The 57671-nt window shown below is 73.1% G+C and carries 39 protein-coding genes and 1 pseudogene (2 of these 40 cut by a window edge); 15 read left to right on the top strand and 25 right to left on the bottom strand.

From position 1 onward, the window contains the following. The 6 genes from ABZ693_RS04090 to ABZ693_RS04065 form a co-directional block, all read left to right on the top strand. Positions 1-315: the final stretch of an ABC transporter substrate-binding protein gene (locus ABZ693_RS04090; RefSeq protein WP_359873083.1), read on the top strand. Its footprint begins 1374 nt before the window's first position; only the last 315 of its 1689 coding nucleotides appear in the window; its start codon lies beyond the left edge, outside the window; its stop codon occupies positions 313-315. A 23-nt stretch (positions 316-338) separates the two neighbouring features. Continuing rightward, on the top strand, positions 339-1304 hold the full coding sequence (locus tag ABZ693_RS04085) for an ABC transporter permease (protein ID WP_359873275.1): 966 nt from the start codon (positions 339-341) through the stop codon (positions 1302-1304). Next, complete coding sequence (locus ABZ693_RS04080; RefSeq protein WP_359873081.1) at positions 1297-2133, top strand: ABC transporter permease; 837 nt, start codon at positions 1297-1299, stop codon at positions 2131-2133. The genes ABZ693_RS04085 and ABZ693_RS04080 overlap by 8 nt, the downstream gene beginning before the upstream one ends. After that, positions 2130-3206: an ABC transporter ATP-binding protein gene (locus ABZ693_RS04075; protein WP_359873079.1), complete on the top strand. Its 1077-nt coding sequence runs from the start codon at positions 2130-2132 to the stop codon at positions 3204-3206. Before ABZ693_RS04080 ends, ABZ693_RS04075 begins: the two co-directional genes overlap by 4 nt. Further along, on the top strand, positions 3199-3864 hold the full coding sequence (locus ABZ693_RS04070; RefSeq protein ID WP_359873077.1) for an ABC transporter ATP-binding protein: 666 nt from the start codon (positions 3199-3201) through the stop codon (positions 3862-3864). The genes ABZ693_RS04075 and ABZ693_RS04070 overlap by 8 nt, the downstream gene beginning before the upstream one ends. Before the next feature lie 288 nt (positions 3865-4152). Further along, positions 4153-4347: a hypothetical protein gene (locus ABZ693_RS04065; protein WP_359873075.1), complete on the top strand. Its 195-nt coding sequence runs from the start codon at positions 4153-4155 to the stop codon at positions 4345-4347. A 73-nt stretch (positions 4348-4420) separates the two neighbouring features. Here ABZ693_RS04065 and ABZ693_RS04060 read toward each other — a convergent pair whose 3' ends face one another. The 4 genes from ABZ693_RS04060 to ABZ693_RS04045 all read right to left on the bottom strand — a co-directional run bounded on the left by ABZ693_RS04060 (position 4421) and on the right by ABZ693_RS04045 (position 8222). Beyond that, positions 4421-5215, bottom strand: coding sequence for a VOC family protein (locus tag ABZ693_RS04060; RefSeq protein WP_359873073.1), 795 nt, complete (start codon positions 5213-5215; stop codon positions 4421-4423). A gap of 111 nt (positions 5216-5326) precedes the next feature. Continuing rightward, positions 5327-6571, bottom strand: coding sequence for a phosphodiester glycosidase family protein (locus tag ABZ693_RS04055; protein WP_359873071.1), 1245 nt, complete (start codon positions 6569-6571; stop codon positions 5327-5329). Positions 6572-6670: 99 nt separating this feature from the next. Beyond that, the gene (locus ABZ693_RS04050; RefSeq protein WP_359873069.1) at positions 6671-7558 is read right to left on the bottom strand and encodes a DUF6585 family protein; all 888 of its coding nucleotides are present in this window, start codon (positions 7556-7558) and stop codon (positions 6671-6673) included. A gap of 118 nt (positions 7559-7676) precedes the next feature. Continuing rightward, the gene (locus tag ABZ693_RS04045) at positions 7677-8222 is read right to left on the bottom strand and encodes a PadR family transcriptional regulator (protein WP_359873067.1); all 546 of its coding nucleotides are present in this window, start codon (positions 8220-8222) and stop codon (positions 7677-7679) included. Positions 8223-8338: 116 nt separating this feature from the next. Here ABZ693_RS04045 and ABZ693_RS04040 point away from each other — a divergent pair, with 116 nt between their 5' ends. Beyond that, positions 8339-9706, top strand: a complete 1368-nt coding sequence (locus ABZ693_RS04040; protein WP_359873065.1) for an MATE family efflux transporter — start codon at positions 8339-8341, stop codon at positions 9704-9706. Positions 9707-9726: 20 nt separating this feature from the next. On the opposite strand, the gene ABZ693_RS04035 is transcribed toward ABZ693_RS04040, so the two are convergent. The 3 genes and pseudogenes from ABZ693_RS04035 to ABZ693_RS04025 all read right to left on the bottom strand — a co-directional run bounded on the left by ABZ693_RS04035 (position 9727) and on the right by ABZ693_RS04025 (position 12473). Further along, positions 9727-10218, bottom strand: a complete 492-nt coding sequence (locus ABZ693_RS04035; protein ID WP_359873063.1) for an NUDIX domain-containing protein — start codon at positions 10216-10218, stop codon at positions 9727-9729. A gap of 130 nt (positions 10219-10348) precedes the next feature. Next, positions 10349-11011, bottom strand: a pseudogene (locus ABZ693_RS04030) (YncE family protein); the annotation flags it as partial. Positions 11012-11369: 358 nt separating this feature from the next. Continuing rightward, positions 11370-12473, bottom strand: coding sequence for a sulfite oxidase (locus tag ABZ693_RS04025; protein WP_359873061.1), 1104 nt, complete (start codon positions 12471-12473; stop codon positions 11370-11372). A gap of 170 nt (positions 12474-12643) precedes the next feature. Here ABZ693_RS04025 and ABZ693_RS04020 point away from each other — a divergent pair, with 170 nt between their 5' ends. Next, on the top strand, positions 12644-13810 hold the full coding sequence (locus tag ABZ693_RS04020; RefSeq protein ID WP_359873059.1) for an alpha-hydroxy-acid oxidizing protein: 1167 nt from the start codon (positions 12644-12646) through the stop codon (positions 13808-13810). Between the two features lie 416 nt (positions 13811-14226). Next, the gene (locus ABZ693_RS04015) at positions 14227-16212 is read left to right on the top strand and encodes a D-alanyl-D-alanine carboxypeptidase family protein (protein ID WP_359873057.1); all 1986 of its coding nucleotides are present in this window, start codon (positions 14227-14229) and stop codon (positions 16210-16212) included. 30 nt (positions 16213-16242) lie between these two features. Here ABZ693_RS04015 and bla read toward each other — a convergent pair whose 3' ends face one another. After that, positions 16243-17184: a class A beta-lactamase gene (gene bla, locus ABZ693_RS04010; RefSeq protein ID WP_435842341.1), complete on the bottom strand. Its 942-nt coding sequence runs from the start codon at positions 17182-17184 to the stop codon at positions 16243-16245. Positions 17185-17425: 241 nt separating this feature from the next. Next, positions 17426-18382, bottom strand: a complete 957-nt coding sequence (locus tag ABZ693_RS04005; RefSeq protein ID WP_359873053.1) for an NAD(P)-dependent oxidoreductase — start codon at positions 18380-18382, stop codon at positions 17426-17428. A 71-nt stretch (positions 18383-18453) separates the two neighbouring features. On the opposite strand from ABZ693_RS04005, the gene ABZ693_RS04000 reads away from it, so the two are divergent. Further along, positions 18454-18807, top strand: coding sequence for a winged helix-turn-helix transcriptional regulator (locus ABZ693_RS04000; RefSeq protein WP_359873051.1), 354 nt, complete (start codon positions 18454-18456; stop codon positions 18805-18807). 248 nt (positions 18808-19055) lie between these two features. Here ABZ693_RS04000 and ABZ693_RS03995 read toward each other — a convergent pair whose 3' ends face one another. The 3 genes from ABZ693_RS03995 to ABZ693_RS03985 form a co-directional block, all read right to left on the bottom strand. Continuing rightward, the gene (locus ABZ693_RS03995; RefSeq protein WP_359873049.1) at positions 19056-19523 is read right to left on the bottom strand and encodes a DUF6114 domain-containing protein; all 468 of its coding nucleotides are present in this window, start codon (positions 19521-19523) and stop codon (positions 19056-19058) included. Between the two features lie 2 nt (positions 19524-19525). Next, positions 19526-20191, bottom strand: a complete 666-nt coding sequence (locus ABZ693_RS03990) for a DUF6230 family protein (protein WP_359873047.1) — start codon at positions 20189-20191, stop codon at positions 19526-19528. Positions 20192-20375: 184 nt separating this feature from the next. Beyond that, positions 20376-21077, bottom strand: coding sequence for a TetR/AcrR family transcriptional regulator (locus tag ABZ693_RS03985; RefSeq protein ID WP_359873045.1), 702 nt, complete (start codon positions 21075-21077; stop codon positions 20376-20378). Positions 21078-21695: 618 nt separating this feature from the next. Here ABZ693_RS03985 and ABZ693_RS03980 point away from each other — a divergent pair. Then, entirely contained in the window at positions 21696-22358 is a 663-nt protein-coding gene (locus ABZ693_RS03980; RefSeq protein WP_359873043.1) for a Tat pathway signal sequence domain protein, read from the top strand. 76 nt (positions 22359-22434) lie between these two features. On the opposite strand, the gene ABZ693_RS03975 is transcribed toward ABZ693_RS03980, so the two are convergent. Beyond that, a complete protein-coding gene (locus ABZ693_RS03975; RefSeq protein ID WP_359873041.1) occupies positions 22435-22644 on the bottom strand; it encodes a hypothetical protein in 210 nt (69 codons plus the stop codon). Between the two features lie 135 nt (positions 22645-22779). Then, complete coding sequence (locus ABZ693_RS03970; RefSeq protein WP_359873039.1) at positions 22780-25866, bottom strand: AfsR/SARP family transcriptional regulator; 3087 nt, start codon at positions 25864-25866, stop codon at positions 22780-22782. Between the two features lie 666 nt (positions 25867-26532). Here ABZ693_RS03970 and ABZ693_RS03965 point away from each other — a divergent pair. From ABZ693_RS03965 to ABZ693_RS03955, 3 genes are all read left to right on the top strand, one after another. Continuing rightward, positions 26533-27189 (top strand): hypothetical protein, encoded by a 657-nt coding sequence (locus ABZ693_RS03965; RefSeq protein WP_359873037.1) that lies wholly within the window; start codon positions 26533-26535, stop codon positions 27187-27189. 150 nt (positions 27190-27339) lie between these two features. Further along, on the top strand, positions 27340-28548 hold the full coding sequence (locus ABZ693_RS03960) for an LCP family glycopolymer transferase (protein ID WP_359873035.1): 1209 nt from the start codon (positions 27340-27342) through the stop codon (positions 28546-28548). 115 nt (positions 28549-28663) lie between these two features. Further along, positions 28664-29542, top strand: a complete 879-nt coding sequence (locus tag ABZ693_RS03955) for an NmrA family NAD(P)-binding protein (protein WP_359873033.1) — start codon at positions 28664-28666, stop codon at positions 29540-29542. Between the two features lie 32 nt (positions 29543-29574). Here ABZ693_RS03955 and ABZ693_RS03950 read toward each other — a convergent pair whose 3' ends face one another. The 11 genes from ABZ693_RS03950 to eccD all read right to left on the bottom strand — a co-directional run bounded on the left by ABZ693_RS03950 (position 29575) and on the right by eccD (position 57033). Then, positions 29575-31023, bottom strand: a complete 1449-nt coding sequence (locus ABZ693_RS03950) for a hypothetical protein (RefSeq protein ID WP_359873031.1) — start codon at positions 31021-31023, stop codon at positions 29575-29577. A 223-nt stretch (positions 31024-31246) separates the two neighbouring features. Then, entirely contained in the window at positions 31247-33832 is a 2586-nt protein-coding gene (locus ABZ693_RS03945) for a hypothetical protein (protein ID WP_359873029.1), read from the bottom strand. Between the two features lie 103 nt (positions 33833-33935). Further along, positions 33936-48590, bottom strand: coding sequence for a WXG100-like domain-containing protein (locus ABZ693_RS03940; protein WP_359873027.1), 14655 nt, complete (start codon positions 48588-48590; stop codon positions 33936-33938). A 3-nt stretch (positions 48591-48593) separates the two neighbouring features. Continuing rightward, positions 48594-48914, bottom strand: a complete 321-nt coding sequence (locus ABZ693_RS03935) for a WXG100 family type VII secretion target (RefSeq protein WP_359873025.1) — start codon at positions 48912-48914, stop codon at positions 48594-48596. Then, positions 48911-49441 (bottom strand): YbaB/EbfC family nucleoid-associated protein, encoded by a 531-nt coding sequence (locus tag ABZ693_RS03930; protein ID WP_359873023.1) that lies wholly within the window; start codon positions 49439-49441, stop codon positions 48911-48913. The genes ABZ693_RS03935 and ABZ693_RS03930 overlap by 4 nt, the downstream gene beginning before the upstream one ends. 70 nt (positions 49442-49511) lie before the next feature. Continuing rightward, positions 49512-52568, bottom strand: a complete 3057-nt coding sequence (locus tag ABZ693_RS03925) for an AAWKG family protein (RefSeq protein WP_359873021.1) — start codon at positions 52566-52568, stop codon at positions 49512-49514. Between the two features lie 63 nt (positions 52569-52631). After that, positions 52632-53090, bottom strand: a complete 459-nt coding sequence (locus tag ABZ693_RS03920) for a type VII secretion system-associated protein (protein ID WP_359873019.1) — start codon at positions 53088-53090, stop codon at positions 52632-52634. A 77-nt stretch (positions 53091-53167) separates the two neighbouring features. Then, the gene (locus ABZ693_RS03915; RefSeq protein ID WP_359873017.1) at positions 53168-53515 is read right to left on the bottom strand and encodes a WXG100 family type VII secretion target; all 348 of its coding nucleotides are present in this window, start codon (positions 53513-53515) and stop codon (positions 53168-53170) included. Between the two features lie 92 nt (positions 53516-53607). Then, complete coding sequence (locus tag ABZ693_RS03910; RefSeq protein ID WP_359873015.1) at positions 53608-53958, bottom strand: hypothetical protein; 351 nt, start codon at positions 53956-53958, stop codon at positions 53608-53610. A 188-nt stretch (positions 53959-54146) separates the two neighbouring features. After that, a complete protein-coding gene (eccB, locus tag ABZ693_RS03905; RefSeq protein ID WP_359873013.1) occupies positions 54147-55625 on the bottom strand; it encodes a type VII secretion protein EccB in 1479 nt (492 codons plus the stop codon). 16 nt (positions 55626-55641) lie between these two features. Then, positions 55642-57033, bottom strand: a complete 1392-nt coding sequence (gene eccD / locus ABZ693_RS03900; RefSeq protein ID WP_359873011.1) for a type VII secretion integral membrane protein EccD — start codon at positions 57031-57033, stop codon at positions 55642-55644. Positions 57034-57189: 156 nt separating this feature from the next. On the opposite strand from eccD, the gene eccCa reads away from it, so the two are divergent. Then, on the top strand, positions 57190-57671 hold the 5' end (the start) of the coding sequence (eccCa, locus tag ABZ693_RS03895) for a type VII secretion protein EccCa (protein ID WP_359873009.1). 3487 nt of this gene lie beyond the right edge of the window; the window shows 482 of its 3969 coding nt (coding positions 1-482); it begins with the start codon at positions 57190-57192; its stop codon lies beyond the right edge, outside the window.

The following is a 57671-nucleotide window of genomic DNA, read 5'->3' as shown; positions in this document are numbered from 1 at the left end:
GCCCTGGAGGACGGCCGCCGCACCGACGACCCCGCCAAGCGGCGCGCCGCGTACGACACGATCCAGCGGCAGCTGGCGAAGAACCCCGGCTACACCTTCCTCACCCACGTCGACCACCTCTACGTCGTCAGCGACCGCTGGGAGACCGGCGCCGGCGGCCTGACCACCCAGGTCGAGCCGCACGACCACGGCCTCGGCTCCGGCCCCTGGTGGAACATCGAGGACTGGAAGCCGAAGGGCGCTCCGGGAGCGGCGAAGACCACCGCTCCCGCCGGGGCAGCGGGCACGAAGGACTCCGGAGGCACCGCGCAGTGAGCCGCCGCCTCCCCTGGGCGGCCATGGCGCGGATGACGGGACGGCGCGCGCTCGCCGCCGTCCCCGTCCTCCTCGCCGTCACCCTCGCGGTGTTCGCCGTCGCCGCAGCCTCCCCCTTCGACCCCGTACGCGCCTACGCCGGCGCCGCCGGACTCACCGCCTCCCAGGAGAACCTCGACCAGCTGCGCGCCAACCTCGGCACCGACCGGCCCTGGCTCACCCAGTGGTGGGACTGGCTGAGCCACGCCGTACGCCTCGATCTCGGCGACTCCGGCGTCATGCGCCAGCCCGTCGCCGACGTGATCGCCGAACGCATCGGCTGGTCCGTGCTGCTCGCCGCCACCGCCTTCCTCGTCGCCGTCACCCTCGGCACCGCCCTCGGCGTCCTCGCCGGCCGGCGCCGCGGCGGCCTCGTCGACCGGGCCGTCAGCTCCGCCGCGTACACCCTCGAAGCCGCCCCCGCCTTCTGGCTCGGCCTGCTCGCCATCTGGTTCTTCTCGCTCACCCTCGGCGCGCTGCCGGCCGGCGGACTCACCGACACCGCCAGCGACACCGTCACCGCCGGCCAGGTCGCCCACCACCTCGTCCTGCCCGCGCTCGTCCTCGGCGTCTCCCAGCTGCCGTGGTTCTTCCTGTACGTCCGGCAGGGCGTCGCCGACGCGCTGGAGGAGGACCCGGTGCGCGGCGCCCGCGCCCGGGGTCTCGCCGAGCGCACCGTCCTCACCGGCCACGCCCTGCGCTCCGGGATGCTGCCCATGCTCACCCTCGTCGGCTCCCGGGTCCCCGAACTCATCACCGGAGCCCTCCTCGTCGAGAGCGTCTTCAGCTGGCCCGGCATCGCCGCCGCCACCGTCCAGGCCGCCGTCTCCGTCGACTTCCCGCTGCTCGCCGCGCTGACCGTGCTGGCCACCGCCGCCGTCCTGCTCGGCAACCTCCTCTCCGACCTGCTGTACGGGCTCGCCGACCCCCGGGTGGGATTCGATGGCTGATCCGCGCACCCGCCGGCTCCGGCTGTGGAGCTCCGCGCTCGTCACCGGGCTCGTCCTCGCCGCCGTCCTCGTCGTCCCGCCGCTCGTCCAGCTCGACGAACAGGCCGTGGACCTCGCGAGCAAACTCCGGCCGCCGTCCTGGTCCCACCCCTTCGGCACCGACGACCTCGGCCGGGACCTGCTGCTGCGCTGCGTCTACGGGCTGCGCGTCTCGCTGCTCGTCGGCCTGGTCGCCGCCCTCGTCGCCACCGTCATCGGCACCGCCGTCGGCGCCGCGGCGGGCGCGCTCGGCGGACGCGTGGACCGCCTCCTCATGCGGGTCGTCGACGGCTTCTCGTCCGTACCGCATCTGCTGCTCGGCATCTTCGTCGTCGCCATGTTCCGGCCCGGCGTCTGGCCCGTGATCGCCTCCGTGGCGGTCACCCACTGGCTGTCCACGGCCCGGATCGTCCGCTCCGAGGTGCTGTCGCTGCGCTCCCGGCCCTTCGTCGACGCGGCGATCTCCGGCGGCGCGTCCCGGTGGCGGATCGCCGTCCGGCACCTGCTGCCCGCGGTGCTGCCGCAGGCCGGGCTGGCCGCCGTGCTGATGGTGCCGCACGCCATGTGGCACGAGTCGGCGCTCTCCTTCCTCGGCCTCGGCCTGCCCAGCCACCAGGCCAGCCTCGGCAACCTCGTCCAGACGGCCCGCTCCTCGCTGCTGGCCGGCGACTGGTGGCCCACCCTCTTCCCCGGCCTGCTGCTCATCGTCCCCACCCTCGCCATCGCCGGACTCGCCGGCGTCTGGCGCGACCGGCTCAACCCGCGCCGCCGATCGGAGCTGATGCTGTGAACGAGCGGATCGCCCACGCCCTGGACGCCGTCACCGCCGAACGCGCCACCACCGCCCTGCTGAGCGTCCGCGACCTGAGCGTGCGCTTCCGGCTGCGGGGCGGGCGCGGCGTCGCGGCCGTCTCCGACGCGTCCTTCGACCTGGCGCCGGGGGAGTGCCTGGCCCTCGTCGGCGAGAGCGGCTGCGGCAAGTCCGTTCTCGCCTCCGCCCTCCTCGGCCTGCTGCCCGCCAACGCGGAGGCGCGGGGCACGGCCTGGCTGGCGGCTTCGGCGGCTTCGGCGGACGCGGCGGACGCGGGGCACAGTGCCGTGTTGCGGGCCGGGGGGCGTCCGGGCCTCGACCTCCTCGCCGCCGACGAACGGACCCTCGCCCGCACCGTACGAGGACGGCTCGTCGGCCTCGTACCGCAGAGCCCCGCCGCCCACCTCACCCCCGTACGGACCGTCCGGTCCCAGCTGGAGGAGACCGTCCGGGAGCTCACCGGCACGCCCCGGCGGGAACGGCGGGCGGCCGCGGAAGCCGCCGCCGAACGGGCCGCCTTTCCGGCCGGGCACCTCGACCGCTACCCGCACGAACTGTCCGGCGGCCTCGCGCAGCGCGCCGCCACCGCGCTCGCCCTGATCGGCGACGCGCCCCTGCTGCTCGCCGACGAACCCACCACCGGGCTCGACCGCGAACTCGTCGACCGCACCGCCGACGAACTGCGCCGGCACACCGACACGGGCAAGGCCCTGCTGCTCATCACCCACGACCTGGCCGCCGCCCGGCGCGTCGCCGACCGGGTGGCCGTGATGTACGCCGGGCGGATCGTCGAGACCGCCCCCGCCGCCCGCTTCTTCGACGGGTCCGGCCCCCGCCACCCGTACGCCCGCGGCCTCCTCGACGCCCTCCCGGAACGGGAGTTCACCCCCATCCCCGGACTCCCGCCCGAACTGTCCAACCTCCCCGAAGGGTGCGCCTTCGCGCCTCGCTGCCCCCGCGCGACCGCCGCCTGCGCCGTCCGCCCCGACATACGGGCCCAGGTCGCCTGCCACCACCCCCACGGAGAGCCGGGAGACGCCGACCGTGCTTGAACTCCACGACGTCACCGCCGGATACAGCCGCCGCGCCCCCGTCTTCCGCGGTGCCTCGCTCACCGTCGCCCCCGGCGAGTCCGTCGGTCTGCTCGGCCCGAGCGGCTGCGGCAAGTCGACCCTCGCCCGGGTCGCCGCCCTGCTGCACCGCCCCGACGCCGGCCGGGTCGTCCTCGACGGTACGGAGATCCGGGCCTGGCGGCACCGCGCCCCGCGCGCCCAGCGCACCGCCGTCGGGGTCGTCTTCCAGCAGCCCCGGCTCTCCGCCGACCCGCGCCTGCGGCTCGCCGACCTGATCGCCGAACCCCTGCGCGCGACCGGCCGGCGCGACGAGATCCCCGAGCGCCTGGCCGCCCTCGTGCCGGCCGTCGGCCTCACCGACGACCTGCTCACCCGTCGCCCGCACGAGGTCAGCGACGGCCAGCTCCAGCGTGCCTGCCTGGCCCGCGCCCTGATCCTGCGTCCCCGCTGGCTGATCTGCGACGAGATGACCGCCATGCTCGACGCTTCCACCACGGCCGCCCTGGTCGCCGCCGTCGAGACCTACCGCGCCGAGACGGGCGCGGGGCTCCTCGCGGTGGGGCATGATCGCGTTCTGTTGAACCGGTGGTGCGACCGGACGCTGGACTGGGCGGAATGCCTTGTGGAGCAGGGCTGACTGGTCGGTGGGCCTTTGTCGTGTGCGGGGGGTGGGGTTTCGGGGGTTGAGGTTCTGGTGGGCTTCTGGTGTGGCCGCCTTCGTTCCGAGAGTCGCGCCTTCCGCCGAACGAGGCTCGATCTCCTTTCGCGGCCGGCCCCCTCTCATGCTCATCCGCCGTCCGCAACTGGAGGCGCCGGTGAATCCACCCGGATGGCCGCCCCGCCGCGCGGGCGGGCGGGGCGTGCATTCCGTCACACTGTCGGCCAAACGCCGCAATTCGGTCGCGGCGCGAGGAGGGTGAGCGCGATGGCCATTTCCATTTCCGTGGTGCTGCTTCTGCTGATCATGGCCGTGATCTTTCTCCGCAACGGCGGACTGAAGATCTCCCACGCCCTGGTCTGCGCCTTGCTCGGCTTCTACCTGGCCGGCACCAGCATGGCCCCCACCATCCACGAAGGGGCCACCGCCACCGCCAACGTGATCTCCAGCCTCAGGCCCTGACCCCCGACCACCGACGCACGGATGCCCGGAGCCCCCGTGGCCCCGGGCATCCGCCCGCTGTGGTCCGCGGAGGTCACTCCATCTCGGGCATCTCGCCGACCGTCGTCTTCATGTCGAGCACCGCGAACGCCGCGCCCTCCGGGTCGAGGATCGCCGCGAAGCGGCCGAACGGGCTGTCCTGCGGGCCGAACACCGTGCGGCCCCCGGCCCGCTGCGCCGCCTCGACGGCCTTGTCGCAGTTGTCGACGGCGAAGAAGATCTGGACGTACGACGGGACCTCGGGCGGGAATTCCGAGCCCATGACCATGCGGCCCAGCGCGGGACCGGAACCGGTCTCGAAGACCCGGAAGTCCATCTGTTCGTCCTTGACCTTCTTCGAGCCGTAACCGAAAACGGCCGTGAAGAACGCGTCGGACTTCGCCGGTTCGCGCGTGAACACCTCGGCCCACGCGTAGCCGCCCGGCTCGCCCCGCAGTTCGAAGCCCTCGTGGGAACCCGCCTGCCAGACGCCGAACGCCACCCCGGCCGGATCCGTCGCCAGGCACATCGTGCCGAAGTCGCCCACCTGCATGGGCTCCATCAGCACCGTGCCGCCCGCCGACTTGATCTTCGCGGCGGTGGCGGCGGCGTCCGGCGAGGCGAAGTACAGACACCAGGCCGACTTCGGCTCGCCCTGCTGGCCGGGCATCGGCGGGACGACCGCCGCGACGGCCTTGCCGTTCTTGTAGGCCTGGGTGTAGTTCCCGTACTCCGAGGACGATTCTCCGAAGGTCCAGCCCAGCACGTCGCCGTAGAACGTCTTCGCGCCCTCGACATCGCGGTACATGGCGTCGGCCCAGATCGGCGTACCTTCAGGTGGTGAGGCCATGGGAATGACTCGCTTCCGATCGATGACGGCATTTCGTCTCCATCGGCCACGCTAACGAGGGTCGGCCCGGTCCGCTCGGTGACGCCGCGTGGCGGCCGGGCGAGGTGAGGCTCAGACGCGCGCGAAGATTCCTATCCCGTTCGGCACCGGTCGCTCGGCGCCCCCGCTCGGATGGTTGCGCACCGTCACCGACGGTTCGCCCGGTGTCCGGCTCACCAGGGTCGACGAGCCACCGCCGTCCAGACTGAACGCGTCCCGTGCCCCCTCCGCCTTCATCAGCGCCGCCACCTCGGCGACCGTCATCCCGGCCCGCCACTCCGGCGCGCCGTCCAGAGCCATGAGCAGCAGCCGGTGTCCGCCGTCCGTGCCGCCCGCCGCGGAACGCACGGCCGCCGTGGTGTCGTCGAGCCCCGGCAGCGGTACCCCGGCCCGGAGCAGCGGGTACCCGCCGACGGCGAACCGGTACGGGACCGGGGAACCCTCCGCCACCAGACGGTGGCGTATGCGGACGGGATCCCCGACGGCCAGCGACCGCAGCCGCCCGGCGCCCGCCTCCCGCCCCACCAGGACCTCGGTGCCCTCGGCGATCGGGCCGCGCCCCGGGGTGTCCGCGACCGCCACGACCCGGCCGTTCCGCACCGTCACCTCGTACGCGGCCGTGGTGCACGGCGCGGCCCGGTCGAGGTCCGTCCCGCACACCGCGCGGGCCCGGGAAACCGGGCCCCAGCCGGAGGTGAAGACGCCGACGGACCCCACGGGCAGCGCGTACTGGTTCAACCCGCCCAGCGGATACGAGCCCGCCGGGTCGGTGACCGCGCCGTCCAGAACGAGCCGGCCCATCCGAGCCCGGTGGTCCACCCCCACCCCGAACACCTCGCGCGTCCCCGTCCCCGGCGGCAGCGCGGGCCCGAACCGCTGCCCTCGCGGCACCGCCGCCTTCAGCGCGCGGCCGGCGGCTATCGCCGGGCCGACCGTGGCACCCGTCGCCTCCGTGCCCGGATGCTGCGTCTCGGAGATGTTGAAGAAGTCCCCGTTGATCCCCGCGACCGCCCCGCGGGTGTCGGCGAGCCGGGAGACCGGTTCCCGCGCCGCGACCGCCCCCGGGTACAGCAGATCGACATCGGCCCCCGGGGCCCGCAGGTCCACCGTCAGCAGATGCACCCGGACCGTCCCGTGCGCCGCCGCCACGTCGAACGTGCGGTACGCGACCCCGGGCGCCGGCCTCTGCCACGCTCCCGTGTCCGGCGAACCCGCCGCGCCGTGAGCGCCCGGCGCGAGGCCCCACACCACCGCGCACCACACGAGCAGCGCGGCGACCACCGTGCGCGGCCGCGTCCCCGCGGATGTGTACGTCACAGGCCCTCCCCCGAACCTCTGGTGTCCCCGCCTCCCCTGACGTCCTCTCGAATGTCCCAAAGCATCCAAAGATTCACCAGACACCCGTTCGGGTGAAACTCAGCGGCGGAACTCGCGGGCCTGCGGGCACAGCTCCTTGACCAGTGCCCAGAAGACCGGGAAGTCGGGGATCTCCCGCGACTCCCGTGCCCAGCGGCCCGCCCCGGCCGCCCGCACCACCACCAGCCCGTCCCCGCGCCACTCGCACCGCCGTACCCGCTCCCAGGGCGCTGTCCCCGACGGCAGCCCGATGCCCGCCCCGTCCAGCACCACCTCGCCGAACGCGACGCGCTCACCCGCCTCCAGCGCCGCCACGGCCGGTGCCAGCGCCCGGCGCACCGTCTCGTCCAGGACGATCTGGGCCAGTTCGCGGACCTGGGAGCCGTCCGACGGCGCGGCCGTCTCCTCGTCGAGGAATCCGCCGACCGTCACCTCGCGCGACCCGCCGACGCTCAGCCGGTACGCGTAACGGGTGCCGGTGTAGCCGCCGTCGACGCTGGTGCGGGTCACGTCCTGGCGCATCGCGGTGACCGCCCGCCAGGGCACCGCCCGGGCCCCGCCGTCCGTGCCCGGGCAGACCAGACCCCGCTCGTAGAGGTAGACGTACTCCGCGGGCCGCAGCGCCGACCCCGCCCGGGCGGGTCGCGGCGCACGCCACAGCAGCACGGCGAAGATCCCGAACGGCAGCAGAAGCAGCGGGATGCCGAGTCCCTGCCCGACCAGCCGGGTGCCGAGCACCGCCGTCCCCAGGCATGCGCCGGCGAGCAGCAGCACCACGAGCGGCCGGGCGCCCCGGGCCCGGTCGGGCCGGTCGGACGGGTCGGACGGGTCCGACTCGCGGTGCCGGGCGCGAAAGGCCCGCAGATAGACGCCGAGACCCGCCTCGCGCGCCGCGTCGGTCGCGGCCTCGCTCGGCGGCGGAACGGTCACCCGGTCGCTCTCTCCCATGGCGCACCCCCGTTCCGCATGATGACAGCGGCTCACGGCCGGTGTCAGGCCTTCCGTCACGATCCGCCGGAAGTCGGGACAGATCGCGACGGCCGGGCGCGGCCGAGGGGACCGTCCGTCACCTCGATTCCCCTGCCACCGGGGCCTCCAGGGCGTGGATGGTCTCGGTCAGCCAGGCCCGCTCCTCGGTCCCGGTCGCGCGCGCGATGCGCAGCATGCCCTGCCGGAACACGTCGGGGGCCTCCTCGGCGCGTACCGGCTCGCCCTCCCGGTAGAAGAAGCTGGTCGGGGCGTCGAGGAACGCCTGGCGGCGGCGCAGGACGGCGGCCTGCCCGGCGCGGTCCGGCAGATGACGCAGGAACGAGAGCAGGGTGAAGAAGCGCTGCCCGTCGGTGATCTCCACGTCCTTGGGGCCGCTCAGCCGTGCCAGCAGCCGGGTGCGGCCCGCCGGGGTGAGGGACAGGATCCGGCGGGTCGTGGCGCCGCTGCCGGGCTCCGTGCGCTGGTCGACCAGGTCCGCCTTCGCCAGCCGGGTGAGAGCCGGGTACAGCGCGCCGTCGCTCACCGGGCGGACATGGCCGCTGAGTGCCTGGATGCGCGCCTTCAACTCGTAACCGTGCAAGGGCTCCTCGTACAGGAATCCCAGAATCGACAGCTCCAGCATGGCCGCCCTCGCCTCCCTCGTCCGCGCGCCGGACGGGGCACTTGTCCATCCGATGACGGCATGTTACCTCTATGCGATGCATCTCGAATCGAGGTACATCGAAACGAGGGGGAATCATGAAGGCCGCGGAACACCGCCGTTCACTCGCCCGGCTCGCCGGGCCCGTCTACGTCGAGCTCCTCGCCGGAGTCGTCGCCGGGATCATCAACATGGTCTGGGTCGCCCGGCTCGGCGCCGGCGCCGTCGCCGCGGTGGCCGTCGCCACGAACGTCGAGAACCTGCTGCTCGGCGTCGTCCTCGTGGCCGGCTCCGGCACCACGGTGCGGGTCGCCGGAGCCCGGGGCGCGGGGGACCCGGCGGCGGAACGGTCCGCCGTACGCGGCGGCTGGGCCCTGTGGGCGCTGATCACCCCCGTGGTCGCCGTCGGCGGATACCTGTGCCGCGAGCCCCTCGCCCGGCTGGTGCTCGGCGGTGCGGACGAGGGACACTCCCCGGCCCTCGCCGCCGCGTACTTCTCGATCGCGCTGCCCGGCATCGCGGTGTTCTTCGCCGGCCACGTCGTCGACGGCATCCTGAAAGGGCGAGGCGACACCCGTACGCCGATGAAGCTCTCCGTGCTCGCCAACGGGCTGATCCTCGTCCTGGACCCCGTCCTCATCCTGGGATACGGCATGGGCGTCCGCGGAGCCGCCGTCGCCACCGTGCTCGGCCGGACCGCCGCACTCGTCTGCGGCCTCGCCGTCCTGCGCCGAGGATCGACCGCACGGCGGGACACCGCCCCCGGGTTCCGGCGGCTCGCGGCCGACGCCCGCCGGACGGCCGCGATCGGCCTCCCGATGGCCGCGGACTTCCTCACCCGGATGGCGGGAGCGCTCGCGCTGGTGTCGGTCGTCGCCCGGATCGGCGTCGGCGAGGTGGCGGCGTACGGGATCGCGACGAAGGCGATGTACGTGGCGACCATGGCGTTCTACGCGGTGCGCCAGGCCGCCGCCATCCGCACGGCGCACCAGCTCGGCGCCGGGCGCGACGAGCGGCGGGCCGTCGGACGCCAGGCCCTGATCCTGTCCGGCGGCCTCGGCGTCGCGGCGGCCCTCGCGCTGTCGACCGCCGGGCCGTGGATCATGGCGGGCTTCGGCGCCCGGGGCGCGGTGGCCGAGGCCGGTGCCCTGTATCTGCGCTGCGTCGGCCCCTACCTGGTCCTGCTCGCCTGCTTCATCGCGCTCGGCGGCGTGTTCGAGGGGAGCGGCCGCAGCCCGGCGCTGGCCCGGATCACCGCGTGCGGCACGGTCGCGCAACTCGTCTGCGCGTACGCCCTGTCGGGGTGGGGGCTGCCCGGGATCTGCGCGGCCATGGCGCTGGCGATGGCAGCCCAGTGTGCCGCCCTCGTGCCCCTGTACCGGAGCACGGGCGGCCTCGTGGCCGTGCCGGTGGCGCCCGTCACGGCTCCCGGCACGGGGACGCGTGAGGAGCGCCGTACCTCATGAAGGCGAGAGGCGGGCAGCCGTCATCGAACGTCCTCCGACGTCACCTCGTACCGGTGGAACAGGCCCTCCGGGGCGGGGAGTTCGGGCCGCCAGAAGCGCAGGACCTGAGCCGAGGGGACGAACAGGGCCTCCGGCAGCCGGTCGGGGGTGAACCACTCCCACCGCTCGATCTTGTCGGGCTCCGCGACCGCCGGAGTGCCGTGGTGGACGCGGACCACCGTCGCCGCCGACACGCGGGTCAGCGCCGTGGAGCTCGCGGTGTCGAGGATGAAGCCGAGGACGGACACGTCGGCCGGCGCGGCGACGAGCGTGGTCTCCTCGGCGAGTTCGCGCGCCGCCGCCTCCTCGACGGACTCGCCGGGCTCGACCGCGCCGCCCGGCAGCTCCCAGACGCCCGAGGGGTGCAGGCCGAGCAGCACCCGTCCGGCCTCGTCGAGCACGACGACGCCCGCGCCCAGGGATGCCTGGGCGACGGGCGGCTTGGCGTTGCGGTGCGGGATGGTCATGGGCATGAGCGGTATCTCCTGGGGTGGGGCCAATGCGGGGGTACGCGTGGACGTCCCCAGCCAACACCACGCCACTGACAACGCCCCGCCCCGGGGGTCGTCCCAGGTCACCGCACCGTCACGCCCCCGCCTCAGGTCACAGCACCGCGATGCCCAGCGGGCGCGATCCGGCGGACAGCCGGTGCGTGCCACCGCTCGTGAGGTCCACCACGGTCAGACCGTCCCCATACCCGTCGTGGATGAAGCCGCCCGTGACATAGGCCGTGCGGCCGTCCTTCGAGACGGCGACGTTCTCGTGGGGTCCGTCCAGCGGGTGGACGCGCTCCTTGCCGTCGGGGCGGCGCACGGTCAGCGAAGGTCCGCGGTCGACGGCCGGGTCGATGGGTCCGGTGCCGACGGCCAGCAGGGTGCCGTCGGGCGTGATCGTGACCCCGTGCTGATGGGTGTTCGCGGTCATCCGCTCGACCTGCGAGCGGCCGGTACGCGGATCGACCACGACGAGCCGCTCTCCCTCGAAGGGCAGCAGCAGCCGCCCGTCCGAGGGCCGTACGGCCGCGTAGTGCGGCTTCAGCCAGGAGCCGAGCCCGCCCTCCGTCCCGTACGGGGCGACCTCGATCCGCCCGGCGCGCAGACTGCCGGTGTCGACCACGGTGACGTCGAAGGAGTCGTGGTCCGTCGCGTACACCTCGGCGCCGTCCCGGGAGACGTCCACGTCGAAGGGGTGCCGGCCGACCGGCACCCGGTCCACGACCTTCAGCGTGCTCGTGTCCACGACCTCCAGCGTGCCGTTGCCGCCGGGCGGCCCGCGGCGGCGCCCGTACTCCCGTTGCTTCCCTCACTTCCGCCGCTCTGGGAGCAGCCCGCGAGCAGAGCGGCGGACGCGGCGAGCACGGCGAGGGCGCGAGCACGAGCACGAGTACGAGCACGAGTACGAGCGCGGGGGCGGAGTCGGGTTCGGGGTCGGGTTCGGGTTCGGGGTCGGGTTCGGGTTCGGGTTTGGGACATGGCGGGGCTCCTGAGGACACCGGCGGACGGAGGCACGAGGGAGGGCCGGGCATCCCGCCCCGCTTCCCATCCTCCGGCCGTCCCGGGCCCACCCGGGTCAGCCGATCGGCCGACCCCGGGGAGCCGACCCCGGGGTCGGCTCCCCGGCCGGCTCAGACCACGACCACCTCGGTGACCGCCACCGGATTGCACCCGTACCCGCCCGCGTTCCACGCCGCCCGCACCGGCTGGACCGCCCCCGCCGCGTCGGTCGCCCGGGCCAGGATCCGGTAGCGGCCGGGGGTGCGGGGGGTCCAGCGGACGGACCAGTCCGTCCAGGCGTACGGGCCCGAGGGCCGGCCCAGCTCGGCGTCGTGCCAGCCGCCCTCCGGACCGTCGGGCTCGTTCGGCTCGTCCACGTGCACCGCCCGCACCTCGACCCGGCGCACCGCCACCCCGCCGCCCGACCAGGCGTGCCCGCGCACCTCGGTCTCCCGGCCCCGCCGCAGGTCCTCGTCCGGCTCGGGCGCGGTGATCACCGACTTGACGAGCAGCGCGCCGACCGGCTCCCCGGCCCGGCCCGCGGAGTCGACGTACACGTACTCCTCGGTCTGGAAGACCCCCTCGAACGGCTCGGTGACCGCCCGCGCCCCGGTCAGCCACTTCACGTCGGCCACCGCGAACCGGCCGGGCACCACCAGACGCACCGGGGCGCCGTGCCGGGGCGTCAGCGGCGCCCCGTCCAGCCGGGTGGCGAGCAGCGTGTCCGGATGCAGGGCGAGCGCACGCGGCAGGCCGCGCGCGAACGGGACGTGCCGGCCGCGCACCGTCCCGGAGTCGGCGCCCGTGAACACGAACTCGACCGCCGCCGGGTCGACTCCGGCCCGCTCGGCCAGCAGCCCGAACGGCACCCCCGCGAACCGCGCGCAGCCGACCGCCCGCTGACCCCACGGCAGACCGGACGGCCGCGGGCTCATGCTCGTCCGCCCGTTGCCCGCGCACTCCACCACCACGTCCACCTCGCGGTGCGGGAGCGCGGTCAGTTCCTCGTAGCCGACGCTGTACGGCGTCCCCACCGCGCCGTCGATCCGCAGCCGCCAGCGGTCCGCCGGCAGGTCCGGGACCTCGAAGTGGTTGCGTACGAACAGGGCGTCGGCGGGCGTGAGCGGCGCGGCGAGCGCGGCCGACGGCGTCTGGGCGTTGTACGGGTCGGACGTCACCGTCTCGGGGGACCAGGCGGTGGCGCCCGGCCCGGGGGGAGGCACGGAGAGCTGCATGGTGCGTCAGGCTACGCCGGGCGCGGGCCCGGGCGGGGGAGCGCCATGCGGCGTACGGGACCCGCCCCGGCAGGACGGTCCGGGTCATGGTCAAGCGCTCTACCCGGAGGTAACGTCCCTGCCCGGCGGCCGGCGTTCCGGGACCGGCGCAGGGCGCGGGGAGAAACACGATGGAGCAGCGGTTCGGCGACTACCAGAACGAGATCTATCTGAACGGCCTTTTCGGGACCCTGCCGAAACTGCCGATGACCTTCGCCGAACTGGAGCGGCGCGCCGGGGCCGCGCTGCCGCCGTCCGTCTGGTCGTACGTCGCCGGAGGCGCCGGCGACGAACACACCCAGCGCGCCAACAGCGAGGCCTTCACCCGCTGGGGTCTGGTGCCCCGGATGATGGTCGGCGCCACCCACCGCGATCTCGGCGTCGACCTGTGCGGCATCGGCCTGCCGACCCCGCTGCTGATGGCGCCCATCGGCGTCATCGGGCTCTGCGCCCAGGACGGGCACGGCGACCTCGCCACCGCGCGCGCCGCCGCCCGCACCGGCGTCCCGATGATCGCCTCCAGCCTGAGCGTGGACCCGCTGGAGAAGGTCGCCGCCGAATTCGGCGACACCCCCGGCCTCTTCCAGCTCTACACGCCGACCGACCGGGCCCTCGCAGAGAGCCTGGTGCACCGGGCCGAGGCGGCCGGCTACCAGGGCGTCGTCGTCACCCTCGACACCTGGGTGACCGGCTGGCGGCCCCGTGACCTCGCCACCGCCAACTTCCCCCAGCTGCGCGGGCACTGCCTGGCCAACTACACCTCCGACCCGGTCTTCCGGGCCCGGCTCGCCAAGACGCCCGAGGAGGACCCCCAGGCCGCCGTCCTGGAGTGGACCGGCCTCTTCGGCAACCCGCTCACCTGGGACGACCTGCCCTGGCTGCGCTCGCTGACCGACCTGCCGATCCTCCTCAAGGGCATCTGCCACCCCGAGGACGTCCGGCGCGCCCGGGACGGCGGCGTCGACGGCGTCTACTGCTCCAACCACGGGGGCCGGCAGGCCAACGGGGGACTGGCCGCCCTCGACGCCCTGCCGGACGTGGTCGCCGCGGCCGACGGCCTGCCGGTCGTCTTCGACTCGGGCGTCCGCGGCGGCGCCGACGTGATCAAAGCGCTCGCGCTCGGCGCCACGGCCGTGGCCGTCGGCCGCCCGTACGCCTACGGGCTCGCCCTCGACGGCACCGACGGCATCGTCCATGTCCTGCGGTCCCTGCTCGCCGAGGCCGATCTGCTCATGGCCGTCGACGGCTATCCGGCCCTCGCCGACCTCCGGGCGGAGGGCGCCCTGCGCCGGCTCTGACCGGCCGGCCGGAACGTCCCGGCCGTGACCCGGCGGAGAGGAACTCCGTATTCCGTGCGGCCTTCCACCCGTTCCACGGATCGGGAATCCCCGCCGGGAAATGCGCGCCCGGACAGAAGCGACCGCCGGGAATTCCGGCATGCCCCCGCGCACGCTCGGAGTGGCGTTCGGGGACGAGAAAACCGCCTCTTTGGTTCCACGGCGGTTTTCGGTCATTCGGGAGCGTTGTACTCCGCTTTCCTCGAAGAATGTTCGGTTACGCTGGCCCCGCCGCCGCGTGGTGATCACCGGCCGACCCTCCTCGGGTCGCGGGTCACCCGGCGAGAGACTTCCGCACGCGCGTACAGGACGTGTGACGTATCCGGTCCCCCGTTCCGCAGGACGCGTGTGTCGCGAGCGTACAAAGGAGACAGCACATGGCGGACCGAACTCCCGACGGCGACATCCTCGGCCAGGACATCCCTCGGGCGGAGTCCTCCGACACGGAACACGGACCGGACCGGGAGCCGGCCGACAAGGCCGACGGCCCGCCCTCCCCGAGACGGGTGACGAAGGCGGAGCGGTCCGAGGAATCGGCGGATATAAAAGCGGCGGAGCAGCGGGACGAAATCGATGTGCCGACACGGGTACTGACGGGGCTGAAGAATGCCGCCGCCGATCCGGCGACCCATGAGGACGAAGCGGCCGACGCGGATGACGGGACAGGAGAAGCGGCTCGGCCGGACGACGGCCGTCCTCGTACCTCGTGGGGCAAGACCATGACCCTGCGCACCCAGCCGCCGGCCGCCGCACCCCCGGAAGCCGGGGCCGACGACACCACGGCGGACCAGGACGCGAACGACGCGAACGACGCGAACTCCGAGCCGCCCGCCGAAGCGCGTGACGCGGCGTCCGCCAAGGACGCGGCCGCGGCGCCCACCGCCGTCACGTCGCCCGAGACCACGCGGGCGGAAGCGTCAGGGACACGCGAGACACGCGAGACACGCGAGGACGTGGCCGCGGCACCGGCCGAGGCGACGCAGGTGATCCGTGTCGCCGTCTTCCCCGGCGCCGAGCCGCCCGCGGCCCCGCCCGCCGCCCGGGTCGACGACGTACAACCCGCCGCCGCTCCGCTCGACATGCTCGCGCAGCACACCGACACGCCTCCGCCGCCGCCCGCTCCGGGCCGCACGCCCCTGCGCGGGGTCAAGATCTGGGCACCCCTCGTGGCGCTCCTCGCGCTGGCGCTCGTCGTCGTCCAGCTGGTGCGCCCGCTGCCCGCGCCGGCGATCGTGGCCGACTCGTCCTCCTTCACGGTCGGCGGGGGGACGTTCAGCATGCCATGGCCCGCGGAAGGGCAGGCCGCGGCCATGGTCGTGGGCTCGGGCACCATCGGGACGTTCGGGGAGCAGAAGCCCGTCCCCACCGCGAGCGTCGCCAAGATCATGACTGCCTACGTGGTGCTCCGCGACCACCCGATCAAGCGGAACGAACCGGGCCCCCGCATCACCATCGACGCCCGGACCGTGGAGGAAGGCAAAGCCAAGGACGAGTCGCGTATCGAAGGGCTCCGCGCCGGCCAGACCTTCGGGCTCCAGGACATGCTGAAGATGCTGATGATCCCGTCCGGCAACAACGTGGCCCGGATGCTGGCCCGGTGGAACACCGGGACCGAGGACACGAGCGCGTTCGTCCGCAAGATGAACGAAGCGGCCCGGTCGCTCGGCATGAAGAACACCACGTACACCGATCCCAGCGGGCTGGACGAGGGCACCGTCAGCACGGCCGTCGACCAGCTGAAGCTCGCCGAGGCCGTCATGAAGTTCGATTCGTTCCGCGCGGTCGTCGCCCTGCCCAGCGCCGACATCCCCGGCGTCGGGCGCATCTACAACAACAACCAGCTGCTCACCGGAGGACTGAGCGTCCGGGGCATCAAGACCGGCTCGAACACCCCCGCCGGAGGCACGCTGTCCTGGGCGGCCTACAAGACGGTGGACGGCGAGGACCACCTGATCCTCGGCACGATGATGGACCAGCACGCTCCGGGGCCCGACCTCAACGGCGGCGACAGCCTCGTGCTGGTGCAGGACAACACCAAGAAGGTGATCAAGGCGGTGCGGGACGCGCTCACCTCCGCGCCGGCGGTCCGCGCCGGCGGGGTCGTCGGATACGTGGACGACGGCCTCGGCGGTCGTGCGCCGGTGGTGGCGACGCGGGACCTGAAGGTGGCCGGGGTGCCGGGGCAGGAGCTGAAGCTCACCCTGCGCGGCACCGGTGGGGACCTCGGCGCCCGGACGAAGGCCGGGTCCGTGGTCGGTGAGCTGGTGGTGGGCAGCGGTACGCAGGCGCGGAGCGTCCCCGTGGCCCTCCGGTCCGACCGTCCGCAGCCGTCCTTCTGGACGAAGCTGACCCGGCTCGGGTGACCGCGGACGGGGACGGCGGCACGGGCCGCGTCAGACCAGCGCGGTCGTGATGTGGCGGGTGGCCTCGGTGAGCACGGCTTCGCGGGGACTGTCCGCCCGGCGGGAGCGTTCGGACATGACGGCCAGGACGAGCGGGGCCGACCGCGGCGGCCACACGACCGCGATGTCGTGGGTCCGCCCGTAGTCGCCGGCGCCGGTCCGGTCGGCGATCCGCCAGCCGCGGGGAAGGCAGGCCCGGATCGGGTTGCCGCCGTTGGCCTTGCGCTCCATCCAGTCGGTGAGCAGGGCGCGCCGGTCGTCGGAGAGCGCGTCGCCGAGGACGATCCTCCGGTAGTCGGCGGCGATCGCCTGGGGTGTGGTGGTGTCGGCCGGGTCGCCCGGGCGCATCCTGTTCAGCTCGGGCTCGTCGTGGTCGAGGCGGCTGACCGTGTCGCCGAGTCCGCGCAGCCAGGCGTTCAGCCGGTCGGGGCCGCCGAGCTCGCGCAGCAGCAGGTTGGCGGCGGTTTCGTCGCTGTACCGTAGTGCGGCGTCACATAGTTGACGGATCGTCATTTCCTCGGCGACGTACTCGCGGGTGACGGGGGAGACGGAGTCGATGTCGCTCCATCCGTAACGGACGCGCTTGTCCAGATGGATGGGCGAGTCGGCGCGGAGGACGGCGGCCACGACGAGGGTCTTGAACGTGGAGCAGAACGCGAACCGTTCGGCCGGCCGGTGCACGACCGTCGCGCCCGTCCCGGTGTTCAGGGCGTACACACCGAGCCGGACGTCGTAGGCGCGCTCGAGTTCACCGAACGCCGGGAGGTCCACGGGCCGTGCGGGGGAGGCCGAGGCCGAGGCGGTGGAAGGGGCCGGTGCCTTGGGCGACGTGGCGGTCGACTCGTCCCGCGCGCCGCCGCACCCGGCCAGGGGCAGCAGGGACGCCGCGGCGACGACGCTGCGACGAGTCGGCCCGGATCGCTCTAAGGACAGGGGAGGTACCCGCTTTCGAGAGCCGCGTCGCACCTGCCGTGGCCGACGCGGGAACGATGGTTCTCGTCGCTGTTCGTTCTACGTCTCCAGGACGACGCAGTCCAACTCGGCTCGGCCGGCCGTGCGTTGGAGTCGCGCGGGCATGTGGAAGCGGGTACGGAGAGGGGCTCGGCCTCAAGAAGGACGGGCCGGGTGTCACCGGCCGGCCGCCAGGGTGACGGCCGGCCGGTGCCACACGCCGTCAGGACCGGGACGAGGCGGTACCGGTGGCGGCGCCGGACCAGCGTCCGAGCACCTCGGCGATCCGGGAGAAGCCGTCCGCGCCGTGGCCGAGCGCCACGGTACGGCGGGCGAGGCCCTCGATCGACCGCATGATGCCCGCGTCGATGCCATGGGCCTCGGAGGCGTGGACGACATGCGTCATCGTCGACACCGCCGAGGTCAGCGGGTTGCCCTCGCCCGAGTACCCGCCGCTCTCCGCGTCCTCGGCGAACTCCTCGAACAGCGGCGGCAGGATCGCGCCGATGCCCTGGGCGAACGGCGCCAGTTCGCGCGGCGTGACGCCTTCCGCCCCGGCCAGTGCCAGCGCGTGCGTGTATCCCGCCATCGACGTCCAGAAGAGGTCGAGGAGCGCGATGTCGAACGCCGCCGCGCGGCCGATGTCCGCGCCGAGCCGGGTGTGGCTGCCGCCCAGCGCGTCGAGCACCGGCCGCTGCGCCTCGTACAGCTCCTCCGGGCCGCTGTACAGGAACACCGACCGCGGCGTCCCGATGGTCGCGGCCGGGGTCATGATCGCGCCGTCGAGGTACGCGATGCCGTGCTCGGCGGCCCACCGGCCGGTGTCCCGGGCCCGGCCCGGGATATCGGCGCTCAGGTTCACCAGCGCGCGGCCCTTCAGCGCGGCCGTGACCGGCTCCTGGCGCAGAACGGCGTCCGTGGCGTCGTAGTTGACCAGGCACACCACGGTGAGCGGGCTCGCGGCGACGGCCTCGGCGGCGCTCGCCGCTCCGGTCGCGCCCTGCTCGATCAGCTCGCGGTCGCGGCCGGGCGTGCGGTTCCACACGGTGGTGCGCACCCCGGCGGCCACGAACGCGCCGGCCAGGGCGCGGCCCATCGGGCCGAGGCCGAGCACGGTGACGGTGCTCTCGTGGTCGCCGGCCGGGTTCGAGGACAGTGGCGTCTGCCGGGAAGAAGACATGGCGGAAACTCCCTTGTACATGAGTCAGGAAACGGTGTGACGGTCCGACCGAGGGACGGGGAAGAGGAACGATGAGGCGCAGCCGTGCCAGGGATACCGAGGTGTGCGGGGTGACCGCCGCGATCGTGGTGATCGAGGGCAAGTGGAAGACCCTGCTGCTGTGGATCCTGGAGTCGGGCCCGTACCGGCCCGGCGAACTGCTCCGGAAGGTCCCGGGGATCAGCGAGAAGGTGCTGACCCAGGCCCTGCGGGAGATGGAGAGCGACGGCCTTGTCCACCGCGAGGTGTACGACGTGGTGCCGCCGAAGACGGTCTACTCGCTGACGCCGTTCGGCCGCGAACTCTCCGAGGCGCTGGCTCCGCTCTCCGAGTGGGGCCATCGCCGGCTCGACCGGCTCACCAAAAAGCGGGCCGTGCCGTCCTGAGACGTCCGGGGAACCGGCGCCTCGCTTGCTGAACTCCTCTTCTCGCGTCCTCCGTTCGTGGCCCGGGGTTGGTGTCCCCCGGGGGTGTCACCAGACTCTCCTGGGGCCGGGCGGGCGGCAAGTACCCACAAATAAGTGGGTGTGGAGGCGGTGGGTGCGGGCACGCACGACGGCCCCGGCCCGCCCGAGAGGATCGGGTGGGCCGGGGCCGAGGTGCCCAGGGCCGGTCGTGGCCCTGGGGAGTGGTGCTACGCGGTACGGCTCTTCCGGCGCCGCCAGGTGCGCCGGGGCCGGTCGGGCAGCCAGCCGAAGGTCAGCGAGCTGCCGATCAGGCCGAGGAGCATGCCGATGAAGAAACCGCCCAGGTTCGACGTCACCCAGGTGGCCAGCGAGGCCAGGACGCCGATGATCGAATAGAACAGTCGCTGGCGGGGGTTGATCACGATGAGCAGTCCGCAGACGACCATCAGGATCGGCAGGACGTATCCCGCCAGGCTGTCGGCGCCGGCGGCGAGGACCACCGAGATACTCGCCTGCTGGGTGAGCAGGATCTCCGCGCCGCCGAGCGCCAGGGCGAGGCCCGCCCCGAAGGGGCGCCGGTGGCGCCAGGTCCGGAACGCCCGCCAGGGGTGCCGGCGGTCGTCGGGACGCGCGTCGGCCCCGGCCCCGGGGGCCTTCGGGGCGTCCGCTACGGCCTCGTCCGTGCCCGGTGCCATGGTCAGCAGCCCTCCGAGCTGAAGTTCATGTGAAGGTCGGGCAGGGTGAACCGGACCGCCGTGGTGGCGTAGTTGGTCTGGCGGAAGTCGTTCATCTCCACCGTGTCGGCCTGCTGGCCGAAGGAGCCGAGCGGGCCCTTGATCGGGGGCTTCTCGTAGGTGCTGGCGTCGCCGCCGATCTCGATGTTGTCGAAGCTCGCGGACTTGCCGGTGATGTCGGTGGAGTCGGTGGTCAGACCGGTCGCCTCGACCGGACGGTCCTTCTTCCCGCCGGCCGTGATGTGCAGGTAGGTGCCCCCCAGCGCCACGCTCTGGCACAGGTTGGTGATCTTCGCCTTGCGGATCGCGGTCACGATGGTCAGCACCTGGCCGCCGGTGTCGCCCGCGTTCGGGCTGTTGTCCGCCATGTTGTCGATGGCGCCGAACTGCCCGAATCCCTCGCCCTTGAGCGAGTCGCCGGCGACGACGAACGGCATTCCGGAGATGGCGAACTGGGCGGCGAGCGCGCCCTGGGCGGTGAGGACCACCAGTGTGCCGGCGGCGAGGGCGGCGGGGATGCCCATGAGGGCCGCGCGACGGTAGCGCACCCCGCCCCGTCTCTCCTGGCCGGCCGCGGCGGGCGGACCGCCGGGCGAGTCGGGGGTGGTGGTGTCTTCGGACAGGGCCATGCGGTGCTCCTGACAGTGATGAGGAAACAGAGCGCGGCTTCGTCCTGGCGCGGACCGGTTCCCCCCACCCACCTGGGTCTTCCTGGGAACGTGCGGAGGCAGCCGTGCCGCAAGGGAACCGACTCGGACCGTACGCGCGGTTACAAGTCACGTCAACTGCCCAGTAACAAAAGCTTCTTGACGATCATTCGGAAATCGGAAACGGCGCCACGACCACATGGACGAGCACGTCCAGAAGAGGGTCGGGACCGGTCGCCGGTCCGCCGTCCGCCGTGGTGAACCGCCCTGCGTCGACCGCCCGTTGCACCGCCGCGTGCACGGCGCCGACCACTGTGTCGACCAGCTCGTCCCGCGCCACCCCGTGGGGACCGGGTGGAGCGTCGGTGAAGAACCGGCGAAATCCGGCCAGAAATTCGGCCCGCGCCCGGCGTCCCGCGGGCCCCAGGGACTCGATCTCGACCGCCATCGTCGCGAAGGCCGGCGTCTCGGCGAGCAGGGTCAGCAGGGCCCCCAGTCCGGCCCGGACGGACATCGGCCAGTCCGCCGCGCCGCCCGCCTCGTCGTACGCCCGCCGCATGGCCCGTACCACCGTCCGGGAACCGCCCCGGAACGCGGCGAGCACGGCGTCCTCTTTGCCGGAGAACAGCTCGTAGAAGACCGGACGGGTCACCCCGGCGGCCCGGCAGATGTCACTGATCCGGGCGCCCGCGTAGCCGTTCGCGGCGACGGTGCGGACCACACCGTCGAGCAGCCGCTCGCGCTGGCGCGACGCCACCTGCTCGGGCGAGAGCCGGCGCGGTCCGGGGCGGAGCGAGCGCTCCGGCTCGCGGCCCGTGCGGGCGCCTGGCAGAACGAGTTCCTCCTCGGGGCAGCGCACACTCGTCATCGGCCACATCCTTCTGCGGTTGTTGACGTCACATACTCGGCGGGATTACAACCCTCGTGGGTTTTCCTTTCGGTGCAGCGGGAGAACCGGTGGTGCCGCACCCCGCGGGACGGGATGCGGTGCCGCCGTATCCCGCACACCGAGTATTACGCTCCACCCCGTATCGCGACACCGCTGCCGGAGACCCGTGGCGCCGGATCCCCGGCGGCGGCCGTCGTCGCCGTGACGCAGTCGCGTCACCATGTCACCGGACACGCAGGCACGTTCGCACGGAGTACGGAACAGGGCTCACGCGGAGCACGCACCACGTACCGCCGGCACGACCATGCCGTTTCACGGAGCACGGACGCGCGACCCGTGGTCGCGTGCCGTCGCGCCGCTCCGCCCGCTTCGCGTGTCCCCGCCCTTACTCGCGGCCGTGTCGTGCCGTACGTGTCCGGTGCGTGATCCCCGTGCGGCGTGCTCGTCCGTACCACCCGTGCCATCCGTACCGCCGTTCCGTCGTACCGCAGCGCCGTACTGCCGTACCTCCGTTCCGCCGTACCGCCCGGGTGTGCCCGCGTCTCACGCGGGCCACCGAGTCACCTCACCTCCGCCTCCGTGCGAAAGGACACCCCCATGAACAAGCGTCTTCTCTCCCTCGCCTTCGGTGCCGCCGTGGCCGGCGTGGTCGCCGTGAGCACCTCCGCCTCCGCGACGGGTGCCGCCGGCGCCGTCCTGACCGTCGGCAGCCCGACCGGCCCCGCCGTCGCCGCGGGCGACTCGCTCGCCGCCTCGCTGGCCTCCGGCACCACCGCGAAGATCGCCACCACCGCCGGCGGCAGCAGCGGCATCACCTGTAACACCTCGTCCTTCGCCGCCACCGCGAACACCAACCCGGCCTCTCCCGGCACCGCCACCGAGACCGTGACGGCGCACACGCTGGCGAACTGCACCACCAACATCATCGGCGCGACCGGCGTGCAGAGCATCACGGTCAACAACCTGCCGTACAAGGCGTCCGTGACCTCCGGCGGTTCGCTGACCGTCTCGGCGGGCACCGCCGGACCCATCCAGACCACCCTCAAGATCAACACGATCCTGGGTGCGATCACCTGCGTCTACCAGGCCGGCAACCTCACCGCGACCCCGGCCAACGGCGACAACTCGCTTACCTTCAAGGACCAGTTGTTCAGCAAGACCAGCGGCCCGGCCACCTGCCCGGGCAGCGGGTACTTCTCCGCGAAGTACGCCCCGGTGACGGACGTCAGCCAGGGCAACGGCCTGGTGTTCGTCAACTGACGCACGCCGTAAGCGCGGTGACCCTGGTGCCGCGGCGCGGCACCGGGGTCACCGGCACGAGGTCCGGCCCGTGCGCTCAGCGGTAGTCCTCGGGATGGCCCTGCATCCAGGTGTTGATCCGGTCGCGGGTGTCGACGAGTTCCTTCTTGTACGTGCGGAAGGCCGGGGAGGGCTTCCGCGTGGCGCCGGCCGGGGCCGGCTTCTGCTCGCCCATGGTCTCCTGGAGCGTGTCGATCCAGCCGAGGGGCTCGGTGAAGTGGCCGGGCCCCTTGGGGTCGTTGCGCATGGCGTCCTCGAGACGGCCGAGCTCCAGATGGATACGGGCGAGGGTCTCGTCGCAGTCGGCACACCCGAACAGGGTGGTCTGGAGGCCGGCGAAGGCGTCGCGGACCTTGGAGGGGGCGGGAGACAGCCCGTCCCGCTATGTCCCGGGTACGGCCTCCGGTCGCGCGGCGGCCGTCGGCTCCTGGACCCCGTGGAGCCGCTGGAGTTGGGCGTCGGCGCGCAGCACGCTCTCCTGGTAGCCGTGGGCCAGGCCCAGCCGGCGGGCGCGTGCGAGCACGGCTTCCGCCTCCGCCGTCCGGCCGAGGTCGAGCAGGGCCGTTCCCGCCGTCGCGGTCAGCATGCTGTGGCGGACGCCGACCAGACCGTTGACGGTGTCGCCGTCGAGGGCCAGTCCGCGCTGCGCGCAGTCGAGCGCGGCGGCCGGGTGGCCCGCCGTCAGAAGCTGCCGGGAGCGGTGCTCCAGGGCCAGCAGTTCGGTCATCACGTCCCCGCTGTCCCGTACGAGTTCGGCGGCCCGGGCCGTGAGCGCCAGCGACTCCTCCGTCACCTCGTCCCGGTCGAGCGCGACCGCCAGGTTCACCAGTGCCGTCGCCTCGCTGGACTTCTCGCCCGCGCGGGCGGCGAGCGCGGGGGCGAGCCGCAGATGCGTCAGCGCCTCGGTCAGCCGGTTCTCCTGGGTGAGGATCCAGCCGAGCAGCGCCCGGGCCCGGGACTCGGCGTCCGCGTCGTCCACCCGGGCGGCCGAGTCGACGGCGTCGTCCAGGAGCGGCGCCCAGCCGTCGTGGCTGTTCCACAGGATGTACGGCCACTGGAGTACGGCGAGCCGCCAGGCCCGGTCGTGCAGTCCGGCGGCCCGGGCGGCGGTGACGGCCGCCGCGAGGTTGTCGCGCTCGGCCGCGTACCAGAGCAGCGCCGCGTCCCGGCCCGCGAACCGCACCGTGGTCCGGGTCAGCCGGGCGTCGGCCGGCGGCGCGCAGCAGTCCTGGTCGTCGGGTTCGGCGGTCCGCGCGGCGGCCATGGCGGTGAGCGTGTAGTGGTCGAGCAGGCGGACGAACGCGTCGTCGTCGGAGGAGAGGCTGCGCGCGTAGAGCCGCACCAGGTCGTGCAGGGTGTGCCGGCCCGGCGCGTACTCGGTGAGCAGATGCGCGTCGCACAGCCGGTCCAGGGCCTCGGCGGCGGCCGCGGGCGTCCGGTCGAGGAGCGCGGCGGCGGCGTGCCGGTCCAGGTCCGGCCCCGGTGCGGCGCCGAGCGCACGGAACAGCCGGGCCGCCTCCTCGGGCAGCCCCTGCACGGTGACCCGCAGCGCGGCGGCCACGCCCTGTCCGTCGGCGCCCGCCGAACCGTCGTCCACCGACAGCAGTGCCAACCGCCGCTGCTCGTCGGCGAGTTCAGTGGCGAGTTCGGCGAGCCGCCAGTGCGGGCGGGCGGCGAGCTGGGCGGCGGTGACGCGCAGCGCGAGCGGCAGCCCGTCGCACAGCTCGGCGAGCCTGCGGGCGGCGACCGGCTCGGCGTCGATCCGGTCGGCGCCGACGGCGGCGGCGAGCAGCGCGGCCGACTCGTCGAGGCCGAGCACCCCGAGCGGCACCGGCCGGGCCAGCTCGGTCACCACCAGACCGCCGAGCCGCAGCCGCGAGGTCACCACGGCGGCGCTGTCCGGGCCGGCGGGCAGCAGCGGCCGGGCCCGGTCGGCACCGCGCACGTTGTCGAGGACGACGAGCAGGGCCCGGTCCTCGGTCAGCGTGCGGTACAGCGCGGCCGCGGCCGTCGGCGACTCCGGCACGTCGCGCGGTGGCACCCCGAGCGCGGGCAGGAACTCCCGCAAGACCTCGGCGGCGTCGACCCCGTCGCCGTCGCCCGGGCCGAAGCCGCGCAGATCGGCGTAGAGCACCCCGTCCGGGTAGTGGTCGGCCCGCAGATGCGCCCAGTGCAGGGCGAGCGCCGTCTTGCCGACCCCGGCGGGGCCGGTGACCAGCGCCACCCGGGCGTGGTCCACGGCCGTGTCGAGCGCGGCGAGTTCGCGCGCGCGGCCCAGGAAGCCGCGCGGGGTACGGGGCAGCAGATCGGGCGCCGGAAGCGACGGGAGCACGGCCGCCGGGCGCGCCGGCGACGGCTGCTCGGCTCGCGGGGCCCGCGCCGCGGGTACGGACTCCGCGGTGCCGGAGGCCGTACCGTCCCCTGCTTCGCCCGAGGCGGGAGCCGGGATCCGGGAAGAAGCGTCCGAGGCCCCCGGGACACCCGGGGCGCCCGCGTCCGGACCGGCGACGATTCCGGCGTGCCCGGCGTGCCCGGCGTGCCCGGCGTGCCCGGCGTGCCTGGCGTGCCTGGTGGCCGCGGCGGTCGCCGCGTCGGCATCGGCCGTCCCGGCGGCGCTCTCGGCCCCGTCGCCCGCCCCCGCTTCCGTCTTCGCCCCCGCCGCCGGCGGCCACGGCGACGCGCTCGCGGGCGCCTCCTGCCCTGGCCAGGACGCGTTCTGCGTACCGGACGGCAGCCCGCGCAGCACCGCCTCGTACGCGGCCCGCAGTGCCGGCCCGGGGTCGACGCCCAGGTCCTCCGCGAGCTGGGTGCGCGTGCGGTGGTAGCAGTCCAGGGCGTCCGACTGGTGGCCCGCCCGGTACAGCGACAGCATCAGCGCCGCGAGCAGCGACTCGCGCAGCGGATGCGCCGCCGCCTCGGCGCGCAGCAGCGCCGCCGCCTTCACATGCTCGCCGAGCCGCCCGTACGCCGCCGCCAGCTTCTCGACGGTGACCAGCCGCGTCTCCTCCAGCGCCTGCGCGGCCATCAGCAGCGGCTCGCTCGCCACCGTGCCGGTCAGCGCCGGGCCCCGCCACAGCGCCAGGGCCTCGCGCAGCATCAGGACCGCGTCGCCCGGGTGCTTCTGGTGCCCGGCGAGCTGGACCAGCTCGTCGAAGCGATGGGTGTCCAGGAGCTGGTCGGGCATCCGCAGCTCGTACGCCTGGGTGTGGGTGGCCAGCTCGACGCCGTAGTCCTCCGCGCCGCCCTGCTCGAACAGGGCGCGCAGCCGTGACACATGCCCCTGAACGACGGTACGGGCCCGGGCCGGCGGCTCCTCCTCCCACACCGCGTCGATCAGCCGGTCGACGGGGACGACGGCGTTCGCGCGCAGCAGCAGCGCCGCGAGCACGCTGCGCCGCTTGGCGGGGCCGAGCGGCAGATCGCCCGCCTCGGCCGCGATGGACACCGTCCCGAGCAGGCGGAACTCCACCCGGCCCTCCCTTTCACTGTGATCCCGTGGGGGTTCCAGTATCCTCGCCGCCTTGCGGGGAGCCTCGGTCCGGGTCCCCCAGATGTCCGGATACGACCGGATCGAGCCGGGTTCCGGCCGGAACCGTTGCTGGACCGTTGCACGACGTGTCCCGTACACCCGGCCGTCTCATCACGGCGTCAAGCCGCGACCCGATCGTCGCCGGATCGTGTGGCATGGGCCCGGATGGTCGTGGAATCGGAGGCGGGACACGGCAAGATCGGTGGAGCCGGGTCGCACGTACGAGGGCCGTGGGGGCTCTTGGATCCGGCGCACCACGAGCGTCGTGCGCCGACATCGCCGCTCCCGCCGTCCCCGGATCGAGGCTCCGCTCCGGGGACGGCCCTGGTGCCGGGCCGCCCGCCCTTACCGTCAAGTAGCAAACGAGGCGCATGCCTGACGGAGTGTCAGACATGGCGCAAAACCTGTCTGGACGCTGCTACCGGCCGGTTCTACTCTCAGGTCACTTCGCGTGCGCCACCCCCCACCCCACGCGTCACCGCGCACGTCGCACGCAGCACCGCGTACGCCGCACGTCGCTTCGCGCACGTCCTCGCACCGTGCACGCGCACCTCGTACCTCGCACCTCCTCGCGCATCCCCACACTCCGAACCCGAGGAGATCCCCATGTCCAAGCTGCTCATCGCCGCGACCGGTCTCGCCGCCGCCACCGCCCTCACCTTCGGCGGCACCGGCACCCAGGCCGCGTCCACCACCCTGCTCCCGGCCGGGCACTCCTTCGCCGCCAAGCTCAGCGGCAAGGCCACCTTCGTCGCCGGCTCCACCACCATGACCTGCTCGGTGTCCGCGTCCTCGCCCTCCACCGGCGCGGCCAACCAGGTGCCCGCGGCTCCCGCCAACCACAATGCCGCCGGGCCGGTCACCGTCCCCATCAACCCGCCCACCTTCAGCAGCTGTACCACCAGCATCTTCGGCGTCAACGTCTCGGTCACCACCAACGCCACCAACGGCGCCTGGGCGCTCACCGCCCAGAACGGCACGCCGGCCACCGCCGGGTTCTCCATCCCCAAGGGCGGGGTGGTGCTCAAGACCAGCGGCCTCGCGTCCTGCACCATCACGGCCTCGCCGAGCGGCGCCACCGCCGTGAACGGCAGCTGGACCAACGGCGCCCCGTCCAGCCTCGCCATCTCGGGCGCGGCCGTCCCCGCCACCGTGACCGGCGGCCTGCTGTGCCCGACGGGCGACCAGTCGGCCAACTTCAGCGCCACGTACCAGATCACCGACACCACCGACCCGGCCCAGCAGATCACCGTGACCGGCTGATTCCGCCCCCTGCCCGCCGCCGGACCGTTCTGCTCCGCTTGTCCGACTCACCCCGCGCCGCGCCGTCGTCCGGCATCCTGGTGTCGGTGTACGCGCCGGCGGGGCGAGCCGGGTGGTTCGGGGGCGGGCAGCGGAGGGGGAACCGTAGCCATGAACGAGCACGACGACAGCGCGGCCGACGGGGCGGATACCGGCGGCCGAGATGGCGCGCCGGGTGCTGAGGGCGCGCCGGGCACTGAAGGCGCGCCGGGCACCGACGGTGCGGAAGGGCGCGGCGCCCGGGTGGACGACGCGGAAAGGCCGAGCGGCGCGGGCGGCCCGGACACGCCCGGCGGTACGGGCACCTCGGATGCGTCCGCCGACGCGGCGAAACGGCGGCGGCGGCGTCCCCGGGCGCGCACGGTCCTGCTGACCGCGCTCGCCTTGCTCGTCGGCGCCGCCCTGCTCACCGCGGGCACCGGCTACTGGGCGTACCGCCACTACACCGGCCGGGTCCAGCGCATCCCGCAGACCTTCCCGACCGACGCGCCCGTCCCGGACGCCTCCAAGGGCGGCCGGAACTTCCTGCTCATGGGCCTCGACTCGCGCTCCGAGGTCCCGACGACCGGCAGCGACGCCAAGGGCACGCTGTGGAAGTACGGCGACCAGCGCAGCGACGCGATGATGCTGGTGCACATACCGGAGGACCACTCCGCCGCGTACGTGGTCTCCCTGCCGCGCGACTCCTGGGTGGACATCCCCGGCAAGGGGCGCGCGAAGCTCAACGCGGCCTTCTCCTGGGGCGGCCCACCGCTCCTCATCGACACCGTGCAGCGTCTCACCGACGTCCGCGTCGACCACTTCGCCGTCATCGACTGGAACGGCTTCCGCAAGCTCACCGACGCCGTCGGCGGCGTCGACATCCTGCTGACCACCGGCGAGCGCCGGCACATGAACGGCGCCGAGGCCCTCGCCTACGTCGGCGAACGCAAGGGCCTGCCGGGCGGCGACTTCGACCGCACCCACCGCCAGCAGAACTACCTGCGCACCGTCCTGGAGAAGGTGATGTCCGCGAACTCCCTGAAGGATCCCCTCCAGTTGAAGAAGACCCTCGACATCTTCACCGAGACCGTGTCCGTCGACGAGCGCTTCGGTGACGGCGACATGCGCGACCTGATCTGGAACATGCGCGAGGTCCGGGCCCGCGACATGACCTTCATGAACGCCCCGGTGAAGGGCACCGGCACCGAGCGGGGCCAGTCGGTGGTCCGGCTGGACCGCGCCCGCTGCGACGCGCTGTGGCAGTCGTTCAAGGACGACGAGGTCGCGGCGTACGTGGAGACCCACCCGCTCGACCTGCTCCGGCCGGGCACCCGCTGACGACCGAGCGGGTGCGCCGCGCCCGGGCCCGGGGTCGAATGGGGGAGGACGGCGGGCCCGGGACGGGACACGCCGCGGACAGGGCACGGCCGAGGACACGAGCGGGGAGCGGAACGTGAGCGGACTCATCGCGGTCACCGGGGCCACCGGGCGGATCGGCCGCCGGGTGGTGCGCCACCTCGCCGAGCAGGGCGTGCCGGTCCGGGCGCTGGGCCGCGATCCGGAGAAGCTGGCGGCGTCCCCCGCCGACGACACCCGGACGGCGGAATACGCCGACGCCGCCGCGATGCGCGCCGCGCTCGACGGCGCGCACAGCCTCTTCCTGGTCTCCGCCCACGAGGCACCGGACCGGGTGCGCACCCACGCGACGGCGGTCGACGCGGCCCTCGCCGCCGGCGTCCGCCGGATCGTCTACCTCTCCTACCTGAACGCCGCACCCCACGCGACCTTCACCTACGCCCGCGACCACTGGCACACCGAGCAGCACATCCGCGCCGCCGGCGTGCCCTTCACCTTCCTGCGGGACAGCGCCTACCAGGCCGACCTCGCCGCGATGACCTCGCCCGACGGCGTGCTGCGCGGGCCCGCCGGGGACGGCCGGGTGGCCGCCGTCACGCACGACGACGTCGCCGCGGCCGCGACGGCGGTCCTCCTCGGCACGGGGCACGACGGCGCCACGTACGACATGACCGGCCCCGAGGCGCTCTCCTTCGCCGAGATCGCCGCCGCGCTCGCCGCGGCCGGCGGGCGCGAGGTCGTCTACCGGCCGGAGACGCGTGACGAGGCGTACGCCTCCCGGGCCGCCTACCAGGCCCCGGACTGGGAGGTCGAGGGCTGGGTCACCTCGTACGAGGCGGTGGCGGCAGGCGAGATGGACGACGTGTCCGACGACATCCGCGCCCTGACCGGGCACCCGCCCCAGTCCTTCGCCGACTTCCTCGCCACGCACCCGCGGGCCTACCGGCACCTGCTGCCGCCCGGTACGCGCGCCTGAAGGCGGGGCCCGCCACCCGCCCCGGCCGTCGGTCAGGAGCGGCAGGTCGCCCGCATCTGGGCGGCGGCGTGGTGTGCCTTCTCCCAGCCCTTGGACCAGTCGTCGCCCCGGTCGAGGAGCTTCACGCCGATCGTCGTGCCCTTCATGGGGAAGGTGCCCGCGTTGACCCACTGGCCGCGGTGGCCCACCTGGTTGATGGTGAAGCTGTCGTACATGGTCGTACGGTCGTTGGCGTTCACGAGCACGTGGTACTTCGTCGGGTGGCCGCCGACGTAGAGGGTGTTGGTGCTGCTCGGGATGTAGACGGAGATCTGGCAGGTACGGGCCTTGCTCCCCGGCTTCCACCACCACTTGACGCGGCTCTTCATGTCGGTGTCGACGTCACCGGACATCGGGACGGCGTCGAAGCTGCCGTTGCATCCGTCGCCCGTCCAGCCGCCGGACGTACGGGCGTACCAGCCGTTGCTGCCGTCGCTGAAGTAGTTGTCCCGCTGGTAGCCGCCACCGGAAGGGGTGCCGCAGCCGCGTCCGGTGACGCCGGTGTACACCACGGTCGACGAGGCGACCGGCTTCTGCGTGCTCCCGGACCCGGACCCGGACGTGGGGCCGGATCCGGGCGAGACGGCGCCGGTGCCGGTCCCGGCACCGGTCCCGCTCTTGCCCGTGGAGGCCTTCCCGCCCGTGGACCCGGTCGTGGTCTTGGCGGGGGAGCCGGGCTTCTTGGCGTCGTCCGTGTTCTTGGCACCGGCCCCGGTGCCTGATCCCACTGCGCCCTTCGCCGCCACCCCGCCGTCCTCGTGGATGCCGCCGGGCGCGTCGACGGCGCCCTTGCCGGGACGGGCGGGCGTACCGGCGGTGCCGGGGCGCTTGCCGCCGTCCTCGACCGAACCGGAGTCGGGGGCCCGCTGCTCGCCCGGTACGACTCCCGGGCCGGAGCCGTCCGGGTCCATCGGGCTTCCGGCGGGTGCGCCGGCGGCGACCGGGCCGGGCTTGTCGTCCGGCCCGGATATCAGGAAGGGCACCCCGATCAGTACGAGCCCGCCGACCACGGCCGCGGCGATCATGGGCTTGCCGGGCCGCCCGAGGGGACGGCCGAGAGGCCGCGCGAGGGTACGGCGGGAGGTGGTCGCGGGCCGTGTGGCCGCCGCGCCGAGCTTCGCCTCGGCACCCGTTTCCTCCGTGGCGGTGGCGGTGGCGGTGGCGGTGGCGGCAGCGGTGGCCGTCGCTGCCGCGGCCGCCTTCGGCTCCGTCGCGGTCCCGGCTTCGGCCTTCTCCTCGGCCTTCTCCTCCGAGGTGCCCGCAGGCGGGGTTCCCGTGCCGGATGCCGCCGGACTACCGGCGCTCTCGACTGCCTTCCCGCCGGCCGACGCGCTGGTCGTGGCGGTGGCGGTGGCTATGGCGGGCTTCGGCGCGCTCTCGTCCGTGCTCTTCGCGGACGTGGCGGCTTCCTGCTTCTGCCGCGCGGCGCTCTCCTTCCGCACGGCGACGGAAGCGGTGGCCGTCGCCGTCGCATCGGGGGACGAGGCTGCCGGGAACAGGCCCTCGCCCGGCTCCTCGGTCAGTGCCGCAAGCGCTGTCGCGCGTCGGACCGATGGCCCGGAAGCGCCGGTGCCCCCGCCTGTCGGGGCGGACTCGCTGGTTGCCATGAATGCCTCTCTCGGGGACGGAGGAGCGGAACGGACGGCCGGACAGCCGACGACAGCACTAGGAAGTGAGCGGGCCCGTACAGCGGACGGGCCACGGTGGGCCGCCCGGCAGGGGCAGCCGGCGGGAGGCCGTGTCCAGTCGGGCGACGACCTCGTCCGAAGGGGGCCGGAACGGGGCGGCGCCGGACGGGACTTCGGCGAGCAGGATACGGCCGGGCAGCCCGTCGCCCGCCTCGTACCTGGCCAGCACGGAGAACGCGGTGCCCGGGGCGAACAGCGCCGCCGCTCCGCTGCCGTCGCGCGTCAGCGCGGAGGTCCGGCGGGCGGTGAGGGGGCGGATGACGTAACGGACGAACTCCGTGGGCGGGACAGGAGCGTCCGGCGCCTCCAGATGGACGGCGTCGAGTGGCGCGTCCGTGTGGAGGCACGCCCCGGGAACGACGTCCTCCGGGATGTCCGGGCCGGGCACCGCGCGCATCAGGGTGCCGCGCAGCGCGGGCAGGCGGCCGAGTCCGGAGGACAGACACGCGGCGTACGGGCGCAGCTCTTCGGCGTGCTCCGCCAGTGCGAGCGCTCCGAAGGGGCCGTCCGGCGGCGAGGTGAGGTAGAGGTGTACGGCTATCAGGTCGGCGCGTGCGGCGGCCTCACCGGTGCCGCGCAGGGCGGGCAGCCGGATGAGGGCCTGGTTGACCGGCCCGGTGTGTTCCTCCCAGACGTCCGACGCCAGGTCTCGGAAGGCCGCCCGGTCGCCGTCGCCGCTGGCACCGGTGGGGGCTGTGCCGGTACGGCGGGGGGCGGCAGGGGGCGCAGGGACGGTCGGGGCGGCCGGGGGCTTCGCGGCCGGGAGCGCAGCCGTGGACACCGCTGCCGGTGGCGCCGGGACACTTTCGGTGGCGTGGACTTCGGACCGTACGGCCGACGCCCGAGCCGACGGTGCCGGAATACGCGCTTCTTCGGCAGGGCGAGCCGCGCTCCCGGTCGCCGGGCGGCCGGCGAGCACGGTGGGAACGGTGGGAACGGTGGGAACGGCCTCCGGAACCTCTTCCGGACCGGAGGGTCGCGGCTCGGACGCCGGGGCGGCGACGTGCACCGGAGTCGCCTCGGTGGTCGCGGGAGCGGGGGAGCCGGTGGAGGTGGAGGTCAGGGCCATGGGTCGGACCGGTGCCCCGGGAGGCGCGGCCGGCGGGGCCGACGGCTCGGACGGGGTGGCTCCGGCGTCGGGCGTCACCGAGGTGCCTTCCTCCCTCGCGCCTGTCACGTACGCCACCCCGTGCCGCATCGAGAACCGGCGCAAGGCTCCCACGGTCTCCGGCCCGGCCCCCTTCGGGGCGGCGATCTCCGCGTGCTCGCGCACCTGCTCGTCCAGTCGGGGCAGCAGCGCCGCCAGCGACGTCAGCAGCAGGTCGCGGGACGTGTCGTCGTCCGTGTCCGCGATCTCGATCCGAGCGGCACGTGCCTCGGCCGGCCGGTCGCGCACCTCGGGGGGTGGTACGGGCGAGTCGCCCACCCACAGGCCCGCCCGCACCGCGACGGCGTACGCGCCGTCCGGCAGGCGCAGCGTGGCGGGTTCGAGGGCCGGGCCGTCCACGGGATCCGGCAGATTCCAGCGGGCCGGGCGGGCAGCGGGGCGGTGGCCGTCGGGTCCGGCGGGGGCGCACACCACGGAGGCCAGCAGGGCGGGCCATGTGGGCTCGCCCTCCGAGGAGTTCAGGCGCACGGACTCGGCGTGCGCGGCTCCCGGCGCCCCGTCGGGCAGGGGGAACGGGAGGCCGGTGCAGACCTCGATCTCCGTGCCCAGCAGGTCCGCCACCGTCTCCGCGACCGGCAGCAGATCCCGGCCGTCACCGGGCGCGAGCCGCACCGAACGGCGCAGCTCGGCGGGCAGTCCGGCGAGCAGCGTCGCCAGGTCCTCGGCGATGCCTTCCTCGCTCGCCCCGCGGGAACTCACCAGCAGGGTCAGCCGCTCAGGGTGGACGGCCAGGGCGTACGCCAACTCCCCGGTCCGTGGCGCCGCCGCCCCGGCGGGACGCAGCGACAGGCCCGCCGGTATCTGTTGCACGACGCATCCGCCCAGCGCGCCGAGGGGGACCCGGGCCAGTGCTCGCTGCCAGCGCGGCGCGGGCATGCGCGCCCCCAGCGCCTCGGGCTCGCCGCCGGGTGCGAACCGCCACCAGCCCCCGGCGCGGGTCGTGGGCTCGGCCACGTACAGCCCGCCCCCGGGGACGAGGACGATCGGCGCGTCCGGTGCCTCGATATCCAACTGCCAGGCGTCGGCGAGGCGTTGCGCCAAAGGAAGTCGTTCGGCTGTCGCGGCTGCCGCGCCGGACATGACCAGGCGTGCGGCCGAGCAGGCCGGGTCGGCGCTCAACCGTCCGAGCAGGCCGCCCAGTTCCTCGCCGAGGTTGCCCGCCGCGTCGGCGGTCACGTCGACGACGACCACCGGCCGCCCGGGCTCGGCGGGCAGGTCGCGGACCAACTCGGCCACGGTGGAGGCCCGGTCGGCCGAGGAACGGAGGAGGAACCGCTCGCCGTCCGCTTCGAGGACGGTGTGCGGGCCCGCCGGGGTCTCGCCCGGGCCGGGTGTGGTGGCCGCCGGAGAGGCGGGCGTGCGGCGGCCGAACCACCGGGGGATCCGTGAGGACATGCCGCTCATCCGGTGCGCTCCCGGCTGACGGGGCTGCTGGGTTGCACTGATCCTCCATGAACGGCCGTGCTCAAAAGTGATGTCGACCATAGCTCCCGCGCGTTCACGCGGTGTCCTCGGGTTCGTTGGCGGTGCGGGAGGAGCCGCCCCCGGTGAGGATGTCCAGGGCCAGGTCGGAGAGGGTGGAACGGGCGGAAGGGGTGAGCGGGCCCGAGTCGACAAGGGTCCGGCCGGTGCCCGTCAGCAGACCCAGGGTCACCGGGCGCCCGGCCAGCTCGGCCACGTGACGGGCCAGGGCGAGGGCCAGGGTGTTCAGGTCGGTGATGTCCCCGGTCTCCCCGGTGTACGCGGCGAGCAGAGTGAGCGCGGCGTCGCCGCGGACGTCCAGCCAGAGTTCCACGGGCAGGGTGCCGGGCTCGGCGTTCGTGATGCCCGCCGCGAGACGCTCCGCCGTGGAGGCCGGAGGGGCAGTGGAGGCCGGGGCGGGATCAGCCGGGGCGGACGGCGCGGACTCCCGTAGCAGGGTGGTGCCGTCGAAGACCTGCTCGGTGACGTGCCCGGGCAGCACGCCGAGGCCGAGCAGGTCCCGTTCGGAGAGCCGCACGGTGGCACTGCCCTCGACCTGGCGTTCGTCTCCGTTCGGCCCTGTCACGGTGATCACCGTGGAGAAGCTCACCAGATGGGTCCGCCAGGTCCGCTCGTCCTTCGGTACGGATGTCACGCCTTGCCGCTGCCAGTTGCGGTCGGTGGCGGTGTGCGTGGCCGCCGCCCCGGGCGGCTGGTGCTGGAACTGCGCCAGCGGCGCCGTCGGGCCGAGCGTCATCTGAGGCACCGGCCCCTTGGCGCCGAGCTGTGCGGTGAAGGCCGTGGCGTCCGACCGGGTCGTCGACGTGGCACCCGAGGTCGTCTGGATGAACACCCGGTCCATCGCCAGGGCGCCGGTGTCGCGGAGCAGGGCGGGACTGTGCAGGGCGACGGACAAGGTTACCTCGGCCCCCGACGGGGACGATCCGTACGATGACGCGTCCAGTCCCAGCAGGCCGGCCAGCCAGGGGCCGCCGACCGTCAGTCGCTCCTGTCCCGCGAGCTCCGTGAACCGTACGGCCGCCTGATCACCGGCTTCCGCCCGCTGGTCGGGTGTCGTCTCCGGCAGTCCGAGCCCCGGCGCCACCTCACGCACGGCCTGGTGCAGGAGGCCGATGCCGCTGAACGAGTGCACCACCAGGGGCCGGACTCCGTTCGGCAGCCACCGGCGCGCGGGATCCTCCGGGCCCTCTTCCCGCCGCGCCGACGGCAGGGGCCGGGAGTCCAGCACCGTCGCTTCCCGGGTGGTCAGCTCCTGGTTCTCCTCCGTCGTGCGCCCGGCACTGTGCACGTCATCGCTGGTGAACCGCAGATCGACCCGGGCCGGCAGCCGGTCGTGGGCGGGAGGGGTGAGCGGCGGCCCGTACTCCGAGGCCGAGCCGATCCACTCGGACAGCCACTGTGCCCAGGCATGGTCGCGCAGCCAATCGCTGTGCAGCAGTTCCTGAGTGAGCTGCGCGGGAGTGAACGGCAGCGTCCGGGTGCGTACCTCGGCGTGGTACTCGTACTCCAGGGTGTACTCCGCCGCGGCGTCGGAGCGCAGCCAGAACCGCTGGTCGGAGGCGGTACCGGACGACGTGGCGACCGTCCGCGCGGAGGAGTGCGCGACCTTCGGCGTGAAGACGTCCATGTGGATTCCCACCGGCGGCCTCGGGTGCCTGGTGCCGGGGGTGAACGTGACGCCGTGCTGGGCGGTGGAGCTGTCCGAGACCGTGGTGTTGCCGGGGACGTGCGTGAACGTGTTCTCCTGCCCCGACGAGGTGCCGTCGACCCGGGACCCGCGTACGTCGCGCAGGTTCTCCGCCGGGGTCGCGTACACGGACACCTCGACGAGCCGGGCGATCCCGTTCCGCACATGGACGAAGTGGTGCCGCAGCGGGTTGTTCGCCCCGCGCGAGGCCAGCATGCGCAGGCCCGCCGTCGAGGTCAGGTCGGCCAGCCGGGCCCGCACGCCGGGACCGTACGCGTCGCCGGGGGACAGGAGGCCGGGCGCGGCCCGTTCCACCAGTTCCCGCAGGACGCGGCCGAACCGGTCCCGTTCGGGGTCGGGCCGCCGGCCGGCGGCCTCCGTGGTGTCCGTGGTGTCCGCCGTCGATTCCCGAGGTGCCAGGGGGACGACGTTGAGCACCGACCCGACCCCGAACGCCTGCCCGTCGCGCAACGGCTGCGGGAACGGCAGGTCCCGGACGGCCGGTGGGGCGGGCGGGGTCACCCCGGACACCGCGGCGAAGAACTCCCGGTTGCGTCCGGCCTGGCCCGGCGTGACGAGCAGTTGAAGCCCGTCGGGCAGGTCGACCGCTCTCGTCACGGTCAGGGGGGCGGCGGATCCGGGGAGGTGCTGCGACACCTCGGACACGGCGTTCAGGTAGAAGTTGCGCCGGCCCTGGCGGACCGTGACCACGAAGGTGGTGTCCGCGCCGATGCGCAGCAGGCGCGTGGCCTCGGTGGGCGTACGGGTGACCCCGTCCGACGTGGTGGTGGTCAGCGCGTGGTCGTCGCGCGAGGTGGAGGTGTGACCGAGGGCCGGGTGGAGCGCCGATGCCCACGTTCCACTCGCTTGCTGCTCCTTGCCGGAGAACGTCGTCGAGCGCTCGAAGGTGGCGCTGTCGGTGACCTGCCGGGCGAAGGAACGGGTGGAGCTCACGCCGGTCTCGATGTACTGGGCGTGTTCGGCCTCCGACACGAGGCGGGGCCCGCGGGCGAACGCCTGGATCTCCACGGACACCTCGGTGTCGTAGATCAGGCCGGGCAGCACCAGCCCCTCGATGACATAGCTGCTCTTGAACAACTGGTGTGCGTGAGCGGTGAGTTGGGTGGCGTTGACGGCGGCGTTCAGCTGCTCGGTCAAGGAGGCCCGGTGGTCCTGGGGGGTGGGACCGAAGAGGACGCTGCTCGGCCAGCCGCGTGAGGAGAAGGGGGTGGGCGTGCCGTCGCCACCCGCGTTCTCGCCCGTGCTCCCGGAGGCGACGAGCGCGTCGAGGATCGCCTCGCGCAGCCGCCGCGCGCCGCGCACCAGGTCGACGAACGCGTCGTCGGGGATGCGCAGGACGGGCTCCGCGGGTACGGTCCCGGGCTCGTCCTCCGTACGGAATCCGAGCAGCCGGCGATCGCTGTCGTCGACCGGGCGGATCCGCCCCTCGCGGGGCGTCCCCGTCGCGACCTGGTCCCGCGTCCCCGCCACGGGTACGGTCCGGTCGCCGGGCACCAGGACGCGAAGGCTGGGAGACGCGGTGTTACCGGTTCCCGGGAGCACCGTCGGCGGTTCCATGTCGATCACAGTCGCGTCGGGCACGGGCGCGGTGCTGAACGGCTCGACCGGGCTGTGCTCCCCGCCCTCGTGCACCCGCACCGTGAAGTGGACGGGCACGGTGAACACCTGGCTGGGCGCGTTGCGGGTGAGGACCAGCTGGTCGTGGCCGAGCGCGTTGCCGAGGGTCGTGGTGGTCCCGGTCTGATGACCGGACGCCTGCTGGTACCCCGCGGCGAGGGTGAGCGGGCCCGTGCCGTGGGGGCCGGAGAGCGAGAGGCCCCAGCCCCGCGTCGAGCCGCCGGTCGCGGAGGTCTGCTCGGTACCGGGGAGCGCCAGCGCCACCGAGTTGATCGTCTCGATCGCGCCGAGTCCGCCTTCGTGCACCACCGGGCTCGCGGTGCGGGTCATGCTCAGCGACAGCTCGATCCGCTGCTCGGTCCGGGTCAGGCCGCCGGGAAGCGTCAGCCAGACGCGGTGGGCGTCGTCGGCCATGTCGTCCAGCGCGGCGCGCAGACCGAGGGAGGACCGGAACTGCTCGAAGACGCGCTGGTTGGCGAGGCGCGCCGCGACGTTCGCCTCGTCGAGGCGGTGCCACCACTCCCGGACGCGCGCGGCGGCGTGCGTCAGCGGACCACTTGCCGCACGGGGAGAGGCCGCGGACGCGTCGGCCGCCGGTGTGGCGGACGGCAGGTAGCCCCGGTCGCGCAGCCAGGTCTCCAGTCGCGTGAACATCTGCTCTGTGCCGTCGACGCGCAACGGCGTGGCCGACACGCCGATGGCCTCCAGCCGCTCGATCTCCGGCGGTACGGGGCGGGTTCCCGGTTCGGTGAGCGTGACCGCGCTCTGCGGCAGCACCCGCAGGCGCACCGGTGTGCTGCCCAGCGGGTACGGGTGCTCGGTGCCGTCGCGGCTGACCAGCGACACGGAGTAAGACGCGGTGAACGGGACGAGATGGTGCCGGCCGGTGGTGCGCAGGGTGTGGTTGACGGATGCGGTGGAACCGGAGTTGTGGCCGTGCGACCAGCTCCATTTCAAGCCGCCCTTGAAGCCGAATCCCGCTCCTGTCGTCCAGGGCGTGGTGGCGGAGAAGGGCCGCACCAGGTCCAGCGACGGGTTCACCGCGGTATCCAGCCCGACCCCGGAGGTGATTTTCACCCCGGTGTCGAACTTGACGCTTCGCGAGAGGTGGCTCTCCATGAAGAACTTGTCGGGCACGGACGCCACCGTGGTGCCGTTCGGTTCCAGGCGCACCGTCAGCCGCAGCATGCCGACGGCCGTGCCGTCCGGCCGGTACAGGATCGGGCTGAGCTGTCCGTTGGCCGCGGCGCGCTGGAGGTGGGCGCTGCCGCGCAGGTTCGCCTCACCGAAGAAGGTGCGGAGCTCCTGGAGCGAGTGTTCGGCGAGCACACCGAGGGGCTGGGCCAGCACCTCGGTTGCCCTCCGCTCGACGAAGCCGGGGTCCTGAAGGGAGTCGACCGTCCACAGGGGGAGGTCGTCGAGCGAAGCGACCGTGGTGTCGGAGGACTCGGAGGACTCGGAGGCATGCTGGTCCGGGCCCGCCGGAGCGACCGTCGCCACGCGGGCGGGGAACTGCACGGTCAGCCGGCCGGAATCCAAGGGATCCCCCCAGGCGGCGGGCTCCCTCAGGGGCAGGGCGGGCGCTTCGTCGTCGATCCGGACCGCGGCGTCCGTTCCGGTCCCAGTGGTCCGCACCCGCGCTTGCCAGGCCGAAGCGAACTCCACCGGGTGGGAGGGAGTGTTGTTGCGCAGGACCTGTGTCTGGGTCACCGTCTGCCCGGTGGTGCCCGTGAACGCGCGCTGGTTGTGGGTGATGCTCAGGGTCGGGCTGAACAGGACGCCGGTGACGAACGAGTTCGAGACGGGCAGGTTGAAGGTCAGCGGGATCGGCAGGGTGCGGGGGTTGACCGAGCCGGACGCACTCGCCTGTTCCAGCGCGCCCGTCGCCCGCTTCTCGATCCGGCGCTCGGGATCCTCCTGGGTGTACGTGCCGAACGCCGGGGACGTCACGGGATCGGACAGCCGCACCCGGAGGTCCACGGTGTGGCGTACACCGTCCAGGTCGACCGTGAGCGGGTGGCCGTGCTCGCTCAGCAGGTACGGCATCCGGGTGGCGAGCGCCGACGGGCCGAACTGCCGGGACAGGGCCGCGCGTACGGTGGCCAGGTGTGCGCTCCGCTGGGCGTCGGTGGAGGTTTCGTCGGCCGTCTGATGGGACGTCAGCAGTGTGGTGACATGTTCTGCCAGCGCGTCCAGGGTCGCCGTCGGCAGCGGCTCGAAGTGCTCCATCCCGACGCCCGGGAAGCCCTCGGCACCGTATCCCTGGACGTAGGCCGACAGCGGACGCCGCCAGTCGGACGGGGACGAACTGACGGGAAGCGAGGGAGAGTTCGGGGACGACGGGCTCAGCCGTGAGACCTGGGTGAGTGGTCCGGGCGCGGTGTGCAGGGGGATGACCGCGTTCTGGCTGACCTGCTCGATCGTCCGGAGGTACGCGGCCGGGAGCGCGTCCGGCGAGGCCGTGTCGGTGCGGGCCATCAGGCCCTCGGTGTGGACACCGGACGCGCCCGCGTTCCGGCGGAACAGGTGGGGGCGGGCCGCGCCGGTGTCGGCGTACTCGTCGGGCAGGCCCAGGTAGTGCAGGATCTCGTGGGTCAGGACGGCATCGCTGTGGCCGAGGTCCCAGGAGCGCTGGTCCGCGCGGGCGGGCCGGGTCGCGTGCGCGAGCGTGACCGCCTCGCTGTGGGTCGGCGCGTGCACGAACTCGGCCGTGACGCGGAGCTGGTCGCCGGACTCGGGCAGCCGGTAGCCCGGCTGGTTGATGTGGGTGTCCAGGGCGGCCTGGACACGGTTCTGGAGCGACGACAGATCCCCGGGTGTCAGCCCGTCGGTGAGGGCGAACGGAAGCGTGACGAAGAAGTGCCTGACCGTCCGCCCGTCGGGCATCTGCTCCCGGCGGACATGATGACGGATCAGGGTGAGGGAGCCGTCGAGCAGGCCGCGGGTGCCCTTGACGCCGTTGGTCTGGGTGAGGTGGGGATCGAAGCGCTCCGTGTGGACGGCCGCGGTGGCGCTGCCCTTGAACTGCCGTGATTCATGGGGAAGTACGGGGCGGGTGACCCGTTCGGCCGGAGGGCGGGGCGCGGTGGTGGTGTCCGGCCCCTGGGAGGCCTCCGGCGCGTTGGAGGCGGTCCAGGCGGGCGTCTGCGAGGCGAGGGATTCCGGCCGGGGATCGGTGACCGGCGGGATCAGGAGGTCGCCCGACACCGTGAGAGAGCCCTGGTGCGCTGTCTCCAGGGCGGCGGCCGCGTGCGTCAGATCGCCCTCCAAGGCGCGGATCTCCGCTTCGGCCGCGAGGCGCCGGGCGGTCAGGTCCTGCCACTGTTCGATGCGGGCGCGCTCCGCATGGAGCGTGTCGAGGTCGTGCGCCGACGAGACCAGCGCGCCGCGGAGCATCTCGGCCCGGCGGTCGAGCACGGCGGCCCGGTCGGGGGAGGGGGCGGGAGTGCCGGCGCGGGCCGCGGCGGTCTTGTCGAGCATCGTCCGCAGGCCGTCCCGCTCGCGTACGAGTTCCGACTCCCTTGCGTCCAACTCTTCAAGCCGCGTACGAAGCTGTTCGGCCGACTGCTGTGAAAGGCGGGTCCCGTCCGTGCGCAGGGAGTCCGCCGCCTCGATGAGAAGCAGGGCCTGCGACGCCTCGCCGGCCCGGCGCTCCGCGTCGTACAGGCGCGCGAACATCGCGTGCTCCCCGGTCACGGAGGAGACCGGCGCGGTGGTCGGCCGCGAGACCGTGGAGGAGGCGTGCGGCGACGACGGGACGAAGGACCAGAAGCGGGTGCCGGAGGAATCGCGCAGCGCGAGCTCGACCGGGAATCCGCCCTCCTGGGCGATCCGGTACGCGCGATAGAGCAACGCCATACGCGTGACGGGCTCGGGCCGCGGGCCGAGGTCGTGCCACAGCTGGGCCGGCAGGCCGTCGGGGTGCGGGCCGGCGGCGATGACGCGAAGGTCCGTCGCGGTGGCCGCCAAGACCTCGGTCAGGGTGGCGGACCCCGGCGCGGGCCGCGGCGCGGGGTCCGCCGAGAGGTCCCACACCCCGTTGCCCCGGTCCGCTTCCTGGAACACTCCGAGGCCGAGCAGTTCCCGTTCGGGCACCCGCATCAGGGCGGTGCCGGTCACGTACCGCACGGTCCCGTCCGGGCCGGTGACGGTGGTGACCGTGTCCACCTCGACCTCGTGCGTCGGTTCGCCCTCGGTGGCGTCGGGTGTCCCGGCGCGGCCGGTCTTCTCCCAGCGCCGCCCGGCGGCCGAGACTCCGCCGCCCCGGCCGCCGGGTGTCGATTGGTACGAGACGAGCGGGGCCGACGCGCCGAGGGTGTGCGAACCGTCGGCGCCGAGGGTGCCGGTGACCGCCAGGCTGAAGGAAGTGGTCCGGGACGAGGCGGAGCTGGACGAGGTGCCGAATCCGGCGACCCGCACCCGGTCGGTCGTCACGCCCCTGGTGCTGTCCAGGACGCGCGGGTTGAACACCTGGGTGGACAGGGTGACGGACGGGAGGTTCTTGACACCGAGCATCCGGCCGAAGAAACCGGCCGTCGTCCGTAGGGGCCCGGCCGCGATCCGGCCGCCGTGCAGCAGTTCGGTGAGCCGGACGGCCGCGCCCTCGGTGGTCCGGGTGGACAAGGGAGTGAGCGTGTGGAGGGCGGGGGCCAGTGCTTCGACGGCTTCCAGCAGGTGTTGCTGGTTGGTGAGGCCGTAGGCGACCTCGTTGCCGATCGGCCGCAGCGGGGTCGCGCCGGTCAGCTGCGGCAGACGGGTGACCGGGTCCGTGAGGTGCACCTCGTCCGGGACGGGCGTGAAGGCCGGCTCGTGGTCCGGGTTCTGGGCGGCGGTGTCGCCGCCGAACCGCAGGGTGACCCGCCCGTCGACCGGGGCCGGCAGCGGGTGGGTCGTGCCGTCGATCGTGACCTGGGCGGTGAACTCGTAACCGAGGGTGAACTCGGTTCCGCGCTCGGTCCGCTGCCAGAGCCGGTCCTCGGCGGTGCGGGAGGTGCTCACGGTGGAGGAACGATTGGTCGCGTGTCCGGCGACGGGGCCGAGGCCCGCCTTGCGGGCGGTGGTGTCCGAGGTGGGCAGTGAGACCGAACCGGACACGTTGAGTCCCGAACGGGCGGTCCGGCTGACGCTCTCGGTGCGGTTGGCGGGGGCGTGGGCGGTGAAGTTCTCCAGCGCGCCGCCGTCGCCGACCGCGCGTCCGCTCAGATTCCTCAGTTCGTCGGCGCTCCCCTTGGGGTGACCGTGCACGTCGACGGTCACGCTCTTGATGGTCAGGCCGTCCTGGTAGGGGAAGGTGAACGACAACGGCTGCCGATCGCCGCGGCCCGGGAGCATGGCGAGCGCCGCCGGCGAGGTGACGTCGGCGATGAGCCGGCGCAGCCCGGGCACGTAGGAGCGGTGGCCGGGCGTGGTGCTTCCCGGCGCGTGCCGGCCGACCAGGTCCATCAGACGGTCACGGAGGACGGAGCGGTCGGCCGCGGGCGCGGGCGTGTCCGCCGCCGGTGTGGCGGGCATGGGCGCCGACAGCGTGGTGGCCTCGACCACCGCCGCGAGGCCCAGCATTCCGTACCGCCGGAATCGGCGGGGAAGCGTGCCGCCCACGGGCCGGGTGTCCGCTCCGAGATCCGCCACCACCTGACCGCCGGTCCGTCGCAACTGGTCGGCGGTGGCGAGGTACTGGATGCCGCCGGGCACCTTCACGGTGCGGGTCGTCGTGGTCGGGGACGGTCCGCGCGAGTCCGTGGCGAGGCTCCTGGTGCCCCGGATGAGCGTGATCTCGTAGGTGACGTCCGCCGCGATCCGGAACTGCGCGCCGCTCTCGGAGGGCACCCGTGTCATGCCCGTCGACGTGGAACTCGTCACCGCGCGCCCCCGGCCCCGGCCCGCCACGGCCTTGACGCCACCGCCCCCGGTGACAGGTCCCCTGCCCGTGGGCCGCGGTGTCTCCGTCGCCGGAGTCTCGGCCTCCGCACGGGTCCGGCCAGAGGTGGCGGAGAGGCCCAGGCCGCCCTCGTGGGAGAAGGTGGTGGAGACCTGGTGGGAGGCGGTGTCGGAGAGGGCGAGGTCGTTCTCGCCGTACTGCGTCACCGTGCCGAGGACCCGCGGGTCGGAGAGGATCGCCCGCACCTCGACGACGAGGTCGGTCCCCGCGAGCGCGCCCGTGCCGAACAGGTCGTCGATGACGTACGTGCCCTTGATCATCTGGTGGGAGCGGGCGAGCAGGGCGGCCGGGGCGAGCTGGGCGTGGAGCGACTCGTGCAGCAGGAGGCCCTGGTCGTCCAGCGCCCCGCCGAACGCCGTGTGGTGCACGGTGGACGCGGCGTTCCTGGCATAGGTGGTGAGGGCGTCGGCGGCGTTCGCGAGGGACGCCGACCAGGTGGACGGGGCCGGTGTCACGTCCTCGGTGGTCCGGGTGGCGTGATCCCCTTCCTGGACGCCCAGCATCTGCTCGACGGTCCGGTACAGCGCGGCGCTGCCCCGCATCACGTCGACCAGCGAGCTGTCCGGGAGGACGACGGTCTGTTCCGCGGGCGGCCAGGGGGCGTCGGCGTCGAAGAGAGCCGGGCCGTGGGGGGCCGGGGCGGTCGTGAGGGTGCGCTGGGCGGGGACGGCGAGCTCGATGTAGGTGCCGTCGGCGGACGGATCCGAGAGCTGCGCGCCGTCGGCGGGAGTGAGGAAGCCCGAGTGGTACGTGTGGACGGGCGTCGGGTCCGTGCCCTCCGACACGCTCAGGGAGAGGACGGCCGGGACCCGGTAGAGCGCGGTCTGCTGGTTGCTGGTGAGGATGAACTGCGAGTGGGAGAGCGAGGCGCCCGCCGTGGTGCTCTCCGTCACCTGGCCGGTGCCCTTGTAGTCGCCGGCCAGGCTCGGGCGTGCCCGGCCGAACACCAGGCCGGCGAGGCTGCCGGCGAGGCCGGCGGTCACCGCGGTGGTGGTCGACCGCTGGCTGCTGTGGGGCGCGCTCAGGTTGCTGGAGCTGGGCATGTGGACGCCGGTCAGGGACTTCTCGGGGGTGAGCGGGGCGGGTCCCGTCAGATCGCGGTCGAGCGTGAACCGCAGCTGGACCCGGCGGACCCCGCCGCCCGGCAGCGGCTGGTCGAAATGGAGCAGCAGCCCGCCGTCGACGAGCTCGTCGGCCGCGCCGAGCAGCCCGTTCTGCGAGCCGAACAGGTCGAGCTTGCGGAGGTTGTTCAGCCGCGCCTTGACCAGACTCGCTCCCGGACCGAGGAGACTCTGATGTCCCTGCGGCAGGAATCCCTCCCGCTGGAGCCAGGTCCGGGCCTCGGCGAGCACGCGGGTCACGCCCTGGCCGTGGATGCCGAGGGCCGCGGTGGACACGCCGAGACTGGTCAGCTGGGCGAGTTCGGGGGGCAGTACGGGAGTGGGCGCGAGGGCGGCCGGCCCGCCGGGGGCTGAGGCGGCGGAGGCGGCTGGGGCGACGGGGGAGGGGGTGAGGGTGGCGGGGTCCAGGGTCCGGATCCACACCGGGGTCGTCCAGGGGTCGGACGTCGTCGTTCCGGAGCCCGCGGAAGGAGCGGGGACGGGAGCGGGACGCGTGACCGCGCCGTCCGCCGCGATGAACTCGACGTGGTAGGTCACCTCCGCCGGTGTCAGGACATGGCCGGTGTTGACCCGCAGATTGTGGACCAGGTTGTGCGTGGCTCCGGTGGCGAACGCCTTGTCCCACTGCCGGCTGCCCCCGGCCTTGGCCACCACCGAACCGTTCGCGTGGAAGTCCCGCAGGGCCTTGTCCGCCTGGTTCGGACGGTCGTTCAGGCTGACGCCCGCCGAGAGCTCGCCGCCCAGCGAACTCGACACCTTGGAAAGCGAGTCGACCTTCAGCTGGCGGTCCAGATACCGCTCGAAGCTGTACTTCTCGCCGACCCGGACGTCCCGCAGGCCCGTGCCCTCGCGCGGCCGGACGACCGCGGTGACCCGGAACATGCCGACCGCGTCGCCGTCGGCGTTCAGCAACTGAGGTGACAGCGTGCCCTTGTCACCGCCCGGCAGATCCGGGCGCAGCCGCTGCAACGGCAGGGCGCCCAGCAGGTATTCACCGCTCAGGAACCTTTCGGCGGCCGCACGTGAATCGGGCGACAGCGAGCCGAGCGGCCCGGCGAACGCGTCCCGCGCCGCGCGCAGCAGCGCCCCCGGGTCCTTCATCGAGTCCATCGCCCACAGCGGCAGCGCGTTCAAGTGGGCGTCGAACTCGGCCTGTCGGCGACTCACGAGATGGTTCGGTCCGGTCGGCGTGGCGTCGGACGGGACGGCCAAGTGCTCGGGGAACCAGGCGGTGACCGTTCCCTGTTCCCCCAGCGGCTGCCAGTCCGGTGCCGGTGACGCCTGCCGATCGGGGCCGGCCGGGGTGCCGTCGGTCGGTACCGGCTTGAGGCTCCAGGCCGTCCGGTAGTCGAACGGGGTCGCCGGCTCGTTGCTCCGCAACAGGCTGGTCGAGTTGACCACGCTGGTCACCGTGGAGGTGAAGGAGCGCTGCTGGTGGGTGCCCGAGGCGGTCGCCGAGAAGGGAATGCCGGTGAGCTTCCCGGCCTCTTGGGCGAAGGTGTGCGCGAACGGGACGGACAAGGTGCGCACCGTCGCCGTGCCGGACTGGGAGGTGGTGTCGAGGGCGGCCGTCTGCCGCTGTTCGTTGTTGTGCGCGGGCTTGCGCCCCGCACCGAACAGGGCCGACCGGTGTGGGTCCGACAGACCCAGTCGCACGTCGACGGACCGGGGCACGCCCTGGGCGTCGACCGTGACGCGGTAGCCGTCACGGCTCAGCAGCATCAGCCGGTTGTCGTGCAGGGCCTGGGCGGAGAGCTGGGCGCGTACGCTCTCCCGCGTGTCCGGGTCGAGGTCCTCGAACTCGTCGAGCACGCGTTCCTGCAGCCAGGTCGCGACGTCCGGGTCGATCGGGGACAGCTGCACGCCGCCGATTCCCTCACTGTCCAGGGTGCCGAAGTTCTCGACGGGCCGGGACTGGACCGGTCGGGGGGCCGTGGCGAGCCGCGGGGACTGCTGGGACTGCGGGGGGAGAGGCGGAGGGGGCGGGGACGTCGGGACGAAGGTGGCCAGGGGGAGGGAGTCGCCGGAGCCGAGGGCCTGGTTGTTCTGGGCCGTGTTCCCGGCGAGATGCTGGACCAGGTCCTGATCCCCTTCCTGGAACGAGGGCGGAGCCTGGCTGGGCCGCTGATGGTGTTGTTGCTGCTCGCTCGTGTTCCCCTCGTCCTCGCCGGCACTGCTCACCGTGTGCGTGGCGTTGTCGTCGGGAGCGAGCCCGCCCTCGGTCGTGACCTCCGCGGGCGTGAGGATCTCCAGGAACTCCAGGGGCTCCGGCGCCTCCACGGTCTGCGTCGATTCCTGCGAGGTGACAGTGGAGTGCCCGGCGTTCTCGTTCGAGCTCTCGGTGGCGACGTTCGGCGTCGACACGGAGTCGCCCGATGTCTGCCCGGACCCGGACAGGGTGACGCCCGCGTCCGAACGGGAGGTCGTGTTCGGCTGGCTGGTCGGGCGTGCCGGGGTGGCGGCACTGTTCGTTGAGGACTGGGTGGACTGGGTGGACTGGGTGGACTGGGTGGACTGGGTGGTCGGCTGCGTCATGCCGGTGGTGGCGCTCGGCGAGTTCGCGGAGGTGGTCACCGGGGTCGAGGCACTGCCACCGGCCGATGTGGTGAGGGGGCCGCTGCCCTGGACCGCCGACGGTTGTACGGTGCCCACGACGGTCTCGTCCGTATCGTCCTCGGCCGTGACCTCGTCGTAGTCGGGGTCATTGACGCGGGACGGATCGTTCTCGTCGATGACCAGGATCTGGTCGCCGTTCTCGTCCACGATGACACCGGACGCGTAGGGGACGTCCGGCTTGTCCTCGCTCGGCGTACCGACCCCGGCCGTCTCGCCGGCACCGGAGCTGTCGCCGCTCGGGACGGCACCCGTACCACCCGACCCGCTCACCGTGTTCGGTGTCTGTGAACCTCCGGCTCCGTCCGCGCCGGCGCCGGCTCCCGCCCCCGGCAGCTTCAGCCCCGCTTCGAGTGCCTTGTTGCGCAGGCCGTCACCGAGCTTGTCGCCCGCGCCCTCCAGCACGTGGCCGAGACGGCCTTCGACCATGCCGGATCCGAAGGTCAGGCCGGAGGTCTTGAAGGTGTGGTCGTCGCTGAAGAACAGGTTGTAGAAGCCCTCCGACACCGCCGCGTGCCCACCGTCGAACACGCCCTTGGTGGTGAACTGGACGCCCGCCTGCGCCAGAGCCCGCGCCGCGCTCCTGCCGAGCTGATCGGCCGCGCCCTGGCCGAGGATTTTGCTGAGCGCCTTGTCCCCGAGCGGCTTGAGCGCGTCGTCGAGCAGTCGCGGCAGTTCCTTCTTCCCGGTGTTCTCCAGGAGTGTCCGGGCCCACGCGCGGCCGACGTCGCCGGCCTTGTCCCCTCCCAGGTGCCGGGCGAAGGTGTCGCCGATCTCGCGGACGAACTTGTCGCCCGCCGCCTTGCCGCCGGGGCCGGTCGTGTGGGGGATGTTGTCCTTGAAGATCTTGGCGAAGTCGTCGCCGAAGCTCTTCGGCGGCTTCGGTCCGACCCCGGTCGGGCCCTTCGGGCCGAGCACGGGCGGCTGCGGGAACGCCTCGTCGAGCTGGTTGCCGAGGTTCTTGCCGCCGTTCTTGCCGAAGAGATCGGCCAGCTTCTTGCCGAGCTTGTTGCCCAGGAACTGGAACGGTCCCGCCAGAAGGCCCTGGATCGCGCCGGACAGCGCGGCGGCCTTCGTCAGGTCGCCCTCGTACTCGTCCCGGGTGCCCTGGTTGAGCTGGGACCACTGCACCAGCAGGTCCATCGCGACGCCCATGCCCACGTTGATCAGCTGGTGCATGAGCAGCGTCAGCACCATCCGCCCGAGCCAGGAGCGGATCAGGAACCGGACGATCGCGCACTTCGCCAGGTAGGCCTGGATCGACGCCCCGAAGAAGAACGCCAGTGCCGCCGCGACGATCGCCTCCACCAGCAGTTCCACCAGCTGGGCGATGATCATGTACTTGGTGTACTGGAGCTGGGTGGCGGCCTTGCGCGTGTACTGCGCGAGCAGCTGCGCCTGGTCGGCCACCGCGTCGAAGTAGTTGAGTCCCTCTTCGCCGATGAAGCTCTTCATCGCCGCCTGGTACATCTCGGCGGCGTCCCCGTCGAAGGTGTCACGGGTGTAGCCGAGAGCGGCGGCGATCTGCTGCTTCGTGTCGTTGCTCAGCTTGCCGTGCAGATCCTTGTGGACCTCGGCCAGCGCGAACAGCTTGTCCTCGTCGCCGTTCGGCGGGACTTCACCGGTCAGCGCGGCGAACAGCCAGGCACACTCGGGAGGGAACTCCAGGGACACGGTTCAGCGCCTGCCGTTCCCGCCGTTGAGATGGTTGAGGATGTCGTCCTGCAGGTTGCCGAAGTCGGCGGACGCGTCCCGGAGGCTCTGCGCGCTGCCGTTCAGGGCCTTGCCCAGCTCGTCGAGCCCGGCCTTCGTGTCCTCGAGGGCGGGCAGGTACTTCTGGGCGAAGGCCTCGCCGAATTCACCGGTGCCCCAGCACCCGTGATACGAGGTGATCTTGTCCAGGTAGTCGTCGCGCACCAGCTTGATGTACTGGGCCACTTGGTCCAGGTTCTCGCCGCCTTGGCCGAGCCCCTCCGTGTCGACGTCGAGACCGCTCATCGCCGGTCCTCCCCGCCCGTGCCCGGGTGGCCGGCCCCCGGGGCGCCGTCGTCGGCCGGGCTCGCGTCGTCCTCCTCGACGATCTCGTCGAACAGCGCGCCGCCGGACGGCCGGACCGGCGCCTTGGCCGGGGGAACGGGCAGTCCCTCCTCGCGCAGCGGGGCGAACAGCTCGTCCCAGTCCAGCTCCTGGAAGCCGCCTTCACCGGTCGGCGACAGGCCGGGAATGGGGCCGAACGGGCGGTAGACGGCGGCCAGTTGCTCGGCGGCCTGGGCGCGGGCCGCTCCGATGGTGGTCATCAGCACGCTCGCCAGCTGCGCCGGGGGCATGGTCCGGTACAGGGACGTCGGGAAACGCAGATGCGTCAGCTCGCCCTGCGGCCCCACCGTGGCCTCCACAGAGCGGTCCTTCGCCATGACGGTCGCCGATATCCGCGCGGCCGCGGCCCCGGCCTCGCTCAGCTTCGCCCGGGTCTCCTCGAACTCGGCCAGTGCCTCAGCCAGATGCTCTTCCATGGGATTGCTCATGCGTGCTCCGTCCCCCTCATGCCACTCGTCTTCCTGCCGGCCCGGTCGTCCGAGGCGTCACCGCTCGCGCTCATCGCCCGATCACCGCCGACACGCCGCCCTCGTCCGTACCCCAGGTGTCCTCGTCCTCGCTCACCCAGGTGGACCGCTCGCGCTCGTCGCTCTGGGTGTTGCCGCCCGCGCCGCCACCGCCCATGCCGCCCATCGGCGGCATCATCGGCGTGCCGCCGTTCGAGCTGGTGTTGGGCCGCCGGGCCATCATCGCGGCCTCCTCCGCGGCGAGTTGGGCCGCCTTGCCGCTGCGCGCGGCGGCGGTCTCGCCGGCGGCGATCGCGCGGCCGCGCTCCCCGGCCAGGCCGGCGCCGCCCGCCGTTCCCGTACCGGCGCCCGGGGTGAACCCCTGACCGCCGAGCGGGTTGAGGGGCAACCGGGGGCCCCCGCCTCCGGAACCCGCGCTCGAACCGCCGTACCCCCCGCTGCCCAGGGGAGAGGTGCTGTTCTTGCCGTCCGGGTAGTCGTAGTAGTCGAAGCCGCCCAGCCCGCCGCGGGTCTTGTTCGGCCCGAGCCCGCCGGTGGCGCCGGTGCCGGGGGGCCCGCCCGTGACACCGGTCGTCCGGCCGTACGGGTCGGTGGTGACCGTCCGTCCGTCCGGGTAACTGATCTGGTGGCCGCCGTCCTTGAGCTTCTTGTCGACGGTTCCGTCCGGGTACGTCGTCGTGGTCGAGCCGTCCGGGTTGTGCGTGGTCCGGGTGCCCCCGCTGCCACCGGTGGTGTTGAGGTGCTCGGTCTTCTTGTTGCCTTCGGCGTCCGTGGTCGTGTACGTGCCGTCCGGGCCGAGCTTGGTGGTGCTGCCGTCCTTGTACGTGGTGGAGACGGTGCCGTCGGCGCCCACCTGGGACACCGAGCCGTCGGCGTACTGGATGGTCGAGGTGCCCTTGCCCAGGTGCGAGACGGTCTTCGTGCCGTCCGGGTCGATCGTGGTGACGGTGCCGTTCGGCGCGACGGTGGTCTTCGTGCCGTCCTCGTGCGTGGTGGTGGTCGAGCCGTCCTTGCCGTACACGGTGGTCGAGCCGTCCGGGTTCTTGACGGTCGAACCGGGCGCCGGGTGGCTGGTGGTGCTGTTGCCCTGGGCGTCGGTGGTGGTGAGCGTGCCGTCGGGGGCGAGCTTCGTCGAGGTTCCGTCCGGGTACGTCGTCGTGGTCGTGCCGTCCGGCTTGACGGTGGTCTTCGTGCCGTCCCGGTAGGTGATGGTCTCGCTGCCGTCCTTGTTGAGGACCGTGCGTGAGCCGTCCGGGTTGGTGGTGACGGAGGTGCCGTCCCGGTGGACGGTGGTGGTCGTGCCGTCCTTGTGCGTGGTGGTGGTCGAGCCGTCGGTGTTGTACGAGATGGTGCTGCCGGCGGGGCCCTTGACCGTCTTGACCGGCTGGGCGCCGGTCGGGACGCCGGGGCCCCAGCCACCCGTGTTGTTGGGGGGCAGCAGCGGCGGAATCACGCCCGGGGGAGTGGTCTGGGTGCGTCCGTCCGGGTACGTGGTGGTGGTCGAGCCGTCCGGGTTCCTGACGCTGGTGGAGCCGTCGGGGTTGCGGACGGTGCTGCCGGGACCGCCGAGGCCGCTGTTGCCGTTCGTGCCGTTCGGGTCGAGCGTGGGCGGGGGGATGAGGCCGGTGCCCTTCCCGCCGTTCGTGCCGTTGCCTCCGGTGCTGCCGTCCGTGCCGCCGCCGAACTGCCCGTTGGTGTCGTTCTGGCCGATCTGCGGGGGAATCTTGATTCCGCCGTCGCCTCCCGTGCCGTCGCCTCCCGTGTCGCCCCCGTTCATTTGTTCCCGGAACTTGTCCATCTCCTTCTTCGCGTTCTCTTTCTCCTTCGCCGCTTCCGCCGCCGCACGGCCGGCCTCGTCGGCGGCGTTGGCCTCTTTGAGGCTGCTGACGCCCGCCTTGAAGGTGAAGGAGGAACTGCTCGACCCCAGGCGGATCATGGCCTGGTTGAGGTCCGTCATGACGGTGCCCGCGGTCAGGTCGAGCGGGCCGAGGGTGGCCAGCCAGTTGTTGTACGCGAGCGTGGCGATGTTCTTCCAGTCGCTTTCGATGGTGAGGTTCCCGTAGACGGGGTGCTGATGGAGGAATCCCTCTCCCACGCCGTTGACGCCCGTACTGGACTGCTTCATCTTGCTGATGTTGTTCTGGTTCAGCCAGTCGGCCAACTCGTTGAGCAGGGCGTCGAGATGGGAGGTGCCGAGCCAGACGTTCGCCGGCCGGAAGAGAGGGTTCGTGTACGCGCTGTCGACGATGCCGCGCGTGCGTTCCTCCGTCCCCGACTGCCAGCCCTCCCAGGCCTTGGCCAGGGTGTCGGCGGCTGTCCAGATCGCGAGTTCCGCGTCGGCGAGACTGTCTCCGACCGACGACCTGGACTTGAAGGTGGCGTTGCCCTTGAAGTCCCTGCCGCCGCCGGGCTGGACCACACCCGACGTGGGGGCGATCAGGGTGAGGAAGTCCTTGTAGCCGAGGCCGACCGCGTCGATCAGGTCACGGAAGACGTCCGCGCCGCTTCCCTGGTAGGCCGAGTACGCTCCGTCGAGTTGCTTCACCCACTTCTCGAGCTCGGTGGACTTGGCGGAGAAGTAGTCGACGACCCGGTTGAACGCCTCGGCCATCGGGCTGAAGTTGCGGAGATTGATCGCGTTCTCGGCGGTGACGGCCTTGGCGTAGGGGTACTCGCCGCCGAAACCCTCGGAGGTGTAGGTGTCCCGCAGGGTCTGCAGGGCCTTCCCGAAGCCGTAGTCGTAGGCTCCCGCGTTCCCGGTGTTGCTCCAGTCGGCGCCGGTCGACGAACTCCAGGGGAGGGAGATGGTCACCTTGTAGACGAGGATGCCGGTCGAGCTCCAACCGTCGGAAGGGCCGTAGAACTTGATGACCCGGCCGGTGCCCCCCGACGTGTCGATGGATCCCGTGGTCTCCCGGTACTCGGATTTGATCCAGTGGGTGACCTTCTCCACCTTGACCTGCATCCACTCGCTGCCGTTACCGGACTTCGCGTCCGCCCCGCCCACGGCCCCGACCATGGCCCGGGTGCCGCCGTCGAAACCGGTGATCTGCTTGACGACTGATTCCCAGCTTGAATCAACGGCCACGGCCAGGACTCTCCTTGTGCGACGGACAGGTACGTCGTGGTTCGAGGGGGGATACGGAAGAGGTCAGGGCTTCTGGGGGGCGAGATCCCCGTCCACATCGCGCAGGTCGTTCAGGAACTCCTGGCTCTTGATCTTCTCCAGGCTGTCCGCCTGGTTGTTCTTCATCTTCACCAGCACGGCGTTCATGTTCTTCTTGATGTCCTCGAAGAGCTTCAGCTGGTTCTTGATGACGGTCGCCTGATCGGTCGAGGCGGTCTTGAGGAAGGCCACCAACGGACTCGCGTCCATGGGGGTGGCCCCCTTCGCGCCCAGCTTGCCCAGCTGGAGCACATGGCTGCTGAGGCCGACTTCGAGGTTGCCCAGCTGGGGGCCGAGGTACTTCAGCGCGGTGATCCGGTACCCCTCCGTGGTGCTGTCCTCGTCCAGCGCCTTCAGCAGGGTGATGAACGACTCCACGTCGGTGTCGACGAACTTCTGCAGGGTGGCGATGTCCAGGTGCGACAGGTCGGCCGGGGTCGTCATGTCATCTCGCAATCAGCACGCGGAGAGGGAGGGCACGGGGGCGGGAGCCACGGCGGAGGGAAGGCGGGGACGCGGGATCACCCGCCGACGCGGATGTTCCCCCACTCCGCCGCGTTGCGGTTCTCGTGCCTGCGGTACTGGTCCGAGATGTCGGTGAGCGTCGTGCTGTGCTTCGTCAGGACCTGCCCCAACTGCTGGGTGGCCTGGTTCCACTGGTTCTGCAGGGCCGCGTACGTCGCCGCGTCCGCTCCCTGCCAGGCGCCGTGCAGTCCGACCAGCTCCTCGTTGAGGGACTGGACGAGGGCCTGGATCCGGGAGGTCTGCAGGCGCATGTCCTCGGCGGCCTGGTCCACGTGCTTGTACTCGACGTGGATGACGCCGTCCGACTTGTTGGCGTGGTCGTATCCGGCGGGGGGAGTGGACATGGCGAACTCCTAGCGGAAGGAGAGAGGGAAGGGACGGGAAGGCGAGGGAATCCGAGAGGGAGCGGCGAGGGCGCGGAGCCCGGACCGGCCGATCAGGTCAGCTGGTCGAAGACGTCGTTGGACCGTCCGCTGCCGAGGATGACCTCGGTGTTCTGGCCCTGGATGTTCTGCTGGAGGACGCCGGTCTCCTGAAGCTTCTCCATCATCTGGCCGATGTTCCTGGTGATGATGTCCACCTGGCCGCTCCAGTCCGCGAGGAGCCGCTGGTACGCGCCGCCGTCCTGGCCGCCGTACGCGGCCATCAGGCCGCCCATGGTGGTCCGCACGTCCTCCTGGGACTGCTTGATTCCGGACTGCGCCATGCTCAGGGCGTTGTAGCCCTTCTGGTTCTCGGACTGCGACGACGTCTGGATGCTGCCGGGAGGAGCAGGAGGAGTCGACATGTCGGATGTCCTTTCCGGAACGTGAACTTTCGCTGATGCTAGAGAGGTTGACGTGAGTCAAGCAACGATCTCGGGTGAGATCTGAGCTTGTCGTGAGCCTTCTGGGCTCGTGACGCGTTCTACTGCCCAGTACGAAGCCTCAGTCGGTGCCGAGCTGAACGAACGCGCCGCTCATGTTCACCTGTTGTTCATGCGCAGGGCGTCTCCGCGGGACGCGCGTCCCCGTCGGCCAGGGGCTGATCGCCCGTCGCCGTGCCCGCGTCGAGGACCGGTCCCGTCGGCACCATGTCCAGCAGCCGTGACGGGACCGCCTGCGCGTGTCCCCCCTTCAGGCCCAGGCGTTCCACCGACGTCGCGTCCGGCAGGCGGTATTTGACGCCCACGTCCGTGACCAGGTACGTCGTGGTGCCGATCACCGAGCCACCCGCGCCCAGTGCCTGGACGAGCGCGCCGCCCCCAGGGCGTACCGCGAGCCCGTCCACCGCCAGACAGGCCCGGGTGATCTCCGGGCCGCTCGCCGGCGGGGCCGCCCGTCCGGTGTCCGGGAGCAGGACGACCGCCACCCGGGGCGTGGCCCCGTCCGGCTGGATCCGCGCGCACACCGACGTGCCGGGGCCCGGGTCGCGTACGGCAGGCGTGCGCGAGGGCCAGCCCGCCGGATCCTTGACGGTCTTCGCGGCCGGCGCGTGATGCCGTGTCAACTGGTCGGCCGTCAGGGGGATCGCGGCCGGTACCGCACCCGGGTACGCGTCCTTCGCCGTCCGGTCGTCGCCCAGCACGAGCGCCGCCCCCGGGGTGCTCAAGGGGCGCAGCCCCGCCTTCTCCAGCAGGAAGTGCTGGACCGGGGCACCGGGCGGGGCCAGCTCGTAGACCTGGCCGCGCCGGCTGGGGCGCCCGCCGATACGGGGCCCCGCCGTGCCCCGGCCCTCGACCTCGGGGGCCGCCAGGTCCGGGCCCGCCGGGACGCTGTCCAGGAACGCGGCGGAGACGGGTACCGGGGACGTACCGGAGAAGCCGAGGGCCTCCGCCGCGCCGTGCCCGCCCAGGCGCAGCCGGCGATCGCCCCACAGCAGGTGCCGGGTGCCGTCGGGGCCCTGGACCAGGACCGCGCGGCCGGCGCCGGGGGACACCCCGCCGGCGGGCAGTCCCAGGCGCAGCGAGGTGACCGGGCGGCGGCCCGTGCCGTCGGGACCGGTCCGGACGGGCTCCTCCGCGCAGACCTGCCATGCCCCGCGCTCCAGGTCGCCCACGGCGGGCAGCGCGTCCGGCGCGCCGGGGATGCCGACCGGCGTACCGTGCCGCTCGCCTGCCAGGGAGGCCGCGGACACCGTGACCGGGCTCAGTTTGTCGGCGGCGATCAGCTTCGCGGAGGCGTAGTTGCGGATCGGGCGGAGCTGCCCACCCACGTAGAGGTAGCGGGTGCCGGTGTCCTCCTGGACGATCAGCGCCGCGTCCTGCCGCCAGGACTTGGAGCCGGTCGGGGAGATCAGGCCGAAGAGCAGGAAGCCGACGCAGATCACCACCCCGAGGCCGATCCCCCAGGCCATCCCCCGGTTGGTGCGGCCCACCGGCGACTCCGGGGCGTCCGGGTCGCCGCGCAGCATGCCGCTGGTCAGCCGGCCCATGACGAAGAGATGGGCCTGGACCTGGTCCTTTCTGGACTGCATGGCGTACGTCCTCCCGTCAGCCGGTCACGGTGCGCAGGGCCGCGTACACGTCCAGCACCCACAGGGTCAGCGGGATCAGGGCCACGGCCGACAGCGAGTGCAGGATGTCCGCGGCCCGTCCCCAGTAGGGCAGCATCCGGCGGCCGGGCACCGTCCACGAGGCGATGGCCGCGGTGGCGGCACCCGCGAGGAGCACCGCGAGCAGCGCCGGGCGCTGGGCCGCGGGCAGAGCCCCCGCCGTGTGCACCGCGATCAGGACCAGGCCGTAGAGCCCGGGCAGCATCACGGCGGGCCGCTGCCAGACATGGCCGATGCCCCGGGCGTGCAGCAGCAGGAGCAGACTCAGCACACCGGCGGTGACGAGCGCGGCGGTGTCCGGGCGGTCCAGCACCAGGGCGGTCAGGACACCCGCGCAGACCAGGCCGGTCGCCGCGTACAGCGCCGTCATCCACTCCTCGGCGAGCGCGGTGCGGGACACCACCTGCTCGTTCGCGTGCGGTTCGATGCCCTCCTGCAACTGCTCGGCGTTGGTGGGCAGTACGGGAAGCCGCAGCCCCGACAGACGGAACGCGATGGCCGGCACCAGACCGCCGAACACCACGGCCGGCACCGCGACGACGCTCGACGCGTGCGCGGCGGGCAGGTCCGTCGCCAGCATCAGCGCGCCCCACACCGCGCCCGCGAGCGCGACCGTCGCCGCGCTCAGCAGCAGGGGCACGAACGAGGCCACCGCCGCCACCGTCAGGACCGCCCCGCCCGCCGCCGCGGCACAGCCGGCCAGCAGCCGTGCGCCGAGCAGCTGCGTCCCCGTCTCGCCGGTCGGCAACAGCGCGCCCGCCAGCGCCAGATACGGGGGTACGAGGAAGCCGAGCGCGGCACCCGCGGCCGCGTCGCCGATCGCCCGGCTCGCCGACGCCGCACCGAACAGCACCAGCAGTCCGGTGCCCGCCGCGACCGCGGCCCGGAGCGACGTGGAGCCCCCCGGCAGTGCCAGCACGAGCAACCCCGCCGCGAGCAGGGTCACCGCCGTGCCGCGCAGCAGCCACCGGCTGGTGCGCGCCGCCCAGCCGTGCGGGCGGTCGCGCATCGTGGTGGCGATCCCGTCGACCAGGTCGTCGAAGTGGAGGGCGGGCAGCGCCTCGTTCCGCGGGCGCAGGAACAGCGTCTCGCCGTCGCGAAGGTTCAGCGCCTCGGGGGTGCCCTCCTCGTCCAGCGGCTTCTCGCCCAGGCGCTGCAGGATCCAGCCGTCGTGCTCGATGCCCTCCTCCGCCAGGCCGTCGCCCGCGTGGTCGAGCAGGGTGGGCAACAGGTCGGCGACCGGGACGTCGACCGGCACCGCGAGGTCGATCTGCCGTTTCGGGGTTCGTACCGTGAGCCGGCACAGGCCGGGGGCGGATATGTCTGTCATGGCGGCGGGGCCACACCTCTCCGAGGGGCCGGAATACCGAAGTGGATGCCCGCACACTACCTTTGGCCTCGCGTCGGGTCGCAAACACCATGTGCGTCCCGGTACTTGCTCCCTCCCCACCGCGTCCGGCGCGACAAGCCCGAGGAGTGACCCCGCGTGAGCACCGTTCTGTTCCGCCGCCCCGCCCGCAGGCGCGGTCCCGACATGCCGGACGGCGAGATCAGCCTCCAGGAGCCGCCGACCCTGCCCGAGGCGGAACCGAACACCTCCGCCATGTGGATGTACCTCCCCATGGGTCTCACCTCGCTCGCCATGCTGATGATGTTCATCCGGCCGGGCCAGGCGACCGCGTTCAGCTACTTCGCGATCGGCCTGATGCTGCTGTCGTCGGTCGCGATGATCATCGGTCAGCTGGTGCGCAGCGCGGGCGAGCGCAAGCGCAAGCTCAAGGGCGAACGGCGGGACTACCTGCGTTACCTGGCCCAGACCCGGCGCAAGATCCGGCGCACCGTCGTCGCCCAGCAGAAGGCCCTCGCCTGGCGGCACCCCGACCCCGCCGCCCTGTGGGCCCTCACCGGCACCAGCCGCCAGTGGGAACGCCGCCCCACGGACGAGGACTTCGCGGAGGTGCGGGTCGC

This window comes from Streptomyces laurentii (genome assembly GCF_040635425.1).
GTDB classification, from domain to species: Bacteria; Actinomycetota; Actinomycetes; order Streptomycetales; family Streptomycetaceae; genus Streptomyces; species Streptomyces laurentii.
Note: the sequence above shows the minus strand (reverse complement) of the source record. Positions and strands in the feature narration are given on the sequence as shown.

Coding starts and splice junctions, on each gene's coding strand:
- ABZ693_RS04085 (WP_359873275.1), top strand. CDS start 339: ATGGCGCGGATGACGGGACGGCGCGCGCTCGCCGCCGTCCCCGTCCTC.
- ABZ693_RS04080 (WP_359873081.1), top strand. CDS start 1,297: ATGGCTGATCCGCGCACCCGCCGGCTCCGGCTGTGGAGCTCCGCGCTC.
- ABZ693_RS04065 (WP_359873075.1), top strand. CDS start 4,153: ATGGCCATTTCCATTTCCGTGGTGCTGCTTCTGCTGATCATGGCCGTG.
- ABZ693_RS04060 (WP_359873073.1), bottom strand. CDS start 5,215: ATGGCCTCACCACCTGAAGGTACGCCGATCTGGGCCGACGCCATGTAC.
- ABZ693_RS04050 (WP_359873069.1), bottom strand. CDS start 7,558: ATGGGAGAGAGCGACCGGGTGACCGTTCCGCCGCCGAGCGAGGCCGCG.
- ABZ693_RS04045 (WP_359873067.1), bottom strand. CDS start 8,222: ATGCTGGAGCTGTCGATTCTGGGATTCCTGTACGAGGAGCCCTTGCAC.
- ABZ693_RS04040 (WP_359873065.1), top strand. CDS start 8,339: ATGAAGGCCGCGGAACACCGCCGTTCACTCGCCCGGCTCGCCGGGCCC.
- ABZ693_RS04035 (WP_359873063.1), bottom strand. CDS start 10,218: ATGCCCATGACCATCCCGCACCGCAACGCCAAGCCGCCCGTCGCCCAG.
- ABZ693_RS04025 (WP_359873061.1), bottom strand. CDS start 12,473: ATGCAGCTCTCCGTGCCTCCCCCCGGGCCGGGCGCCACCGCCTGGTCC.
- ABZ693_RS04020 (WP_359873059.1), top strand. CDS start 12,644: ATGGAGCAGCGGTTCGGCGACTACCAGAACGAGATCTATCTGAACGGC.
- ABZ693_RS04015 (WP_359873057.1), top strand. CDS start 14,227: ATGGCGGACCGAACTCCCGACGGCGACATCCTCGGCCAGGACATCCCT.
- ABZ693_RS04005 (WP_359873053.1), bottom strand. CDS start 18,382: ATGTCTTCTTCCCGGCAGACGCCACTGTCCTCGAACCCGGCCGGCGAC.
- ABZ693_RS04000 (WP_359873051.1), top strand. CDS start 18,454: ATGAGGCGCAGCCGTGCCAGGGATACCGAGGTGTGCGGGGTGACCGCC.
- ABZ693_RS03995 (WP_359873049.1), bottom strand. CDS start 19,523: ATGGCACCGGGCACGGACGAGGCCGTAGCGGACGCCCCGAAGGCCCCC.
- ABZ693_RS03990 (WP_359873047.1), bottom strand. CDS start 20,191: ATGGCCCTGTCCGAAGACACCACCACCCCCGACTCGCCCGGCGGTCCG.
- ABZ693_RS03985 (WP_359873045.1), bottom strand. CDS start 21,077: ATGACGAGTGTGCGCTGCCCCGAGGAGGAACTCGTTCTGCCAGGCGCC.
- ABZ693_RS03980 (WP_359873043.1), top strand. CDS start 21,696: ATGAACAAGCGTCTTCTCTCCCTCGCCTTCGGTGCCGCCGTGGCCGGC.
- ABZ693_RS03975 (WP_359873041.1), bottom strand. CDS start 22,644: ATGCGCAACGACCCCAAGGGGCCCGGCCACTTCACCGAGCCCCTCGGC.
- ABZ693_RS03965 (WP_359873037.1), top strand. CDS start 26,533: ATGTCCAAGCTGCTCATCGCCGCGACCGGTCTCGCCGCCGCCACCGCC.
- ABZ693_RS03960 (WP_359873035.1), top strand. CDS start 27,340: ATGAACGAGCACGACGACAGCGCGGCCGACGGGGCGGATACCGGCGGC.
- ABZ693_RS03945 (WP_359873029.1), bottom strand. CDS start 33,832: ATGTCCTCACGGATCCCCCGGTGGTTCGGCCGCCGCACGCCCGCCTCT.
- ABZ693_RS03935 (WP_359873025.1), bottom strand. CDS start 48,914: ATGAGCGGTCTCGACGTCGACACGGAGGGGCTCGGCCAAGGCGGCGAG.
- ABZ693_RS03930 (WP_359873023.1), bottom strand. CDS start 49,441: ATGAGCAATCCCATGGAAGAGCATCTGGCTGAGGCACTGGCCGAGTTC.
- ABZ693_RS03920 (WP_359873019.1), bottom strand. CDS start 53,090: ATGACGACCCCGGCCGACCTGTCGCACCTGGACATCGCCACCCTGCAG.
- ABZ693_RS03915 (WP_359873017.1), bottom strand. CDS start 53,515: ATGTCCACTCCCCCCGCCGGATACGACCACGCCAACAAGTCGGACGGC.
- ABZ693_RS03910 (WP_359873015.1), bottom strand. CDS start 53,958: ATGTCGACTCCTCCTGCTCCTCCCGGCAGCATCCAGACGTCGTCGCAG.
- eccB (WP_359873013.1), bottom strand. CDS start 55,625: ATGCAGTCCAGAAAGGACCAGGTCCAGGCCCATCTCTTCGTCATGGGC.
- eccD (WP_359873011.1), bottom strand. CDS start 57,033: ATGACAGACATATCCGCCCCCGGCCTGTGCCGGCTCACGGTACGAACC.